Source organism: Sandarakinorhabdus sp. (assembly GCF_051860625.1).
Lineage (GTDB): Bacteria > Pseudomonadota > Alphaproteobacteria > Sphingomonadales > Sphingomonadaceae > Sandarakinorhabdus.
In genome coordinates, this window is sequence record NZ_JBHYDQ010000007.1 from 1 (window position 1) to 56853 (window position 56853).

Here is a 56853-nt window from a genome sequence, read left to right on the forward strand (position 1 = left end):
CATCCAAGGCTCCCTTCCAACAGCCTTGAATCAGCAAACATCAGTCAGCGCCAGACCTTATTGAGTACGGAGCCTAGGGCGGCGCTCAACCCTGTCGCCTTGCAGACGGCGAGGCCCTGTCCTTGCCAAGTCCGGATCCCCTGATGAAGATGCGCCAAGCTGCCGGCCCTGCAAAGACAATCTCGGCAGCGGAGGCCGCTCGCCTGGTGCAGTCCGGCATGTGGCTGGACTATGCTGGCGTGTTCAATCAGCCAGACGTGTTCGACCAGGCATTGGGCGCCCGCATAACCGAATTGTCGAATCTGAAGATCCGCAACACGCTTTCGATGCGCCCGCGTGCCGTGATGGAAAATGACCCGGAAGGGTCCCACGTCCATATGTTCAGTCTGCACATGGGTGCCTATGATCGCCAGCTGCATGACAAGGGCCGGTGCAGCTATATCCCGCTGAATCTGGGGGAAGCGCCCGATTTATACCGCCGTTTTCTTGATCCGGTGGACATCATGATCGTGAAGGCGCGGCCGTTGGTCGACGGGTTCTTCAACCTGGGCCCGACCAACGTGTGGCTGCGGGCCGTGGTGGAGCGCGCCCGCATGGTGATCATCGAGACGTGCACGTCGCTCCCACATGTGTACGGCGAAGGCACCGCCATACACATCAGCGAGGTGGATTACATCATCGAGGGCGACAACGCCCCGCTTCCCGAATTGCCGAACCCGGCCCCGACCGCAGTTGATCGAACCGTGGCGCGGCTGATCATCGGCGAGATCGAGGATGGCGCCTGCCTGCAAATCGGCATCGGCGGCATGCCCAACGCCGTTTGCGGCCTGTTGGCCCAGGCGGGTATCAGGGATATCGGGGTTCACACCGAAATGATGACCGACGGGATCGCTGATCTGTACCGCGCCGGATTGATCACCGGCGCGCGCAAGACGCTCGATCCCGGCAAGATTGCCTATAGCTTCGCGGCGGGCTCGAAATCGCTGTATGACACGCTTGATCGCAACCCGGACATGCTGTGTTGCCCGGTGGATTATACCAACGCGCCGCATCTGATCATGCAGAATCCGCGCACGACGGCTATCAACAGCACGACCCAGATCGACCTGACCGGACAGGCTGCTTCGGAATCGGACGGAAACCGGCATCTGACCGGCACAGGCGGTCAAGCCCAGTTCGTGCGCGGCGCCTATGCGTCGGCCGGCGGGAAATCCTTCATCTGCCTGCCCTCGACCTACGACAGGAAGGGCGAGCGGCGCAGCCGGATCGTGTTCAACCTTACCGGCGGGAACATCGTGACCACGACCCGCGCGGACATGATGTATGTCGTGACGGAATATGGAATCGTGAACCTGAAGGGCAAATCGGTGCCTGAGCGTGCACGGGCCCTGATCGATATCGCGCACCCGGACTTCCGCGAACCACTGGAGCGCCAGGCCCATGAGAACAGGTTGATTCCGCGCCATTTCACATTTGGCTGACCGAAGGCCCTTGGATGACCCAGTCCCGGGATTGTATCCGGCCAGAATGAGAGATCTGGCGCTTCATCGTCCGGGGTTAACCCCGGCCGATGAAGCAAATTCGGCCGGCGTCATGAACCCCAGTGATGTGTGAGGCCGGGTCTCGTTGAAGTCCCGTCGCCACGCTTCGAGTTTGGCCCGGGCGTCGTCCAGAGACAAGAACCAATGCGTGTTCAGGCATTCGTCGCGGAGCCGGCCGTTGAAGGATTCCACGAACGCGTTGTCCGTGGGCTTGCCAGGCCGACTGAAGTCCAAGGTCACCCGATTGATGTATGCCCAATGGTCGAGGGCGCGGGAGATGAACTCCGGCCCATTGTCCACCCTGATCTTTGCAGGCGCACTGCCCCGCTCAAACAGCAACCGGTCCATGACATCGACGACCTGCTCGCCCTTGATCCCCTGGTCAGCACGGATGGCAAGGCACTCCCGGGTGTAGGCATCAACCACCGTCAGGGCCCGGAAGCGCTTGCCATTGAACAGGGCGTCGGACACGAAGTCCATCGCCCAGATCTCGTTGGGCCGCTGCGCCAAGGGGCGCTCGACCCTGCGTGCCACTATCACGTGGCGCCGTGGCCGCTTCGTGCGCAGGTTCAGGCCTTCCTCATGGTAGAGGCGACGCACCCGATTGTGGTTCACCGGCCAGCCTTCCCGTCGAAGCAGTACGTGAATGCGCCGCTAGCCGTATCGAATGCGCACTTCGGCGATCTCCTTGATGCGCTGGCGAAGTGGCGCCTGGTCGGGCCGCACCGATCGGTAGCGGTGCGTTCGCCGGTCAAATCGCAGGGCAGCGCAGCCGTGGCGCTCGCTGACGCCGAACTGGTTCTGCACCCAATGAACGATCTTCCGACGCCGCCCAGGCGCCAAACTTTTTTTGCCAGAACCTCCTGGAGCATGGCTTTATCGAGGCTGAGATCGGCCACAAGCCGCTTGAGCTTCTGGTTCTCCTCCTCGAGCTGGCGCATCTTCCTTAACTCTGATGGCCCAAGGCCGCCATACAGCTGCTTCCAGCGGTAATAGGTGGCCTCCGAGATCCCCATCTTCAGGCACACCTCAGCGACCGGCGTGCCCACCTCCGCCTGGCGAAGCGCAAACGCGATCTGCTCGCCTGTGAACTTCGACTTCTTCATCAGCAAAATCCTCCGCTCAAAGCAGCTTCGATTTTGCCAGCTTCCTCTCATTCAAACCGGATACATTCCGCGGGACAGGGTCATCACAAACCAGTCGTCGCTCGTATGGCGACTGCCAGCACTTTTGAGTTGCTGGCCTCATGGACGGCGACGAAACCTGTTACAGATGGCGGCCAGATAGGACCGCATCAAACTGAACCTGCTGGCCAATGCTCGCGGGCTGCTGCGCATTGCAGAGAGGTGGTGCCCCTGGCCGGACTCGAACCAGCACGGATTTCTCCACTCGATTTTGAGTCGAGCGCGTCTACCAATTTCACCACAGGGGCGGCCGGGGGGCGTTAGCGCAAGCTTGGCAGTGGGGCAATGGGGTTTGGCTATTGGTGCTCTGGACAGCGCGGCGGGGCCGGCGCATGGGAATGCTATGCGACCTCCCCGCAAACCCTCTGGCCAGCGGCGCGGCCCAGCGTCCGGCAAAACGACCGGCTTTGGGGTGCGACCTGGCCCGGCCCCCACTGAAACCCCGTCTCGACCAGCGCGGTCAGGCCCGCAGCGCGGCCCGCCGGCCAGCCGGTTCATCGATTCCGATGATCGCGGCGCGCGTGAAATCAGGGCGTTGCGGGCAGCGCGGCCAGCCCGCGACGCCCGGCCGGCAGGCGAAGACCGCCCAACCCGCGATCAGGACCGCCGTCCACCCCGTCCGCCCCGTGGGAACGTCGCGCCAGCCGGCCGTTCGACGCGTGCCGGCAAGCCCGGACCTGCCGCGCCGGAAGCCCCCCGCATCAAACGCGCCCCGCCGCTTGAACGCGTCACCGAAGTCGCACCGCAGCGCATCGCCAAGGCGCTGGCCCGCGCCGGCGTCGCCTCACGCCGCGATATCGAGCGGATGATCGCCGAAGGCCGCATCGAGATCGACGGCACCAAGCTGACATCGCCGGCGCTGAACATCACGTCGCTGCGCGGCGTCACCGTGGATGGGCAGCCGGTGGCCGGCATCGCCCCTGCCCGCCTCTACCGCTTCCACAAGCCCGCCGGTTTTCTTACGGCGGCGCGCGATCCGGCCGGCCGGCCTACCATCATGGACATATTGCCCCCCGATCTGCCGCGCGTCGTGCCGGTCGGCCGGCTGGACATGAACACCGAAGGCCTGCTGCTGCTCACCACTGATGGCGAGCTGAAACGTGCGCTGGAACTGCCCTCCTCCTCCATCCCGCGCGTCTATCGCGTGCGGGCGTTCGGCGAAGTCACCCAGGCTGCGCTGGAAAGCCTGGCCGATGGCGCCACCATCGATGGCATTCATTATGGCCCGGTGCTGGCCGACATCGAGCGCAAGACCGGCCATAATCTCTGGCTGATCGTCACCATCCGCGAAGGCAAGAACCGCGAGGTGCGCCGCGTCCTTGAGCATATCGGTTTGCAGGTGAACCGGCTGATCCGGGTGGCCTATGGCCCGATCGGCCTTGATGATCTGCCACCGCGCGGCGCCGACGAAATCCCGCAATCCGACGTGCAGGCGCTGATGGCCATGCTCAAGCCCCTGAAGCCACAAAAGAAATAATGCGCATCATTTCCGGCCATTGGCGGGGCCGCGCCATCATCGCGCCGCCTGGCGAAACTACTCGCCCGACCAGCGACCGCGCCCGCGAAGCGATCTTCTCGATGCTGACCAGCCGGCTCGGCAGCTTCGAAGGGCTGAACATTCTCGATGTCTTCGCCGGCACTGGCGCGCTCGGGCTGGAGGCGCTCTCCCGCGGCGCCGGCACCGCCTGTTTCATCGACAATGATGCCGCCGCCGTGCGCGCCATCAAGGCCAATCTGGCCGGCATGAACTACGCCGGTGACGTCCGCCAGGCCCCCGTCGCCAGCCTGGGCGCTGCGGCGCGCGCGCATCATGTCGTGTTCCTCGATCCGCCTTACGGCTCCGGCCTCGCCGAACCGGCGCTGGCGCATCTGCATGCCAAGGGCTGGATCGCACCGGCCGCACTGGTCAGCATCGAAACCGCCGCCAATGAAACGCTGGCGCTGGATTGGGAACCTTTGGTGGACCGCCGCTTCGGCAAGGCGCGAATCAGGCTGTTGCGCGCCCCATAACCCCTCTCCCGCAGGGGAAAGGGGATTATCCCCGATCCCGAGCCTTGGGGTAAGTCCCGATCACCCGCACCCAATTGGTGAAAAACGCCAATTCCTCCAGCGCCCGCGCCACCGCCGGGTCATGCGGGCCGCCCTCGATCTCCGCATAAAATTCGGCCTGCGCAAACTTGCCGTCGCGCAAGTACGACTCCAGCTTCGTCATGTTGACGCCATTGGTCGCAAAGCCGCCCAGCGCCTTGAACAGCGCCGCCGGAACCGATCGCACCTCGAAATTGAAACTGGTCATCACCGGCACGTCCGCCGCAGGCAGCACCGCATCGCGCGACAGCACCACGAATCGCGTCGTGTTGTGATCGGCATCCTCCACGCCTTCGGCAAGGATGTTCAACCCATACAACTCCCCCGCCAGCCGCGAGGCAATCGCACCGACACTGGCATCACCGGCCCCCGCCACCGCTGCGGCGGCGGCTGCCGTGTCGAAATACTGCACCGGCGCCAGCCCCCAAGTCCGCAGATGCCGCCGCACCTGGCCCAATGCCTGGGGATGGCTCTTCACTTCCCGCAACCCCGCCTTGTCTGCCAGCCCCAGCAGGCAGTGCCGCACCCGCACGAAATGCTCGCCCACGATGCTCAGGCCCGATTCGGGCAGCAGGAAATGCATGTCGGCCACGCGCCCGTGCAGGCTGTTTTCGATGGGAATCACTGCGCAGCCGGCGCGCCCGGCCTGCACCGCCTCGATGGCATCTTCGAATCCGGCACAGGGCAGCGGCAGGCCGTCGGGAAACGCCTCGCGCACCGCCTGATGGCTATAGGCACCCGGCGCGCCCTGGAACGCCACCGCTCGCGCCGGGGCGCCAGTGGCGGCTTCAACCATGTGATCGACAAGGGCTTGCGCCAACGGAGGGTAGCTGCTGCTCATGGCCGCCCGTTATGATAGTGCGCTGCAACAAGCAAATGCTTGCGGGCGGCACGGCAACCCCCTAATCGGGACGCAATCCGGGGCCGGCGCGAAAGTCTCTGGGCAAAATGCCCATCGCCGGCCCGCACTTGTGGAGCCGCGTTGTGGACAGTTTCGAGTGGAACAAGATTTTCGGCGGCGTGCTTGCCGGCCTGGTTGCCTTGCTGGGCGTGTCGATCGCCAGCGACATGATGTTTGCCCGCGAATTGCCGGAAAAGCCCGGCTATATCGTTGCCGGCGTTGAAGAAGCCCCGGCCGAAGCCAGCGCGGTCGAGGCCGAAAAGCCCGCCGCCTTCTTCCTCGCCTCTGCAGAGGTCAGCAAGGGTGAGGCGGTTTTCAAGAAATGCGCTGCCTGCCACAATGCTGCCCCCGGCGGCGCCAATGGCACCGGGCCCAATCTGCACGGCATCATTGGCGGGCCCATCGCTGCCAAGGCGGGCTTCAGCTACTCCGATGCGCTGAAGGGCAAATCCGGCGAGCGCTGGGATTTCGATCATATGTGGAACTGGCTGAAAAGCCCGAAAGCCTATGCGCCCGGCAACAAGATGAGCTTCGCCGGCATCGCCAAGCCTGAAGACCGCGCCGCTGTCATCGCCTGGCTGAACACCCAGAGCAACAGCCCGCTGCCCCTGCCTGCCGCCCCGGCCGAAGAAGCCGCGCCCGAAGAAAATGCCGTGGCGACCGCGGAAACCGAAACGGCCCAGCAAGTGGCGGAGACCGACCCGGCGGCATGATTTGCCATCATCGGCACCAGAGCGGGGCGGCAACCTTGTCGGGTTGTCGCCCCTTTTTTGATGCCGGACGCGCCCGGCCAACGGCCACCGGATCGGTGCGCGCGGGGCAAATTCGCAATGTTCAGAACCGCCACTTTGCGTTCAGCGCGACTCGCGCGTCTGAGCCGCATCGCTACCAGTGGTTGGTGCCCGGCGCGCCCTTGATGCGGCCGACCAGATTTGGGGTGACCCAGCCGCCATAGAAATCGCCCGGTTGCGGGACCACGCGCATGTCGCCCACCCAGGCCTCGTCAATGAGCCCGGCATAAAAGGCGATATGGCCGGCCAGCGCGGCAAAACGTGCCGTGGGCTGATCATAGCACCAGGCGGCGCGCGGCACGACGGCAGCCCCGGCGATCAGATCGAAATAGCGGGCACGGCCCTTCCATTCGCAAAAGCTGCTGCCCGCCGCCGGGCGCAGACCGGCCAGCACATCGCCAAGTGGCAGATAATAGCTGGGCGCGTGATGGGTTTCGAGCACCCGCAGCGCCGCGACCGTATCGGCGACCAGCACGCCGCCGTGCCGGATGACGATCCGCTGGGCCACCTGCGCCAGCGCCGGCGGCCGCGGATAGTTCTGCACGTTTTCCGGCACCAACGCGGTCATGCGGTCACGCGCAGCCCGTGATCGCAACCAGCGGATCGCCCACGCGCCCATCCGCCAGCAGATCGACCCGCACATCACCGAAGCCAGCGCGCTCCAGATACAGTTTCACCAACGCGGCATGGCCGCTGGTATCCAGCGCCCGCCAGATCGCGACTGCCTTGGTGGGAAAGCAGCGATTGGAGAAGCTGACCACGAACGGCGCCCCGGGCACCAGCACACGGCGGATTTCGGCAAACACCGCGCCTGGCCGCTGCAGATATTGCACGCCGACACAGCACAGCGCCGCATCGAACGACCGGTCATCCATCGGCAGCACCGGATCAACATTCAGATTCTGCACGAACCACGCCGTCAGTTGCGGATTGGCGGCAAGCTCCTGCGCGTTCATGCCGTGGCCGACCACGCCGGCATAGCGGCCGTCGGTCGGCAGATGGCTGACCCAGCTCGACATCAGATCCAGCACATGCGCGTCTTCGGGCAGCATCGTGCGATAGAAATCAGTCAACGCCGCCGTCGCGCCATCGTCGATATGGGTAACGAGGCGCGGCGGTGCATAAAACGCCAGATCATCGCCCGGGTCCTGCTTGGCGAAGGCGCCGGCCGGCAGTTCGGGGAACAGCGCTTGATCCGCATCAGCCATGCTCATGCGAACATCGCTTCGAACGCGGCTTCGTCCACCACATCGCCGCCACGGTCGTGCAGGTAACGCCACATCGGCCGCCACAAGGCAGCATTGCGGCGGACCGGCGCCACAAAGCGCGGCAATGATGCGGCAACAATCGCGTCTGCCTCGGCCGACGGCGCCTCCCCGCTGGCGGCATACCAGAGCTGGCGTGCTGCGGCCGGGTCACGGCAAAGCTGCGGCGTCACGCTGTCCAGCGCTGCCACCAACGCCGCAACCGCCTCCAGCACCGGTGCCGACGCCTCAGCTGCGCCGATCAACTCCAGCGCCGAGAAGTTCGGAATGCCGGCCTCTGATGTGGTGATCAACTGCGTGTCCAGCCCGCGCACCTGCGCCGACACGCCTTCCACATTGGCAAAGGCCAGCCAGGCGCCATCAAAGCCCGCCACCAGATTATCGACATGGCCGAACCCGGCCGCTGCGATGGTGATCTGCTGCCCATCCAGGGCCTGGCCCTGCCGCGCCGCCCAGCCGATCAAGATGTCGATGCACAATTGGTCGGTGGTCGGGTTGGACACCGGCGAGGCAATGCGCACCGCGTGACCGGCCTGCAACCGATCGAGCGCCGCCCGGTGCATCAGCACCCCGCCATCGGTGGCAAAGAAACAGCCATGCGAGATCAGCCGTGTCTCGCGCCGCTCGACCAGATGCAGCGGCTCATTGATCACCAGATCGACTTCACCACCGGCCAGCGCCTGAAATCCGTCATAATGATCATCGGGCACAATCAATTCGATTGCCCAACCTTCGGCCTGCAACCGGTCGCGCGCGGCGATCAACGGCAGATGATCGGGATTCAGAAACCATTCGAGCGCGATCCGGAGGCGTTTCATGCCTCACGCCTCGCAATCCGGCCGGCCATAGTCAATGCGCCATGGTGGCAGGCGCCCGCTTACAATCCGTAATGCGCCTTCACGATGGCCCAGCCCTCCTCCGCCGTCTCGACGAAATGCAGCAGGTCCAGATCCGCCCGCGCAATCACGCCTTCTTCGGCCAGTGCTTCGAAATTCACCACGCGATTCCAGAAATCGCGGCCATAGATCAGGATTGGCAGCGGCGCGACCTTGCCGGTCTGCACAAGCGTCAGCAGCTCGAACAGTTCGTCGAACGTGCCATAGCCGCCGGGGAACACCGCCACGGCCTTGGCGCGCATCAGGAAATGCATCTTGCGCAGCGCGAAATAATGGAACTGCACCGACAGGCCGGGCGTCACATAAGGGTTGGGCACCTGTTCGTGCGGCAACACGATGTTGAGGCCCAGCGACGGCGCACCGACATCCCAGGCGCCGCGGTTGGCGGCCTCCATGATCGACGGACCGCCCCCCGAACACACGGTAAAGCAGCGCTGACCTTCCTCGCAATGGCTTGACACCAGCCGCGCCAGTTCGCGCGCCACATCATAATAAAGTGCCTTGGCAGCCAGGCGTTCGGCCACCAGTTTCTGCTCTGGCGTGGTCGCTGCTGCCAGCAGCGCCGGCGCCTCCTCAGGCGATGGAATGCGCGCCGACCCATAAAACACAAAGGTCGATTCAATGCCGGCTTCGGCCAGCAACAGTTCGGTTTTCAGCAGTTCGAGCTGAAAGCGCACGGGACGCAGATCTTTGCGCACCAGGAATTCATCGTCCTGGAACGCCAGCCGATAGGCGGGATGTTCGGTTTGCGGCACTGCGGTCGGCGTGTTGCCGCGGCGGGCATCAGCCTCGGCACTGGGGAAGATGCTGGGCGGGATTGGCGGGGGGGTCATCATGGTCACTCACGGTTCGAAAACGGCCGCGCGGCATAGGCGCATCGGCGCCGTTTGTCGAGTTTGCGGCGCACTGGTGGAGGCCAATCGCTGGGCAGCGCCAAGGTTCCCGCTGCATTACCGGGTTGCAATGTTGGCCGCGAGTGCCCACGTTCAGGGGCGAAAGTGAGGAAATCCAGATGCAGATCCAGATCAACAGCGACAATATCATCAAGCTTGGCGACGCCGGCAGCGACGACGTGTCGGCCACGGTCAGCGCCCGCCTGGAGCGTTTTGCCGATCGGCTGACCCGGGTCGAAGTGCATTTTTCCGACATCAACGGCCGCGAAAACAATGTCGGCGATGACAAGCGCTGCATGATCGAAGCGCGCCCGGCCGGGCGCGACCCGGTCGCCGTCACCCACGAAGCCGCCAGCCTGGATGCGGCCCTGGGCGGCGCGCTGCCCAAGCTGATCACCGCGCTGGAACGCGATTTCGGCCGCACCACCACTCGCAAGGGCCACTGACCCCGATCCACCTGCGCCAAGCGGCCGATTGACGGCCGCGGCGCAACTTGGCAGCCCGGTGTAATCAACCGGGGTATTGCCAATGCTGCAACAGGTGGCCGAACACGACCGTGCAGCACGACTGGCTGCCGTGCTCAGCCCCGGCGCGGTGATGCTGCTGGTGCTGTCGGCCGCCTCGCCTGTTCTGTCGGTGTTTGTCGGCGGCTCGGGCATGTTGCATCTGTCCGGCACGCTCACCGCGCTGGCGTTTCTGCTTGGCGGCATCATCGCGGCGCTGTTTGCGCTACTTTATGCCGAACTGGGTGTGCGCCAGCCGGGTGCCGGCGGCATCTATCCCGGCCTGGCCCGGTTGATTGGGCCGGGGGTCGCGCATGGCTATATGTTCATGACGATCCTGACCGCGCTGCCGTTGATCGCGTTCACCGCGCTGGGCCTGGCCGGTTACATCAGGGTGCTGGGCCCGGCGCTGCCTACGATCCCGGTCGCGCTGATCAGCCTGGCGCTGGCCGCTGGCATCGCGATGCTCAATATCCGCACGTCGGCACTGGTCACCGGGCTGTTCCTGGGTGTGGAGTTGCTGGCGCTGGCCATTCTCAGTTGGGTGGCCGTCACGGCACCCAAGGTGCCACTGCTGCCGCTGTTGCTCCCCGCCAATATCGACTGGACCAGCTTCGGCATCGCCGTGCTGGGCGGACTGTTCTGGACCGGCGGCGCCAATTACATGCTGTATTTTGCCGAGGAAGTGGACGGCGGCCGCGCTGCACTGGGGCCGCTCACCGCGCGCGCCGGCGTCATCTGCGCCGTCACCATTGCCGGGCCGATGCTGCTGCTGGTGCCGGCGCTGGCAGTCACGCCGGCACTGCTCGACACCGAAACCCCGATCGCCGCCTTTCTGGATGTGCAGGCCAGCCCCGCGGTCGCGCAGGCCGTGTCGGCCGGCGTGATCGCTGCTGTGTTCAACGCCCAGATCGCGACGATCATGGCCTTTGCCCGGATGATCTATGCGATGGGCCGCGACCGCGTGTTGCCCGGCGCGCTCGGCCGGCTGGCGGCCACCGTGTCGCCGCGCACCCAGGCGCCGTGGGGTGCGACCTTGCTGCTCACGCTCGCATCGGCAGCCGCCATCGGGCTCGGCGAACGCTGGTTGCTGATCCTCACCAGCGGCAATGTCGCCGATTATCTGCTGGTTGCGATCGCACTGCTGCTCGCCCGCCAGCGCGGCGAACCGGCACTTTGGAAAGCCCCGGCGCACCCGCTGATCCCGGGACTCGCGCTGCTGTTCACGTTGGGCGCGGTGCAAAGCTTCTGGAGCGACACCGAGACCGGCCGGCCGTCGCTGCTGTTGATCGGCGGCACCTTTGCGTTGGCGTGGGGCGCCTGGCATATGCGGCGGGCTGCCGGCCTTGCGCCGCTGCTCAATCGCGGCGATTGGTAGTGTATGCTTACCCGTCGCCTTGTTGTTGCCGGCCTGCCCCTGCTCACGGCGCCCGCGTTCGCGCAGGCTGATCGCTTTGATCCGCTGCGCCGTGCCATCGCAAACATCGAGCGTGCGGCCGGTGGCCCCATCGGTGTTGCCCTGCTCGATTCGGGCAGCGGCGCCCGCTTCGCCCATCGCGCCGATCAGCGGTTTCCGCTGTGCTCCACGTTCAAACTGCTGCTGGCGGCGCGGATGCTGCACGGCGCCCAGGCCGGCAACTGGCGCGCGACCGACCGCTTCCCGATTCAGCGCAGCGATATTCTGGCCAATTCGCCGTTCAGCGAAACCCGCGTCGGCGACAGCGCCAGCCTGACCGAGCTGGCCGAAGCCATCGTCAGCCTGTCCGACAACACGGCCGCCAACATCGGCCTGGCCCGCATCGGCGGCCCGGCTGCGCTCACCGCCTGGCTGCGCACACTGGGCGACACGGTGACCCGGCTGGATCGCAACGAGCCGGAACTGAACAACGAAAACCCCAATGATCCGCGCGACACCACCACGCCCGCCGCGATGCTGGCCATCAGCCGCCGCCTGCTCACCGGCGCGCCGCTGTCCACCGCCAACCGCCGGGATCTGATGGCGTGGATGGCCGCCAGCCGCACGGCCGACACGATGATCCGCGCCGGCCTGCCCGCGGGCTGGAAAGAAGCCAACAAGACTGGCGCCGGCGAATTTCAGGCGCGCAACATCATTTCGGTAATCACCCCGCCCGGCCGCCAGCCGATCTGGGTCGCCGCCTATCTGCTGGCGGCCCGATCGACCCTGGCGGAGCGCAACCGGCATTTCGTGCCGCTGGGCCGCGCCATCGCCGCGTCGCTGGCCTGAATCCGATTCTCCTTGACCGCGCCGCTTTAGTCTCTATCGCCGGCAACGGGCCACGCCGCCCCAACGCGGCGCGAGCTCTCTGAGAGGAGAGAATATGACTGACAAGCCTGCTGCGCTTCCGGCGCGGCCCCACTTCTCGTCCGGCCCCTGTGCCAAGCGCCCCGGCTGGACTCCATCACAACTTGCCATCGATTCGCTTGGCCGCTCGCACCGGTCCAAGCTCGGCAAGGCACGCCTGAAACTGGCGATCGACCTGACCCGCGAAATTCTGGGCGTGCCCGATACGCACCGCATCGCGATCGTGCCGGCATCCGATACCGGCGCCTATGAAATGGCGATGTGGACGATGCTCGGCGCCCGCCCGGTCACGGCGCTGGCCTGGGAAAGCTTCGGCGAAGGTTGGGTGACCGATGCGGTCAAGCAGTTGAAATTGAACCCCACCGTCATCACCGCGCCCTACGGCGAACTGCCCGATCTGGCCGCCGTCGATTTCAGCACCGACGTGCTGTTCACCGCCAACGGCACCACATCCGGCGTGCGCGTGCCCGATTACGACTGGGTGCCGGAAACCCGCGAAGGCCTCACCTTTGCCGACGCCACCAGCGCCGTGTTCGCGCAAGGCGTCGATTGGGCCAAGTGCGACGTACTCACTTACTCGTGGCAGAAAGTGCTCGGCGGCGAAGGCGCGCACGGCATGCTCATTCTCGGGCCCCGCGCTGTCGAACGCCTGGAAAGCTACACCCCGGCCTGGCCGCTGCCCAAGATCTTCCGCCTGGTCGCCAAGGGCAAGCTGACCGAAGGCGTGTTTACCGGTGAAACGATCAACACGCCCTCGATGCTGGCCGTGGAAGATTATATCGATGCGCTGCAATGGGCCCAGTCCATCGGCGGCTTGCCCGCCATGATGGCCCGCGCCGATGCCAATGCCGCCGCGCTCGATGCCTGGGTGCAGGCGCGCCCATGGGTGGAGCATCTCGCCAAGGACCCGGCCAGCCGTTCCAACACCAGTGTTTGCCTGGTGCTGCCCGGCCTGCCCGAAGATCAGGTGAAGGCGATGGTGTCGCTGCTCGAGAAAGAGCACGCTGCCTACGACATTGGCGCCTATCGCGACGCTCCGCCGGGCCTGCGCATCTGGTGCGGCGCCACCGTCGATACCGCGGATGTGGTCACGCTCACCCGCTGGCTCGACTGGGCCTACGTGCAGGTCACACGCTAACCCTCCTCCCCTCCCCTTCAGGGGAGGGGCCGGGGGTGGGGACGTGCCGACGAGAGCCTTCCCGCCCCATCATTCCCTACCCCTAACCCCTCCCGCAAGCGGGAGGGGAACTGGAGACTCCCCATGCCAAAAGTCCTCATTTCCGATCAGATGTCCCCCAAGGCTGCCGAAATCTTCCGCGCCCGCGGCCTCGAAGTCGATGAAATCACTGGCCTGTCCAAGGACGAGCTGATCAAGATCATCGGCCAATATGATGGCCTCGCTATCCGCTCCTCCACCAAGGTGACCAAGGAGGTGCTCGCTGCGGCTACCAATCTGAAGGTCGTCGGCCGCGCCGGCATCGGTGTGGACAATGTCGATATCCCCGCCGCCTCGGCGCGCGGCGTTGTCGTGATGAACACGCCGTTCGGCAACAGCATCACCACCGCCGAACATGCCATCGCGCTGATCTTCGCACTGGCCCGGCAATTGCCGGAGGCCGACGCCTCCACCCAGGCCGGCAAGTGGGAGAAGAACCGCTTCATGGGCGTGGAAGTCACCGCGAAAACGCTGGGCCTGATCGGCGCCGGCAACATCGGCAGCATCGTCGCCGATCGCGCGCTCGGCCTGAAGATGAAGGTCATCGCCTTCGACCCCTTCCTCACCCCGGAACGCGCCGAGCATATGGGCGTCACCAAGGTCACCCTCGACGAGCTGCTGGCACAGGCCGATTTCATCAGCCTGCACACCCCGCTCACCGACAGCACGCGCAACATCCTCAGCCGCGACAATCTGCTGAAGACCAAGCCCGGCATCCGCATCGTCAACTGCGCCCGCGGCGGCCTGATCGACGAAATTGCGCTGAAGGAATTGCTCGACTCAGGCCATGTCGCCGGCGCAGCGCTGGACGTGTTCGCCGAGGAACCGGCCAAGGCCAGCCCGTTGTTCGGCACGCCCAACTTCGTCTGCACGCCGCACCTTGGCGCCAGCACCGATGAAGCGCAGGTCAATGTCGCCATCCAGGTCGCCGAGCAATTGAGCGATTTCCTGCTCACTGGCGGCGTCACCAACGCGCTCAACATGCCCTCGCTCAGCGCCGAGGAAGCCCCGCGCCTGAAGCCCTATATGACGCTGGCCGAACGGCTCGGAAGCCTGGTCGGGCAGCTCGACAACGACGGCATCAAGTCCGTGCGTGTCGAAGTGGAAGGCGCTGCCGCGCAGCTCAACATCAAGCCGATCACTGCTGCGGTGCTCGCCGGCCTGATGCGCACCCACAGCGACACGGTCAACATGGTCAACGCGCCGTTCCTGGCCCGCGAACGCGAAATCGACATCGCCGAAGTGCGCCACGAACGCGAAACCGATTACCACACGCTGCTGCGCGTGACAGTGCAGACCGCCGCCGGCCCGCGCAGTGTGGCCGGCACCCTGTTCGGCAACACCAAACCGCGCCTGACCGAAATTTTCGGTATCACCGTGGAGGCCGATCTTGCCGGCCCGATGCTGTACATCTGCAACGAAGACAAACCCGGCTTCATCGGCCGGCTTGGTACCACGCTCGGCAGTGCCGGCGTCAACATCGGCACCTTCCACCTCGGCCGCCGCGATACCGACAGCGAAGCCGTACTGCTGCTCAGCGTCGACAGCCCGATCTCTGCTGATCTGCTCACCACCATCCGGGCGCTGCCCGGCGTCAAGGTGGCGAGCGGGCTGGCGTTTGTGTGACCCCCTACCCTTCTGCGCCCTTCCCGCAAGCGGGAGGGGCGCAGAAGGGTGAGCCCTTGCCGCTCCCACCCCAACCGGCTAACCCCCGCCCATGTCCACATTCGGCCTCCTCCCCGAAGGCTTGCGCGATCGCCTGCCACCGCAGGCGCAAGCCCTCGCCAGCCTGCTGCGCACCCTCACCGATGTCTGCGCAAGCCACGGCTATGAACGCGTCGCGCCGCCATTGGCCGAATATGAAGCCAGCCTGGCCAGCGGCAGCAGCCGCGAGCGGCTACGCTTCACCGATCCAGTATCGCAACACACGTTGGCCCTGCGCTCCGACATCACCGGCCAGGTCGGCCGCATCGCCGTCACTCGCCTCGCGCAGGCTGCCCGCCCGTTGCGGCTGATGTACGCCGGGCCGGTGCTGCGGGTGCGCGGCGATCAACTCAGCCCCGAACGCGAACGCACCCAGGCTGGCGCCGAACTGATCGGCAGCAATGCCAGCACCGCCGTCGCTGAAATTTTGGCCGTGGCAATCGAAGCGCTGGCCGCCACCGGGCTGTCTGGTCTGTCGGTCGATCTCACCATGCCATCACTCGTGGCCGATCTCGCCGCTGCCGGCTGGCCACTTGGGGAGGCGTCGCTGGCGCAGGTGCAAGCCTGGCTCGACGGCAAGGATATCGGCACCCTGCGGGCCGCCGGTGCCGATGCCTTTGTGCCGCTGATCGCCGCCGCTGGCCCGGTACCGGCCGCCATTGCAGCGTTGAAGCAGCTCGATTTGCCTGATCCGGTGCTCAACCGCCTCGATGCCATTGCCAGCCTTGCCAACGGTTTGACCGGCGTCACTGTCACCCTCGATCCCACCGAGCGTCACGGGTTCGAATATCAGACCTGGCTCGGTTTCTCCTTGTTCGGTGCCGGGCTGATGGCCGAAGTCGGCCGCGGCGGCGCCTATCATGTGCAGCATCCGGATGGCCGCGCCGAAGCCGCCGTAGGCTTCTCGCTCTATGTCGATGGGCTGGTCGATCTCGGCCTGGGCCAGGACAGCCCGCGCCGCGTGCTATTGCCGGCCGGCACCAAAGCTGCCGCCGGCGCGCAACTGCGCCGCGACGGCTGGGTCACGGTCGCAGCGCTGGCCGGCGAAGACGCTGCAACCATGCGTTGCAGCCATATCTGGGCCGATGGCGCCGTGCAGCCGGCATGAGCTGGACCCTGTCGCTGCGCTGCAACCGCGCCGATGCAGAAGCGCTGCCGCACCTGCCCGATCTTGCCGATCTGCTGGACGACGCGCCGACGCTGAATGTGGAGGAGCCAGATCCGTCACAACCTGACGACTGGCTGTTGACCGCCTATTTCAACGAGGAACCCGATGCCGACGCGGTGGCACTGATCACCGGATTTTTCCCATCTGCACGCGATCTTGCGGTGGCCGAACTGGCCGACGCCGATTGGACCACAATGTCGCAGCGCGGGCTGGAGCCCGTGCGCGCCGGTCGCTTCCTGGTGCACACCGCCGATCACCGCGACGCCATCCGGCCGGGCGACTGGCCGTTGCAGATCGAGGCCGGGCTGGCGTTCGGCACCGGCCAGCACGCCACCACCCACGGCTGTCTGAAGGCATTGGTAGATTTGGGCAAAATACGGCGGTTCCGCAATATCGCCGATATCGGCACCGGCACTGGCGTGCTGGCGATGGCCGCGGCCCGCGCCAACCGCGCTGCGCGGGTGGTTGCCAGCGACAATGATCCGATCGCCATCGAGGTTGCGGCCGAGAATCTGGCGACGAACCAATTTTTCGCAGGTGCATGCGCTGGGCGCATTGCTCTGGCGGTTGCAGCGGGTGTACACGCGCCAATTCTGCGCGGCCGGGCGCCTTATGATCTGGTACTCGCCAACATATTGGCGGCGCCGCTCATCGCCTTGGCGCGGGATCTGTCCGCCGTCATCGCACCGCGCGGGGTATTGGTCATGGCCGGTTTGCTCGACAGCCAACAGCGGGCCGTCGCCAACGCCTATCGCCGGCACGGGTTGATTCCGGCCGGTGCGATGGACTTGGACAGCGAATGGCCCTGCCTGGTGTTGACCCGAAAAGCTCAACAATAGGAAGGGCTTGCGCCGTCACGCATCTTTCAGAGTGCGTGGAACAGCGGGGCTGTGGTGGTGAAGCCGTTCAGCATCACACGGCGGCGACGCAGACGTGCAGTCGGCAGGGGGCGGTCGATGGACTGGGCTTCGCCAGTCGAAACAACGCGCACCTGCGGTTCAAATTCAGTCGGGATGACCTTCATCGGGGTACGCTCCTGTTGGCGGCCGGGACCATTCCCGGCTGGTGAGCGTGTATTTAGTCAGACTCAGTTTCCTTGTGCAGTGCAGCAAACGACAGCGCAGCCATGCATTTTCTGCATGCAACTTGCGTGTCACCCGGCCGTAGCCATCTCATCCATCAAGGCAAGCCAGCCATCTTCATCCAGCACCGTCACCCCCAGCGTCTGTGCCTTGGCCAGCTTCGATCCCGCCCCCGGCCCCGCCACCAGGATGTTCGTCTTCGCCGACACGCTGCCCGACACTTTGGCACCCAGCGCTTCGGCCTGTGCCTGGGCTTCATCGCGGGTGAACTTTTCCAGCGCACCGGTGAACACGATGGTCTTGCCGGTCAGGCCGGTCTGCAGCACCGGCGGCAGCGGGGTCGGTGCCACCTGCCCCAGCAGGTCAGCCAGCGTGTCGCGATTGTGCGGCTCGCCAAAGAAATCGATCAGCGCGGCGGCAACCACATTGCCGATCCCCTTGACTGCGCTGAACAAATTCGTGGCATTGTCGGCCTGTGCCGCATCCGCCACCGCCTGCGCACTGCCAAACGCCCGCGCCAGATCGCGCGCCGTCGTCTCGCCGACATGCCGAATGCCCAGGGCGAACAGGAAACGATCGAGGCTGGCGTTGCGGCGCTCGTCGATGGACGCCAGCAACTTGTCGACAGACTTTTCCTTGAATCCCGGCAGCGCCAGCAGCGCCGCGCGTCGCTCGCGCAGCCGGAAGATATCGCCCGGCTGCACGATCAGGCCTTGCGCGGCAAACAGCTCCAACCGCTCGGTGCCCAGCCCTTCGATGTCGAGCGCATTGCGGCTGACGAAGTGCCGCAGCCGCTCATGGCGCTGCGCCGGGCAGGTCAGCCCGCCGGTGCAGCGCCGCACCGCGCCATCCTCCTCCCGCACCGCCGTCGATCCGCACACGGGGCAATGATCGGGCACCACGAACGGGGCCCCGCGCGGGCCATCCGACGGTACCACGCCGAGCACCTGCGGGATGACATCGCCGGCGCGCTGCACCCGAACCCGATCGCCAACCCGCACATCCAGCCGGGCAATCTCGTCCTCATTGTGCAGCGTGGCGTTGGTGACGACGACGCCGCCCACCGTAACCGGCGCCAGCCGCGCCACCGGGGTCAGCGCACCGGTGCGGCCGACCTGAATGTCGATCGCCTCCAGCAGCGTCTCGGCCTGCTCGGCGGGGAATTTGTGCGCCACCGCCCAGCGCGGCGCCCGCGCCACCTGGCCCAGCCGTTCCTGCCAATCCAGCCGCTCCACCTTGTAGACCACGCCATCGATATCGAACGGCAGATCGGCGCGGGCGCGCTCCAGATCCGCGGTGAAGGCCAGGCAATCATCGATGCTGGCATCGGCCAGCGCCAGGCTGCCGGTGTCGAAGCCCCATCCGGCAATCGCTGTCATCACCGCGCTCTGCGTGGGGCCGGGCAGCGCGCTCATCTCGCCCCAACCATGCACGATGAAGGCCAGGGGTCGGCTGGCACTGATGGCCGGATCAAGCTGGCGCAATGAGCCGGCAGCGGCATTGCGCGGATTGGCGAAGATCTTGGCGCCGGCCTCTTGCTGCCGGGCATTCAGCCCAGCAAAGCCGGCCTTGGTCATGTAGACCTCGCCGCGGATTTCGGCCACCGCCGGCGCGGGTTCGGGCAGGAGGTGCACCAGCCCGGAGACGGCGCGCAGATTGTCGGTCACCGCCTCGCCGACCGCGCCATCACCGCGGGTGGCGCCGTGCGCCAGCCGGCCATTCTCATAGCGCAGAGCGCAGGACAGGCCATCAATCTTGGCCTCGGCCCGCAGCCGCACGTCGGCGTCCTCAGGCAAGTCCAGAAAGCGCCGGACGCGGGCGACGAAGGCCCGCGCCTCGTCATCGCTGAACACATTGTCCAGGCTCAGCATGGGTTTTGAATGGACAATCTTGGCGAAACCGGGCGCCGCCCTGGCGCCGACCTTTACGCTGGGGGAGTCGCCCCGCACCAACTGTGGAAACGCGGCCTCGATGGCGGTATTGCGCTGCACCAAAGCATCATAGTCCGCATCCGAAATTTTCGGCGCATCCTCCTGATAATAGGCGCTGTTATGCTGAGCAATCACCTCGGCCAGACGTGCCAGTTCGGCAGCGGCTTGCGCTTGTGTCAGGGTTTCGGGCGGCATCATGTCACCCGTGTATCAGCGGCGAAACGCGACTGAAAGAGGCGGCTGAAACGAGCAACGCCGTCAGACGAGTCAAGAAGGGCGACCTGTGGGGGTCGCCCTTTTCGCCCGCTGGCCGATCTTGCCAGAGTCGGCGCACGGTACGCGCGCTCGCCCGGCTGCGATCAGAACCGGAAACCCACCATCGCATTGAACGTGCGCGGGTCACCAAAATACACCGTCTGGATATTGCCGACTGCTGAAAACTCCTGCCCGTCCGTGCGATAGAGCGTGTCGGTGATATTCTTCACACCACCTTGCAGATACCAGCGGCCATTGCCGGCATCGAAGCGGATGAAGGCATTGGCCAACAGATAGCCCGGCTCGGTCAGGTTGGGGCGGTTGTCCACCGACAGGAAATGCTTGTCGATGAAGCGGGCATCGCCGCCAAAGGTCAGGGTGCCGGTGTCGCCCATCGGAATGCGATAGTCGGTGGCGAGGGTGAAGCTGATCGGCGGCGCGAACGCTGGCTCACAGGTGACCTGGTTGCCGGTCGGGTTGCAACTGAACGCCGGCGCGCGGCGGCCATCGTTGAATTCATTATATTTTGCATCAAGATAGCCCAGGCTGGCCCTGACGTTCCAGAAGCGCGTCGGCTTCACCACCGCCTCCAGTTCGACACCCCAGATGCCCAGTCGGCCGGCGTTGACCACCGGGAACACGCCAACCGCACCGCCGCCAACGCGGGCCTGGAAATCCCTGAAATCGCTGTAAAACACGTTGCCCGACAGATAGACCCGGCCATCGAGGAAGCTGCCCTTAGCGCCGGTTTCATAGGTCCACACCGTTTCCGGGTTGAAACGCGTCACCACCGTCGGCACGCCGCCAACGACCAGCGTCAAGTCAGCCACCGAGTTGGCGCGGCCGTTGAAGCCGCCAGATTTGAACCCGCGCGAGGCCGAAGCATAAAGCGTGGTATCGTCCGACGGCTTGAACGACACCGTCAAGCTGGGCGTCCAGGCATCGAATTCGGCACTGTTATCAAGGTTCAGCGGCGGCGCCAGATTGCCGGGGAATCGGAAATTGATGCCGTTCAGCGCCGCAAATGACGACAGGGTCGTGGTAAAGCGATCATAGGTGCGCTCCTCGTGGGTGTAGCGCAGGCCGCCGGTGATGCTCAGCCGATCGGTGAACTTGTAGGTCGCCTGGCCGAACGCGGCATAGCTCTTGGTGTTCTGGGCATCGTCGATCAGGCGGGTAAAGGTGATGGGCCCACCGAAAAGCGTAAACAGATCATCGGCATAGGCTTCCTGATGCGACATGATATTCTCGTTCAGGTAAAACAGGCCGAACACGCCGGAGAAGCGGTCGCTGTTCCATTTCAACTGCACTTCCTGGCTGAACTGACGCTGGTTGACGCCCACGAACACGTCACCCAGTTCGGCCTGGCTGGCATCGATATCGATGAAGAAATCCGGATCCAGCTTGCGCCAGGCCGTGATGCTCGACAGCGTCACCGCATCGGACAATTGCCAATTGGCTGTGACGCTTACACCCCAATGGTCCAGGCGTTGACCTTCATCGCCGCGGAAACTGGTGGAAGCCTGAAAGCTGTAGGGACCAAGTGGTTGAGCCGGCACCAGCGTGCGCGGACCGGTGACGAAATCGGTCTGCAGCAGCGGTGCCGTCGGGTAGCCCAGCGTCAGGGCGTTGCGCTGCCGATTATAGTCGCCGGAAACCAGAATCTCCAGGCTCTCGACCGGCTTGGCGCGCAGGATGCCGCGCACGGTCAGCGAATCACGGTCATTATATTCGCGACCGGTGCGCGGATCGGTGACCAGGCCATCGCGCTTGTCATATTGCGCTGCCAGCGACAGCGCGACGCGATCCGCCACCAGCGGCGCCGACGCATAACCGTTCAGCAGCAACTGGTTGAAACTGCCGTACAGCGCGGACGCTTCCACCTTGGTGCGGTTGAAATCCGGCTTGCGCGACACGATCGAAATCGCGCCGCCTGTGGTGTTCTTGCCATAGAGTGTGCCTTGAGGGCCACGCAGCACTTCGATGCGTTCCACGTCGTACAGGCCGAGCAATGCACCCTGAATACGGCTGAAATAAACGCCATCGACATAGATGCCCACGGCCGGATCAAAGGTTTGCAGCGCATCGGGTTGGCCGATGCCGCGGATGAAGACGTTGGCGCTCGATGCTGAGCCGCGACCCTGCACGATGTTGAGATTCGGCGCGGCGCCCTGCAGGCCGGACAGGTCAACCGCCTGGAGCTTCTGCAACTCGAGCGGGCTGAACGCGGTCACGGCCACCGGCACATCGATCAGGCGCTCGTCACGGCGGCGTGCCGACACAACGATTTCAGCCGCTTCCACAGCATCATTGGCAGCTTCGGCCGAAATGGCTGCGGTGGTGGCCTGTTGTGCCGCAACCGGCATGGCGGCCATCAGGCTGACACTGGCCAACAGGATCTGGCGGCTACGGGCGTGCGCGATCATTTGATAGTCTCCCCACAGATGGCCGGGCAACGCTGCAAACGGCAGGCGCGGCCGGGCTTGTTTGTGCTTTGCCGATGCAATACTGAAACCTGAACCAGCATTCAACTACGCACTGTGTCGGAACTGGCTGGACACGTGCCACACGCAAGGATTGGGAGCCCGCTGTGACCATTTCGCCACACCCAGCAAGCAAAGCCGCTGGCAAGATTCCACGCACGGCCCGCGGTCAGCGCACGCTACGCTCGATCCTGGATGCAGCGGCTGAAGAATTCGGCGAGCGCGGCTATCATGACGGCAGCATTGCCCGCATCGCCCAGCGCGCCGGCGTCGCCATCGGCAGTTTCTATACCTATTTCGACAGCAAGGAGGCCGTGTTCCGCGCGCTGGTTGGCGACATGAGCCGCCAGGTGCGGGAACATGTCGTGCCGCACATCCTGGCGGCGCCTGATCGCCTGGCCGGCGAACGTGCTGGCATTGCTGCATTTTTGCAGTTTGTGCGCACCCACAAGGCGCTGTATCGCATCATCGATGAAAGCGCCTTCGTTGCCGAGGACGCCTATCGCCGCCACTATGTCGAGACGGCCGAAGGCTATGCCAACAGCCTGACCCAAGCCTTTGGGCGCGGCGAGGTCGCCGACGGCGACCATATGGTGCGCGCCTGGGCGATCATGGGCATGAATGTGTTTCTGGGTCTGCGGTTCGGTGTGTGGTCAGATGACGAACCGGTTGAATCCATTGCCGAAGCCGCGCACATGCTGATCGCGCAAGGGCTGGCGCCGCGCTGATTTGCCTGATTGAGAAAGAGCCTGAACTGTTCGAGCGGTTTTCACGGTTTTGACGAATTCGGCAGCCTTGTGGCTTGAAAAGGCTGCATAAATCTAAAAACCCTGACATTGTTTGCCGGGAGGACGATGAAAGGGGCATGGTGACAGGTTGAGCCCGTGTAGGACAGGCCGGATCGGTCAGCTGCGTCGGCGAAATGGCCAATCGGTGACGCCGCCGGCCCACAGCGCCCACCACACGATCACCGGTTGCGCCAGCAACCGCGGCCCGTGATAGCCCCACCCCAGAACTTGCCCGGAAACGGCAATGCCTTCCATGGCATGCTTGATATTGGCCGGATACACGCACACCGCATAGGCGGCCAATCCCCAGGCCGCCGCCCGGCGCAGCCGCGGGGTCATCAGGCCGACGGCGCCGGCGATTTCCGCCACGCCGGTCGCCAGCACAACCTCGCGCGGATACGGCACCCAATCGGGCACAATCGGCAGGAAGCCTCCCGGGCTGCGCAAATGGATGATCCCGACCGCAAGATAGGCGGCGGCCAGCACGATCCGCGCCACGGTGCGCGCGCGGGATATTGCCGGCGGATCAGCGGCCATCGGCGTCGCGGGCCAGGGCGGTGGTCATGTCCGGTTCGAACGGGAAGCGCCCCGTCGGCATGAACTGCAGCATCGCCACCATCGCGAACTGGCGCACACGATCGACAACGAACAATGTGCCCGCCGCACCGCCCCAGCCATAGCTCATTGCCGGGCGGCCGCTTGGCCCGGCGGGGCCGCGCTCACGCGTATCGAACAGGGTCAGCCGCCCGCCAGCGCCAAAGCCGTCGCGCTCCTGAAAATAAACGCCCGGCGGCATCAGATTGGACAGCGCCAGTTCCGCGGTACCGGCCGGCACGATGCGGCGGCCGGAGAATTCGCCGCCGTTCAGCACCATCTGGGCAAAACGCGCATAATCGCGTGCCGAACTGACCAGCCCGCCGCCGCCCGACAACAGGCGCGGCCGGGTGGTGAAGCCATCTTTTTCCACCGGCATGACCGGCGTCGGCGTGTCGGTGGGCTTGCCGGTTTTCTGATCGATCCACAGATAATTGGCGGCGAGCCGCGACGCGTCGCGGGCCCAGAAACCGGTGGAGCCCATGCCGAGCGGGCCGAACAACTGCGTTTCCAGCACGCGATCAAAGCTTTGACCCGTCAGGCGCTCCAGCATGGCGCCGGCCACATCCAGGCTGACCGAATATTTCCAGGCTGTGCCGGGATCGAGCGCCAACGGCACACCGGCCAGGAACCCGGCCATGGCCTGCAGATCGGGCAGCGGGCCATCACCTGGCTGCAGAAAGCCGGTCACGCTGCCGGGCTGGATGCCAAGCCGCTTGTATTCGCGCTCGATGGGGCCGTTGCCGCTGATCGCATAGGAAAAGCCGGCCGTATGCGTCAGCAGGTGGCGCACGGTGATCGGCCGGGCTGCGGCGCGCGCGTCCAGGCCCTTGGCGGGATCGACGGCGACCTGCATCGATTGGAATTCGGGCATCACTTCGGCAAGCGGTTGATCCAGCGAGAGTTCACCCATCGCCACCCGCTGCATCACTGCCCAGGCCGTGATCGGCTTCGACATCGAATAGACGCGGAACAAGGTGTCGGGATTGATGGCCTTGCCACCCTCGAACGCAGTCGTGCCGGCGGTCAGGAAGCGCGGCCGATGCGCGCCGGGCTCCATCAAGGCCACCACGGCACCGGGCACCCGCTTTTGCGCCACATAGCTGTCGATCAGCGATTGCACCGCCTCCTGGCGCAGCGGCGCTGCCTTGGCTGCGCTGCGTTGCGCCAGCGCCGGGCTGGCGGCCGCAGCGGCGAGGCCCGCAAGCATCGCACGGCGATCGGTCATCAGCATCGCGTCAGGCTCCTTCCAGCAAGCGCCCGGCCTGTGCGCGGGCTTCGGGGGTAACGTCGGCGCCCGACAACATGCGGGCAATTTCTTCCAGGCGGGCGCCAGCATCGAGGCAGGTCAATTTCGTGCGCGTGCTCTGGCCATCGCTGGCCTTTTCGATCCGCCACTGGCTCTGGCCGCGTGCGGCGACCTGTGGACTGTGGGTGACAACCAGCACCTGCGCTTCGCGCGACAGCCGCGCCAGCCGTTCTCCGATGGCCGACGCGACGGCGCCGCCGACACCGCGGTCAATCTCGTCAAAGATCATCGTGCCGGCGCTGCCAGCGCTAGCCAGCGCCACTTTCAATGCCAGGATGAAGCGGGACAGTTCGCCGCCGCTGGCAATCTTGATCAGCGGTGCGAAATCCGCGCCGGGGTTGGTGGAAATCTCGAATTCCACGCGTTCCTGCCCCTCCGGCCCCCACTCGGCGGCCTCCAGCGGCGCGATGCGGGTGCGGAACCGCGCTGCATCCAGTTTCAACGGTTTCAGCTCGGCTGCGACCGCCGCATCCAGCCGCTTGGCCGCGGCCTGGCGCGCTATGCTCAGGGCCGTGGCCGACGTGGCAAAGGCGGCCTTTGCCTTCACCACCATGGCATCCAGGCCGACCAGCGCATCCTCGCCCGCCACCAGCGCCGCCGCGCGGGCCTGTAGCGTTTCAGCCAGCGCCGGCAGGGCATCGGCCTCCACCTTGTGCTTGCGGGCCAGGGCGCGCAGTTCGAACAGGCGGGTTTCCACCTGCTCCAGCCGCGCCGGATCGGCGTCGAGGGCGCGCGTGGCCGCTACGAGCTGCGTTTCGGCCTCGCCTGCCTCGACCAACGCCCGGTCCAGCGACGCCAGCGCAGCGCCGAGCAGTTCATGCTCGCCGGCAATGCGGTCCAGCCGCCGCGCCGCCTGCGCCAACGCAGCGCTGCCGCTGGCCAGTTGATCGGAAACGGTGGCCAGATCATCAGCCACGCGCGCGCCCTTCTGCATTTCGGCGCGGGCGAGCGCCAGTTCCGCCTCCTCCCCCGGCTGCGCCGCCAGCGCCACCAGTTCGGCAACGGCGTGATCCAGCCATTCGCGGTCACGCTGGTCGGCCGCCAGGCGTTCGCGGGCGGCGCTGGCCGCAAGCTGCGCTTCGCGCCAGGCGTCCCAAGCGGTGCGAACCTCGCCGCAATGCGGCGCCAGCCCCCCGAACAGATCGAGCAAGGCGCGATGCCCGCGGGCGCTCAGCAGGCCGCGTTCGTCATGCTGGCCATGGATTTCCACCAGCAGGCCGCCGAGTTCCTTCAGCAACGCAGCCGATACCGGCTGGTCGTTCACGAACGCGCGGCTGCCGCCATCGGCCTTAACCTGCCGGCGCAGGATCAGCGGACCATCACTGTCCAGGCCATTGTCGCTCAACACCGCCCGCACCGGATGGGCCGCCGGCAAATCGAATTCCGCCACCACCCGCGCGACATCGGCGCCGCTGCGCACCAACCCGGCGTCAGCGCGATTGCCCAGCACCAGCCCGAGCGCATCGAGCAGGATGGACTTGCCAGCGCCGGTTTCCCCGGTCAGCACGACGAGGCCCGGTGCCACCTCGATGGCCAACGCCTCGATCAGCACGACATTGTGGATGGCAAGCGCGGTAAGCACGGCGATACTGTTAGCCGATTGCGCCAGAGACGTGCGAGTGCATATTTTCCGCGTCGCAACGCAGCGCTGCAAGTGGGCCAAATTGCCAATCCCTGCTTGCAACCACCAGAATTTCGCCTATACCGCGCTGCTTCGTTCGCCTTCCCGAGCATGCTTGTCCGGGCCATCGTTAATGGCCGCTGCAAACATGGGCAAATATGCATCGGCGGGCGGAAATTGACCGTTTCAATGATGGATACAGGTGCCTCATGGCCGTTCCCAAGCGCAAGACTTCACCTTCACGCCGCAACATGCGCCGCAGCCATCACGCGCTGACCGCGACGCAGTTCCAGGAATGCCCGAATTGTGGTGAGCTGAAGCTGCCGCACAATCTGTGCGGCGCGTGCGGTTTTTATAACGGCCGCGAAGTCGTCGCTGTCGAAGCCTGACGCCGGGCCCGACCAAGGCGTTTGCGGCCGGTCCGGACCTCATGACAGGCTCGCCAAACAACAGCCCGGTTGTCGCATTGGACGTGATGTCGGGCGACGCCGGCGCGGCAGAAGCCGTTGCGGCCGCTGATATTGCTGCCGAACGCTACCCCAGGCTGACATTCTTGTTGCACGGCCGCGAACCGGTCATCGCGGCCGAACTGGTGCGTTGGCCGCGCCTCGCTTCGCGCGCGCGGATCGTCCACAGCGATGATGTCGTGCTGATGGCCGACAAGCCGGCCCATGCGCTGCGCCGCGCCCGCACCACATCGATGGGCATGGCGATTGATGCCGTGAAACGCGGCGATGCGCATGCCGCCGTATCGGCCGGCAATACCGGCGCGCTGATGGCCATGGCGCTGTTTGGCCTGCGCACGATGCCGGGCATCGATCGCCCGGCGCTGGCGGCCTTGCTGCCCACCATGAAATCCGAATCGGTGATGCTCGATCTGGGCGCCAACACCGAATGTGACGCCACCAATCTGGTACAATTTGCCGTGATGGGTGCGGCGTTTGCCCGCACCGTGCTGGGGCTGGAGCGGCCGCGCGTCGGCTTGCTCAATATCGGCGAAGAGGAATTGAAGGGCACCGACGAGATTCGCAAGGCCGCGGCCATCCTGCGCGCCGCGAGCCTGCCGATGCAGTTCATCGGGTTTGTGGAAGGCGACAAGATCGGCACCGGCGACATCGATGTGGTGGTGACCGATGGCTTTTCCGGCAACATCGCGCTGAAGACGGCCGAGGGCACCAGTCGGTTGGTGACCGGGCTGCTCGGCAATGCCTTCCGGTCCTCGATCTGGGGCCGGCTCGGCTATTTCATCGCCCGCGGCGCCCTGCAATCGCTGCGCGCGCATCTGGATCCCAACGCCCACAATGGCGCAGTGTTTCTGGGCCTGAACGGCCTGGTGGTGAAAAGCCATGGCGGCGCCAACGCCCGCGGGCTGGCCAATGCCATTGGCGTTGCGCACGATCTGGTGTTGGATGATGTCGGTCGCCGGATCAGTGCCGATCTGGCCGGCGTCTCCATGACGCGCGATCCTCAACCGGAGCCTGACGCAGCATGACCACGCGGCGGTCCGTCATCATCGGCACCGGCAGCTATCTGCCGCAAACCATCCTGAGCAATGACGATCTGGCCGCCAGGCTGGACACGTCCGATGCGTGGATCGTGGAGCGCACCGGCATCCGCCGCCGCCACATTGCTGCCGAAGGCGAATTCACCTCCGATCTTGGCGTTGAAGCCGCGCGGCGAGCGCTGGATGCGGCCGGATTGACCGCCGATGACATTGATCTGATCATCGTGGCCACCGCCACACCGGATCAGACATTTCCAGCCGTTGCCACCGTGATCCAGCACAAATTGGGCATGAAGCATGGCGTCGCCTTCGATGTTGGTGCGGTCTGTTCGGGCTTTCTCTATGCGCTCACCGTGGCCGATGCGTTGCTGGTGGGCGGCGCATATCGTCGGGCCTTGGTGATTGGCGCCGAAACCTTTTCGCGGCTGCTGGACTGGGATGATCGCACCACGGCGGTGCTGTTCGGCGATGGCGCCGGGGCCATCGTGCTGGAAATGCAGGTGCAATCCGGCACCAATGCCGATCGCGGCGTGCTGGCCAGCCGCCTGCACAGCGATGGGCGCTACAATGATCTGCTCTATGTCGATGGCGGCCCGGGATCGACCGGCACCACCGGCCATCTGCGCATGAAGGGGCGGGAAGTATTTCGCCACGCCGTCGTCAATCTGGCCAGCGTGATGGGCGAAGTGCTGGCTGTGGCTGGCCTCACCGCCGCCGATGTCACCTGGGTGGTGCCGCACCAGGCCAATTTGCGCATCCTGGAGGCCACGGCGCGCAAGCTTGATCTGTCGCCCGACCGCGTGGTGGTGACGGTTGACCAGCACGCCAACACGTCGGCCGCGTCGGTGCCGCTGGCGCTGGACACGGCGGTGCGCGACGGGCGTGTCCAGCCCGGCGACCTGCTGCTGCTCGAAGCGATGGGCGGCGGCTTCACCTGGGGTGCCGCCGCAGTCCGCTGGTAATTCACAACCATCGGCGGGGCCATTGACATCACACCACAATATCAGGTGGCGAATCGGAAAAACCCGCGTAAGCTTGTTCATTAAACAGGTTATTGTTTGGGCGTTTGTACAGCCGCACCCATGCGGCAAGGTTGGCAACGCCGCACCCGTGCGGCAAAGGGGGATTGATGACAAGCACACCTGCCGCAGGAAGCGTGACACGTGCCGATCTGGCCGACGCCGTCCACCGCGAAATCGGATTGTCGCGCACAGAATCGGCCGATCTGGTCGAACAGGTGCTGGATCGCATCAGCGAGGAACTGGTGGCGGGCAACAATGTGAAAATCTCCAGCTTCGGAAGCTTCGTGTTGCGCGACAAGGGCTTGCGCGTGGGGCGCAACCCCAAGACCGGCGTGGAAGTACCGATTGAACCGCGCACCGTGTTGACCTTCCGGCCCAGCCAGTTGCTGCGCGAAGCCATCAATCGCGGTTGATGGCGGGAACAGTGGCCGACAAATCGGACAGCGCATTTCGGACAATTTCAGAAGCCGCTGCGGATATTGGCATCCCGGCGCATGTGCTGCGTTTTTGGGAAACCCGCTTTGCCCAGTTGCAACCGATGAAGCGGGCTGGCGGGCGGCGTTACTATCGCCCCGCCGATATGGCGTTGTTGCGTCAGATCAAGGGGCTGCTGCACGATCAGGGCATGACCATCCGCGGCGCGCAAATGGCGTTGGCCAGCAAGACAGCGTCAGCCCCAATGTCAGCCCCAGTGCCAGCGGCGCCCCTGACCACCGACAGGCAAGCCTTGATCGCCATTCGTGACCGGCTCGCTGCCGCGCTCGCTGCCTGAACGGCGCATGCCGACGCGCATCCTCGCATTGTTCAGCGCCAAAGGCGGCGTCGGCAAGACGGCATTGGCGGTCAATCTTGCCCATGCGGCGGCCACCCAGTCCGGACGGCGGACCTTGCTGGTCGATCTCGATCCGCAAGGCGCCGCGACCTGGCTGCTGCGCGTGGAACCTCGCGATGGCGCCAAAGCCCGCAAGCGGCTGGGTGGCGGCGATCTCACCGATCTGATTCAGCCCACCGGGTTTGACAATCTTGATGTGCTGCCAGCCGATCGCTCGCTGCGCCGGCTGGAGGGCGATCTTGCCGGCCAGGACAGCGAGAAGTGGCTGAAAAAGGCGCTGAAACCGCTGGAAGACCACTATGACCGGGTGATCCTCGATTGCCCGCCGGGCCTTACCGAATTGGCTGACCAGATGTTTCGTGCCGCCGATCTGATTCTGGTGCCGGTGGTGCCCTCGCCGCTGTCGGCCCGCGCGCTGGCGCAACTGCAGTCGCATCTCGCCGATGAAATGAGAAGCCCGCCGCCGTTGATGCCGGTGTTCAGCCTGGCCGATCGCCGCAAGTCGTTGCACAAGGCCGCCATTGCGCTGCAGCCCAGCTGGCCGGTGATCCCCTATGCCAGCGCCATCGAGGCGATGGCCGCCAGCCGCCAGCCCTTGCTGGCGGGGCCCAGCAATCCGGCCGCCCGCGCCATTGGCAGCCTGTGGGCCGATGTGGAGCGGCGGCTGGCCAACTGACCGCCGCCGCCCGCACCGACGTCATCACACCGTCAACGACATCCCGCGATAGATGCGGCTGCGATAACGGCTGTCCTCCGCATCCGGCAGCGGCGCACCGGCCAGCAGCACGGCCCGCGCAAAGCGGCGCACTTCCTCGTCATGCTCGGCGGCGTTCTTCGGCTCTTCCGACCGCACCCGGCGGGTCAGGTTGATCTGATTCACCGCCACTTCGTGCACCAGGCGTTCGTTTTCCACCGCAATCGTGGCGGTGAACGCGTGCAGCGTCGTCTTGACGAAATTGGCCAGGGCAAAGGCGCCCTTGGCCCCTTCCCCCATCGGCACGTCCGGCGACACCAGCACCAGCTGGCATTCATCGAACAGCGACACCTTGCGGGCGATGCGGAAATGATGGGTCAGGTTGGTATCGACCACGTCGGCAAAGCCATCGCCATCCAGCGGCCGGTCGGCGTCGAACAATTGATCCGGAAGCGCCTTCAACGGTGTCGACACGATGGTGGTGGGGTGGCCCCAGGTCGCCAGCGCCTGATCCATGGCAGCTTCGATATCGCCGTCGATCACCAGCGTCTCGACGCGGTCACTCCCCTGGCCGATGTGGCTGCGGATCGCATCGGCGCCCGCCGACGTGGCGGCAATCAGGACAACACGGGCAACATCGCAATCGAGGAAGCCCTGCGCGGCGGCACCAAGATAATCGGCGAGATGTTCGCCGACCAGCCACACGGTCTTGCCGCCCATCTGCACCAACCGTTCGGCCTTGGGGCTGCCGAACAATTCCCGCTCCGTGTGGGAACGTTCGACGTTGAGACCGCCCGACGGCATGAAGGTTTCGCCCGACACGGCGCGATCGGCGAGGAAGAACACGGTCGCCTGTGCCACTTCGGTTTCGGTCGGCATCTTGCCCAGGTGCAGTTGGCTGAGCACGCCGCCGCGCACCTTGGCGGCTTCGCGGCCGATCTGCGCCACCGGCAGCCACGGCATGTCATCCGGCGGCACGCGCAGCAGCCAGTCCGCATCATCGCGGCTCTGCCAATCGGTGCCGATCAGCCAGCCGCCCAGCCGCAGTCGCTTGAGCAGCTTGGCGGCCAGCGGCGGGGTGAGGATGAAGCGATCCCAGCAGCAGCTTTCATCGCCTTCGCGCGCACAGGCCAGCGCCAGATCACGCAGCGGCTGCGGATTGGACTTGTCGTGGCTCAATTGCACCGAATCGTTGCGGGCCAGGCGGGCCAATATCTGCGCCACCGAACCGCCGGCGCGCACCGATTTGATCACCGCGGCATGCACGGCATTCAGCCGCTTGTTCTCCAGGATCAGCCGGCCGCGCCGTTCAAACAGGCCGGGCTTGCCGCCCAGGCCAGCGAGGCGATCGCCATCAACGGGGCCGGGCGCGATGGCATTGATCTGGATCTGCGGGCCGAGGTGGCGGGCCATGGATTCCACCATCGCGCGCTGCCCGGCCTTGGACACGGCATAATCAGTGCGGTTGGGGTAGGAAACCGCCAGGAATTTCTCCCCGCCGAAATAGCTGGAAACATTCAGGATATAGCCCGAACCCTGCGCGCGCATCATCGGCACCACCATGTGCATCAGCGCATAGTTGGAGATGAGATTGGCAAACTGGGTGTGGCGGAAGGCATCGATGCCCATATCCACCGCCATTTCCTCCGCGCCCGACACGCCGGCATTGTTGATGAGATAATCGATGCGACCAAAGGCGCGCACGGTTTCATCAACGGCATGCTGCAGCGATTTCATGTCGGCCACATCGATATTGGCCAGCGTGCGCACCCGGCGCTCGACCCCGGCAAAGCCGATATCCTGCAGTTCGCCGACGATACGCTCCCGCGCCGCATCCAGTTCGGATGCGCGGCGGGCCACCATCATCACCTTGGCGCCAGCCAGGGCCAGCAGCCGCGCCAGCGCGCCGCCGATGCCGGCCGAACCGCCGGTGATCAGCGCCACCTTGCCCAGATGCAGCCCGGTGATGTTTTCGGCGGTACCGACCAGAGCGCGGCGGGCGCCGGTGGCCTTGGCAATCGTGGAGGGGATATAGAGGTTGATCGGATCGACCTTGCGATCGCCGAGCAGCAGGCGCGCGGCATGGCCGGCGGCGAAGGACAGATTCTCGCTCTCGCTGTTGGCGTGGCGGACAATCTGGTTGCCCCACACCCGGCGCGGGGACTTGCCCTGGGCGTGGGCAACCCGGGCTTCATCGCGCCACACGCGCAGCAGTTCCTCGATGGCGGCGCGGCCGACGTCGCTCCACTGGTTGCCGGCACCATCATCGCCATTGCCGATGAACAACACGCGCGGATCGCCAGCCAGATCATGCGGCTGCTGCCAGTAACGATCCAGCGTGCGCGCCACCGCAATGGCGCCTTCCAGTTCATCATCGACAAAGCGTTCGACGGCGGCATCGCTGGCCTGCGCCAACGGCCCGGTGAAATAGCCCGGCCCGCGTGTGGGCAGCACGACCACGCCGCCGATGGCGCCGCTGCTGGCGGTGAACTCGGCCAGGGCCGCGTCCATCGCAGCATGATCGTGGCGCGGGAAGCGCACGGCGGTAACACCCGCCGGCAGACGCTCGGCTGCGTCATCCAGCGCCGCCTGGAAATGGAAGCCGACCAGCACGCGCGCGCCCTGCGCGGCGAACAGATCCGCCATTGCCAGCGCATCATCCAACTGGTTGCCGGCGCTGATCAAGATGCCATGGCCGTCGCCATCCACCGATCGCATGTCCGGCCGGTGCAGGAATTCACTGCGCGATTCCAGCGGCACGGCCATCCCGTGCGTCACTTCGAAATCATGGGCAGCAAAGGCCGCTGATTCATCGCTGCCCAGGAACACGCAGGCGTTGGCGATATCGGCGGGTGTAGGGAAGGTCTTGGCGCGTGGTTCGCCGTCAACGCTGCGTTCCAGCGCCATCAGATCAAAGAAATGATTGGCGGTGCTGCCGGATTCGTCGCCCTTCAGCTTGTCCATCGCCGCAAACACGGTGCGGATGCGTTCGGATGCGATCGGGCCGGGGTAAAGCTGGTTCACCCTTATGCCATGCGCACCCAGTTCGCGCGCCAGCCCCTTGGACAGGATGTTGAGCGCGGCCTTGGGCACCGTATAGGCGGCGCGGCCGAAATAATCGGTGCGGCTGAAGATGGTGGAGACGTTGATGACGCTGCCACCCTCCCCCATCGCTGGCGTGGCGGCGCGCACCAGATTCCAGGCGACCACCATGATGTTGCGGGCGGCATCACCCACGGTTTCGCTGTCGGGCGTGCCGTCCAGTTCCTCGCGCAGCAGCGGCAGATCGCCGAGCAACTGCTTGGGCCCGGCAGACCCGGCATTGTTGACCAGCACATCGATACGGCCATGCTTGGCGACCACTTCGGCGATGCCGGCGCGGACGGATTCGATATCCGCACCGTCCATGGTCACGATGCTGGCTTGTGCGGCCGGCGCGCCGGTGTCGGCCAGCGCCAGTTCCATCGCGGCGGTGGTGCGCGCCGTATCGCGGCCCGACATCACCACGATGGCGCCTTCGGCCAGATAGCGGCGCACGATGCTGCCGCCCAGATTGCCGGCAGCGCCGGTGATCAGCGCCACCTTGCCGGCCAAACGGCCGGTCCGGGATTCCTGCGGGGTCGGGACGCTGTCGCCGCCTTCGGTCTTGGTCATGGCGTTCATTCCCCCTGTTCCCCGTTGTTGCCGGCGCTCAAGGAGGCCCAGGCTTCGTAGAGTTCATCCTTGCCGCGCAGGCCCATCGCCGGCAGCGCGTGATTGACGATATAGGTCGCGCCGGTGTGGCGATTGTCCCACATCGATTGGTGCGCTTCGGGCAGACCCTCCCACGGCACCACGGTCGGCTCGGTCACATCCAGGATGCTGGCGGCGATCATGTCGTTCATGCGGGTGACTTCATAGGCGTTGCACAAATGGGTGCCGCGGATTTCGGCCATCGGCATCACGATGCGGCGCTGACGCGTCCACACTTGCGGCGCGTAGAAATTGTAACGCTGCCCGGCCATGTCTTCGCAATAGACAACGCGGCCGGTGAACGGCTTGACCATCGCCGTGGTGACGCCAAGCGTATCCTGCGCGGCGCGTTCCAGCACGATATCCGGGTTGCCGCGCGGATTGTCCGGCGACCTGAGCAGCTTGCCCACCGCGTTGCCGAACGGCTTGAGGGTGCGATCCTGGAACAGGCGCACGGCTTCACGGAAGGTTTCGATATCGTCGCGGGCCACCGGCAGGCGCGGCATGGAGTCCGGCCAATCGAAATTGCCGCCTTCACGCCGCTTGATGCCTTCGAGGCTGACGACACCAGCGACGGCATCTTCAAAGCCCAGTGACAGGATGAACTCGCGCTGGCCGTCGGTGTTGGTGACGACCACGATGCGGCAGCCGAGCGCGCGGGTGGCTTCGATCATTTCCAGGCCGGTTTCATCGGCCAGCACACGGGTGCCAGGGCCGTAGAAGATCAGCACTGCCTCCCCGCCGCGCGCACCGGCACGGGACAGCATGGAAACGGGATCGGAACCGCCGCGCTTGCCCATGAAGCTGAGGTGATAGCCCGACGACGCGCCATAGAAGGCGAGCACGCCGCCATCGTCCAGCAACTGGAACGAGCGCGGGAAGGCGGTTTCGCCGGCATGGCTGACGGCGTAATCTGCCAACTTGCCGCCGTTCATCGCCTTGTATTCCGCCACCAGCACGTCGCCGGCCGCTTCCCACGCCGCCCAATCGGCCTTGGTGCCATCGGGCACGGAGGTGAACAGCGACTTGAAGCGCGCATCGGTGCGATCGAGCGCGCCCACCGCGCCCTTCGATTTCACGAACTCGGCGCGGGCCGGGCTGGAGACCAGGCCGGTCACCATCAAACCGCTGGCCTTGGCGGATTTCAGCGCATCGAGACCGGTGCCGGTGGCGGAGCCTTCGATGAAGATGGTCTTGCCGCCGACGATTTCCAGCGTGGTGAACAGGCAGCGCCAGATGGTGCCGAGGTTCAGGATATAGGAACCGGCCTGTTCCAGCGTGAGATCGCCGGGCACGGGATGCAGCTGCGGCGCCTGCACGGTGAGGAACTGGGCGTGGCTGCCCGATTTGGTTTCATAGCCCTGGATCGAGAAATCCGCATACATCGGATCACGGCCTGCCGCCGGCGACAGCAGATCGGAGGTGCCGGAATAGACCGCCACCAGATCGCCGACCTTCACCCGGCCCTGCCCGCGCACTTCGCTGCCCAGGGCCGCGACCAGCGCGAGACCGCCGGAGCCGGTGATTTGTACATCTTCCTCGTGATTGTCGAACGGCGACACCGGGATGCCGGTCAAGGCCCAGATATCGTTGAAGTTGACTTCGGAGGTGAGCAGATAAACCAGCGCCTCGTTCGGCTCCGGCTGCGGCACCGGCACGATCAGCGGCTTTTCATGGGTGGCCGGCGGGCCGAACTGCGGCGCCCCGGTGTCGGGATCGCGGGCGATGCCGAAACCATATTGATGGCCGGGGATCGGCGTGACACCGGGGAAGAAGGGCGCCCCCATCGGCAACAGATCGCCGGCGGTTTCCAGATGCTCGGCGCGCGCTGCGAATTCGGCGGCGATATGCACGCCATTGCGACGCACCGGCAGCGGCGGCGCCTTCTTGTCCATGAACAGGCGGATGCCGGTCTTGCCGCCTTGCGGATCGACCACGGCTAGCGCGAATTCCTCGGCTTCACGGGCCAGGCCAGCGGCCATGCCCTGTTCCCAACCGGTGCGGATGGCGGCAATGGCGCGCTCACCGGCCTTGCCGCGACCGGCCCAATCGAGCTGGCGCAGGATGCGCTGCACGAAATCGTCGTTCAGCGCCTCGTCCAGATCGACATGGCCGGGCTGCTGCCAGACGGACTTGGCCGCCTTGCGCCGTTCGGCCCAGGCGCGGCCGAGATGGCTGGTGTCGCCCAGCCGCACGAACTCACGCACCGCGGCATGCGCCAGGCTGAGCGCGTCGGTGGCACCATCGGCAACAGCATCGACGGCGCCCATGGTCAGCGCGGCATCGGCATCAACGCTGCGGCCGCCCAGGATCAGATCAAGCGCATCGAGCAAGCCTTCATGGCCGCGGCGATCGGTGAGCAGGCGCGGCAGGCGCTGCGTGCCGCCATAGCCGGGCAGCAGGCGCAGGCGGATTTCCGGCTGGCCAAAGCGCGCATGCGCCTCCGCCACGCGATAATGGCAGGCCAGCGCGAATTCCATGCCGCCGCCCAGCGCCACGCCCTGGATCGCTGCAACGCAGGGTTTGCCCATCTGCTCGATCTTGCCGAACGCCAATTGCGCGTTGGCCGGCAGCACGCGGGCTTCTTCTACGGTGTGGATTTCATCGAGGAACTGGCGGATATCGGCACCGGCCACGAAGCTGGCGGTGCCATCGCCCGTGAACACCACGGCGGCCACATCGTCGCGGCGGGACAGATGCTCCACCACGATCACCAGTTCATCGATGGCGCGTTCGTTGAGCGCATTGACCGGCGGGTTGGTGATGAACACCGTCGCCACCTTCTGCCCCGGCGCGACCGTGTTGTACTGGATGCGGAAATAGCGATAGCGATCGAAGATGTCCTGATCGGCCGACAGCCGTTGCTTGCGTTCCCAGGCGCCGATCACCCGCTTCAGTTCGTCGAGGCTTTCCGGGTTTTTCAACGTGGTGACGTCACCGATCGGCGTCCCCTCCACCAGTGCCCGCACCATGCGGCGCATATATTTGCCGCTGCGGGTTTCCGGGAACTGGCTGACCGTGATGAAATCACCGGGCACCGCCACGGCACCCTTTTCGCTGCGCACCAGATCGGCAAGGCGGCGTTCGTCGTCGCGGGTGATGATCTGGCCCGGTGCGGGCGTGATGAACGCCAGCGGGGTGAGGCCCTTCTCTCGGTGCGGCGCGCCAACCACCAGCACATTGCCGACCGGGCTTTCGGGATTGAGCGCCTTGTCACGCAGGATGGCGCCTTCGATTTCCTCGGTGCCCATGCGGTGGCCGGAGACGTTGATCACGTCATCGCTGCGGCCATGCAGCGAGAAGCCGTCATCATCGCCCTGCACGGCGAAATCGCCCTGGGTATAGGCCCATACGCCCTGCCAGCGGCCCCAATAGCCATCGCGCCAGCGGCCAGCGTCACCGGCCCAGCCGCCGACCACGCAGCCGTCTTCCACGCGGAAATTGTCAGGGTCGCCCCACACGGTGCGCGCCAGATAGGGATAGGGCGCGGCGATGATGATCTCGCCCTTCTCCTGCTTGCCGGCCTTGCGCCAGTTGACGCCCCCATTGCCATCGGCGCTGCCTTCGCGGGTCAGCAGCACGCGGGCATTCTTGTCGCCGGCTTCGTCCTCCACCCAGACATCGCCGACGATCCACGGCAGCGGGAAGGTGCGGGCGTCGGCGGCCAGCGCGAAATCGCCATTGCCATAGAAATGCGTCCAGGCGATGCCGCCATGCTCGGTCGCCCAATAGCTGTTGATATATTGCGGCGTCAGATGCTCCATGCCGAAGGCCTGCACCGGCGGCGAGCAAGGCTCGGCGCAGAAGGTGGCCACGCGCAGCTTGGACAGGTCGTAAGCTTCGATATCCTTCAGATTCTGCGGGTCGGTCATCACCGCCTTCAGGAAAGTGACGCCGGCCTTGAAGATGGTCACGCCATGCTGCTCGATCATGGCGGCGAAGCGCCCGGCATGCGGGAACACCGGTGAGCCTTCGGCCAGCAGAGTCGTCACCCGCGACAGCAAGGCGGCAGCGATCATGTAGCTCTGGCCGGTGATCCAGCCCGGATCGGCCACCACGAACATCACGTCACCGGGCCGCGCATCGAACGCGACCTTCATGGTCTCCATGATGCCGCTGGCATAGCCGCCGTGAACGTGGACGACGCCCTTCGGCTTGCCGGTCGAGCCCGACGTGTAGATGAAAAACAGCGGGAATTCGGCATCGACCGGCAGCGGTTTGGAGGCTGCCCAGATCGCGCGCACAAAGGCCTGATCATCAAGCGCATGCAGCGCCGCCTCGTCGGCCAATCCAGCCGCAGCCAGAATGTCGGCCAGTGCTGCATCGGTAAGATCATGGCCCCACACGTCGCGTTCGCGCCAGACGATGTCGGGCACCTGCACATGGGTGGCAACGATCACCGCTTCGACGCGCGGCGGTGTCGACACCAGGGCTTCGGCGATGGCGATGCGGATGCGCGCCGATTGTGCGGCGTCCACCAGGCCTTCCTTGCCCAGTTCGGCAAGCGCCCGGCCGAGGCCCCGCATCACGTCGCCGCGCTCGACCGTGACTTCGCCGCTCAAAGCCGTGGTCACGATGCCAGCCATCGCGGCCTGGGTTTCGGCTGGCAGATCCAGATCTTCACCGGCCAGTCGTTCGGTCAACAAGCGCAAGGCGACCGCAACCGGCACATAATTGTCGAGCGCCGGATCGGTGTAGGCCGTCTTGAACGGCACCACCTGGGCGTTGCGATAGCCACCATCGGCAGTGATGACGATGCGCGCACCGGCGTCGTGAATACGATCAGACAGCGTCTTGTCGGAAAAGCCGCCGAACACCGGCGTGTAGATGACGCCGATCCGCTTGGCTGCTTCCGTCCAGAACAATTGTTCGGGGATGTTGGGCATGTTCAGCGCGATGCGATCGCCGGCCTTCAGGCCAAGGCGCTGCAAGGCGACGGCGCACTTGGCCGCTTCCAGCAGCAGTTCGCGGCGTGACACGCGGTGGGTATCAACCGGCGCGCCGCGGCCATTGTCGGCAGCCAGATCCCAACGGTCCCCTTCGAAGATCAAGGCGGCTTCGGCGCCATGGCCGGCCAGCACGTGCCGATCCAGTTCGTTGAACGCCGCATTGGTGCGGCCGCCTTCGAACCAGCGGAAATTCGGCGCATGATCGGCATTGAAGGCGCGGTCCCAGGGTGCAAAATCCTGCCCCAGGTCGGCTGACACAGGCGCCGCCGTGTCGGCATCCCAGCCGACCCAGTGGCCATCTTCGCTGCGGCTCAGCCACGCTGGCCGGCCATCGACATCCACCAGCCAGTGCAGATTGCGCGCTGCAATATCACCATGGAATGCGCCTGGATCAGCCATCACGGCAGCGCGCATCGCATCCCAGTCAGCGCGGTTGCGCACCGGGTTGAACTGCGGCGCCGGAACGGGCGGGCGAAGCGGGGCGGCGGGATCATACATGGTCGGTCTGCCTTCTGCCGGCCGCAAGACATGGCTGATCAGCAACGCCATGCGGACAGTAAATTCTGATGTAGGTGGGCTCTAGTGAAATATTATGTCCCTGCCTAGCCCTGAGCGGACATTTTTGATGCTGCGACATATTGCCTTGTAACGCAGTGGCGCCCATTTGTCGAACCCGCGACCCATCTCAAAAGGCATTTCGCGGCAGCAGGACCGCGCCGACGGTGCGCAGCAGAATATAGAGATCCAGCCACAGGGACCAATTTTCGATGTAATAGAGATCATGTTCGAAGCGCTTCACCAGCTTCTCTTCGGTATCGGTTTCGCCGCGCCAGCCGCACACCTGCGCCCAGCCGGTGATGCCGGGCTTGACCTTGTGACGGGCGGCATAGCTTTGCACCACATCGGAAAACAGCCGGCCGCCGGCGCGCGTTGATGGCGCGTGCGGGCGAGGGCCAACCAGCGACATGTCCCCCATCATCACGTTGAACAATTGCGGCAGCTCATCCAGGCTCGTGCGGCGCAGGATGCGCCCGACACGGGTAATGCGCGGATCATCGCGGCTGGCCTGGGTGATGTTCTTGTACTCCAGCCGGTTGTGATACATCGTCCGGAACTTGAAGCAGCTGAAGGGCTGATTGTTGAAGCCCTCGCGTGGCTGCCGGAACAGGATCGGGCCGGACGAATCCAGCTTCACGGCCAAGGCGACCACCAACAGGATTGGCCAGATCAGCAACAGGATGATGCTGGCCAACACCTTGTCTTCAATATCCTTCATCACCGCCGACACGCCGGAGATCGGCCGTTCGAACAGGGTCATCACCGGCACATCGCCCAAAATGACGACCGGGCGGCGCGAGAAGGTGAAGCTGACCAGATCCGGCGCCAGTCGCACCTTCACTGGCGTCAACGCCAGGCGACTGACCACGTCCTGCAAGCGACGCTCCGCAGCCCAGGGCAACGCCACCACCACCTGATCGATCATGCCTTCGCGGATCATGCCGATCAGCGCCGAAAGATTGCCGAGCAAGGGCACCCCGGCGACATCCGCCGGCAGGCGATCGGCCTTGCGATCGTCGAAAATGCCGATCAACGTGATGGTCAGCCGGTCGTGCGCCAGCACATATTCGGCAAAGCGCACGCCTTGCGGGCCGGCGCCGAAGATCGCCACACGTTCATTGAACGTGCCCTTGTTCTTCAGGCGGCGCACCCACATTGTCGCCAGCGCCCGCGCCAGCAGCAATGACGAACCGCCAACCATGAACCAGCTTATGGCCCAGCCGCGCGACACCTCATCGGAGGCCTTGAGCAGATATCCCATCGTGATCAGGAACCACGCCGTCATCGCCCACGCCAGGATCACCCGTCGCCAGCCCTCGCGCAGCGAAAACTGGGCTTCGATATCATAGCTGCCCAGGCTTTCGGCCAGCACGGCAAAGGCCAGTGCCGCAATCAACGTCACCCGGCCGTAAATGGCGATATTGCCGTCCGGTTCGAAGCTGCCGAACCAAAGCAACGACAAGCCCGCGGCACCCACGACCAGAAATTCCAGCATGCGCACCAGAAGTATGGCGAGGCCCAGCGGCATGCCGGGGCCTTTGCCATTGGCCAGCGTCGGCGCGGAAGGCGCCAGCACAGGCTGCTGAGAATTCACCGGCCGCACCCGCTTCGCAGCGTCAGAACAGGAACAGCGTTTTGGCGGCGCCACTGAAACAACATGGTGCGGCCCTCACAACTTGGTATATAGCGCCCGCGCAAGGAGCAAATGGCATGGAAACACCCTACGATTGGCTGACCGTGATGACCTTCGCCGGGCTGATCGTGTTGTTCCTGCAGCGGAGCCAGGGCGAACCCCGGGATCATCTGTGGCAATATCTGGTTGCGGCCATTGGCTGCGCCGCCACCAATTTTCTGGGCAATGAAGCCTTGAAGACGGGCGAAATACTGCTCCACGCGGCTGCCATTGCACTGTTCGCGGCCACGATCGCCTTCATCTGGCGCGTGTTGCAGCCGTTCAATCAGGGCTGATCCACCCAGCGTCGCCCCCCAGAGCCGGCACGGGTGAACCATCTTCATGCGATGCGCGCGGCGAGCGGCCGTCCCACCAAGGCCGGGCGATCAATGGCTGACAGCCCGCTGACGATCGCACGTGCAAATTCGGCCAGTTGCGCGCGTACGGCGGGTGTGGCCGCGACTGGCGAAGACATGCGCACCAATATGCCGTCAGCGATATAGCCATCCCACTGCTGGCGCAGCTTGGCGAGGCGCTGTTCACTGCCGCTGGTCGGCAAATCATCGCCGATACGCGTCCAGTAGGTGATGCTCTCCGTCCGCTCTTCGCTGCGCGCCACCAATTCGCGCGCCGGCATGGTGACGCCAGGCGCAAGGGCGATGTCGGCACGCCGCGTCTCCGAAATCTCGTACCCGACCGCCGAGTAACAGACTTCGGGACGGTGCAACTGCAGCAAATCGCTCTGGACTTCGCCATAGGCAATCACCAGCACGACCGGCAGTCGCGACTGCGAGAAATAGACCCTGCTGAGCACCTGGCCATAGAGCTTGGCTGTCAGGCCATCTTCATCGCGCGGCAGCACGATCCCGCCACTTGGGGCATAGGTCCACGGCCCCAGTTGCTTCGGCACGATCGCTTCCAGCTCATGACCGGGCGGCATCAGCGACAGCCGGCCACGCGGGGTCATGGCCAAGGCCCCGCCAGCGCCAACCACCAAGGCACCGCCCATCAGAACGTCACGCCGGCTGGGCATCATCATGCCGCCGCACTCCTGCGTTCCAGCGCCGACCGCAACGGCGTCAGCAGCCAATCAAGCAGGAAAATGAACAGCAAGGCCGACACAAAGGTCACCATGCCGGCGAAATTGTGCAGATAACCCTGCGCCATGGCGTTGCCGAGATAATAAGTGATCAACACCAGCGCCGCCACTCGCACGCAGTTGGCGGCAATGGCAATCGGGATCACCATCGCCAGCAGCAGCAGCGAATAGACCGGATTGGAACCGCGGATCAGATAGACATAAAACAGCCCGATCGCGGACAGGCTGACCAGCGAATTCAGCCCGGCGCACGCATCCTCCACCAGCAACTGGTAGGACGCGATATACAGCGTCACGCCGAGCCGGCCCACCGGATAGCCCAATTCGGCCAGCCCCCCCGTCACCAGTTCCGACACCAGAACCTTCAATGGCAAGGTCACGGTATCCAGCAGCCACCCAGGGATCGGCACCACGAACCCCAGATACAGGATCGGAAACCACAGCATGCGCACCACCGCGACGCCCCAATATTGATGCATCACCGCCACCATGGCCAACAGCAATGCGGCGGTCTCGATACTGATGAATTCGAAGGCGCGGCCGGCAACATACATCGGCAACGCCACCGCCAGCAGCGCGGCAGTGACCAAGGGCTGGCCGGGGGAACCCATGGCCATGATATCGCCCCAGCGACGCAGCACCAGCCAGATGCCAGTGACCAGCACGATCACGCCATGCACGCCCGATTCCATCTGCCAGGGCCCTTGACCCAGGCTGACGATCGTCGGCACCGCCAGCACGGCAATGCCCAGCGCCAACGGCCAGCGCTGGATCAGGATATGCCGCCAGTCAGGACCAGCTACTTGCGCCACACTGGCCATATTGCCCTGATGTCCCGGCTCAGAATTCATTGAGCACCGCGCCGACCACGGCACAGCGTGCCGCTGCCAACTGATCGGTCAGGGTGCTGATATCCTTGTAAAAGCTGTGATTGGCCCGCCCAACGATCAACGCATAGGCCGCCGCTGCTCCGATATTGAGCGCATCGGCGCTGGTATTGGCGGCCGGCGTGTCGAACAGCACCAGATCATATTCGCGCAGCAGGGTGTTGACCCCATCGCGGAAGCGATTGCCCGACAGCAATTCCTGCGGACGGCTGGTCGGGGGGCCCGCCGTGATCAGTGCCAGGCCAGGCAACACATTGGCGTTCACCACGCGCTCTGGACGCGCCACCTGCAACGACAGGAAATTGGACAGGCCCGCCGCGTTGGGGTCCAGACCGAATATCTGATCCTGGCGTGGGCTGCGCATGTTGGCATCGATCAGCAAAATCTTGAAGCCGACCTGCGACATTGCCACGGCAAGATTGGCCGCCACCCAGGAACAACCGTGACCATCCGCGGCCGCCACCACGGCCAGCCCGCGCCGACCATTCTTGATATGCTGCGCAATCACCTGCGTGCGCAGCATGCGGATCGATTCCGCGCGCACCGAGGCAGGATCAGACATCACCACCAGTTCGTCGGAAACCGGGCGCCGCGCCACATTCTGCAGCGCCATGCTGGTGATCAGCTGTTCGCGGGCCCGATCAAGATCTTCTGTGGTGATATAGCCAAGCTCAAGAGCGGCCTGATCGAAATCAAGCGCGCGTTCGCTGGCGTGGCCAGCGACCCGGGCGGCCTGATCTTCGGTCAGATAGCCAAGGCGGGTCAGAACATCGCGGATTGGCGCATCGTACCGCTCACTGGCCGCAAAGCCGCCACCCGACACCACACTGCTGACCGCTTCGACGGCCTGCACTTCGCTTTCGACATTGTCCATCGGTTCACCAATCATTGCGCCGGCTGCCAACCAGGTGCATTGCGCCCGCGCCGGTTCAGCAAGCGCTTGATGGCCTGCTGCCATTCTGGCCGGCGTCGGTCGGCAATCACGGTGAACACCGGAACGCGCGCGGCATAGGCCAGATCCTCGCCGCCGCGTACCCGGCGGTTCACCAGTTCGATGATCATTGCCATCACCACGCCCAGCGCGAGACCGGCCGCCAAGGCGAGACCAATGATCAGCGGCCATTTCGGGAATGCCGGCGTGTTGGACACGGTGGCGTCGCCAAGCACGATCAACCCGGAGTCTGACACGTTGGATTCCAGCTGCAGTTCGCTGGTGCGCTTGGCGGCCTGCTCATATTGCTGGCGCCGCAGTTCCACTTCGCTGATCAACTGGGTCAGCCGATCCAATTGATCCTTCATCGCGAACACCTTGGCGCGCTGGGCGGTATATTGCGCCTCAAGCTGTGCAATGCCGCTGGTGGTGGCACCAATCTGCTCGGCACCGGCCGCTCTGGCGCTGGACTGTTCACGCACCAATTGCCGTTCCAATTGGCCGCGGCGGGCCAACAGACCGACATAGGTTGGATGCTGGGTGCCAAGCCGCTCCGACGCCTGTTCGAGCTGATCATTCAAGGTCGAAAGCTGCAATTTCAATTGATCGACCAAACTGGACGCGGTGGCCTGCCGCATGGCTTCGAACTGTTGCAGGCCCTGGTTGCTGCGGGCCGCCGTGAGCGCGGCCTGCAGGCTGGCCAGCCGCACGGTCTCGACTTCACCATTGGCCGTCATCACGATGCCATTTTCCTGCTCGAACCGGTTTTTGGCCGTTTCCGCGGTTTCCAGCGCGCGCAACGCGCGGTTGGCCTGCTCGCGATACCATTCTGCCGTTCGGCCGGCGCTGTCGGTGCGGAACTTCAGGCTGTTTTCAATATAGGCATCACGAAGCGCATTCACCGTGCGGCGGGCGACTTCGGGATTGCTCGCTTCGTAGGTGATTTCCATGATGTTGCTGCCTTCAACAACACCAACGGTCACGCTCTTGACGACACGATCGGCCAGCCAACGCCGGAAATCGCCATAGCCGCCGGTTTCGGCTTGCCAGTTGGCCAGCAGGCCGGCGTTGCCGGCAAGGCCCAGGCGATCGACGGCTTCCCCGGCGATGCGGTAATCCTTGATGAGTTCCAGCTGCGTTCGGATGAACAGGCGCAAGCCATTGCCGCCGATGACCTGGCCGGTCACCGGGTCGGGCTTGAAATTGTCCATCAAGACACGCGCCTTCGCCGGGTAGCGCGCCGGCAGGATCAACCCGACCCCGACCGCCACCACCATCGACAGGAACACGGCAACCAAAACAACCCAGCGTCGGGCCATCAGGATGCGAAGCAGTTGAATGATACTCATCGCGTGTCGCCAGCCTTTGTTGAAATTCATCTGTTGCCGGTTTCGGTGCGGCCACCCACAGGCGGGCGCCAACCGAAAAGGGCAATCAGAACAGACGTTCCTTGATGATGATGATATCGCCGTTTTCTACCTTGGTTGACGGTTCGGCATCAACTTCCTTGCCATTGCCGCGGATCAAGCCAACCTTGTTGGCGCTGCCCGAGGCGGATACGCCGCCCGAAAGCGCAATGGCCTGGCGAATGGTCATGCCGGGCAGAATGGCCTTCATGCCCGGGCCGTTGATGGCCCCGCTGATGAAGAAGGTTTCTGCTGGCGGTACGAACAGCGTGTCACCGGGTTGCAGCATCGGGTCGCTGTCGCGCCCGCCGCGCACCAGGTCTTCAACCACAAGCGTGCGCACCGGTTCGCCGTCACGGCGCAAATAGACAAATGTCGCTGCGTCCCCCCGCACCCAACCGGCCTTCAACAGGATCTCCAGCACATGATACGGACGATCCAGCGGATAGATGCCGGACGACCCAACATTTCCGGCCACATTGACCGTGCGGGACACGTAACTCGCGATTTCGATGTTGACCAACGGATCCTTGAGATAACCGCCCGACACCAGCTTGTCCGTGATCTGTCGGGCCAGGGTGGTATTCGACTCACCCTCGGCCTTCACGATGCCGATCAACGGCATCACGATCGTGCCGTCGTGCTTGACCCGGGTGCTGACATTGAATTCGGACTGCCCATAGACAATCACCTGGATCGTATCATCCGGGCCGATGCGATATCCTTGATACGGTGCATCCTGCGCCTGCGCGCCAACGGCCAACGATACTGCCAAAACGGCCAATTTGAACTTGTGCATCATCGACTACCCTTTCCAAACGCCATACTGAGATTAAGCCCGGCACCGGTTGAGGTGAAGCTCAACGCCGTCGGATCGGAGATTCGCCGTGTGTGATTCATTTCCAGGCTGGCGCGAATGCGTTGCCCGATCCGGCCACCAATCCGAACGAAATAGATCTGCAATTTGTCGGAGCGCCGCGGGGTCGGATCGAACTCCGAAGCAAAGCTGCCCCTGAAACTGCTGTTCCGGAACCGAGCCCCCGCTGCTACCTGATAGCGGCCGACCTGCGTATTTGCCGAAACCGCATAGCCATTGCCGACGACGAGGAACGCGCCGACGAACGGGTTGGTATTGATACTGCGATTTGCGGTAAGATTCACACTCAGCCGGCTCGACAAGGTGAAATCAACGGCACCATCGTAACCAAAGCCGGTAAAGCGGCTGCGATCAACGAACTGCGGAACACCGTCCACAACGATCAGAGACGACTCCGTGCCGGGCTGGTTATCGATCACGGAGCCGCCGGCAGCGATCAGGAGCCGGGATCCGAAGGCCCTTGAGAGGCCGACCCGAACCGTTCGCTGTTGAAAACCATCCGCCACGATCGCCGTCGGCGTTACAACCAGCCGCCCCGGCAGATCGACATTGCTGACCGAGCCGGACACCGACAACTGGCCCAGGGAACCGATATTCAGTCCGAGACCGCCCGTGAAGGCCAGGGTCTCGACGTTCAATGCCGTGCTGGCACCGCGCCCGTTTTGCGCATCACTGCGACTGATGCCGGCATTGATCGACAGGGCGCGTCCCAGTTGGCAGCTTGCCGCAAACCCATAAACCAGCGACCGTTGCTGAAAGGCCCCGAACTGCGCTGCATCGTTGCGCAGGTTGAGGCTCTCGCGCAGCCCTGCGCCGATTTCGCCAGAACATCGCGACAACTCGAAATCAACACCGGCGGACACATTTGACCGATTCCCACCCCCGAAAAATCGGTTACCCAACACTATATCTCGACCGTAGCTGCCAGCGACGAACACACCAAGCCGGTTGCTGCCAAGACCATAATCCGCCGAAATGCGTGGCTGGATTCTGAAACCATCATCGGGAGTCAGGCGACGCGAGAGATTAGATTCGTATCGGCTGTTGAGTGACGTTGAAATTGACAGTCCCCGACCAGTGAAGCCGGCCACGCCCGGCACGCGGGCGTTGGATCGTACCGGATCATCATCGGTGTCGGTAGCGCCTTGCGGAACGGTTTGCGTATTGGGATTGATCTGGGCAGTCGCCGGCTCGATCGCGAACGCAGCAATCGACAGCACGGCAATCGACAGGGTGCCCATTTCGGGCAGCCCCCGCCACGCCATAGTCAGTGCTGTTCGCGCCATTGCCGTTGTAAATCCCTGTCCATCGTTTTTTGCCCAGCGCACCTTGATGGCTGGGCGTGTTTCGTAGCGCGCTGCTACACGCAGGCAGCAGAGCCGGCAACTACGCAAGCAGCGCCGGTCGGGCTTTTCGGACGTTTCACCGGAATAACGGCTGTTTTCGTTCTCGCTTCAGACGACACTTCGTGGCACAGGCACCGCGCAGACACCATTTGAGGTACCGCGAAACCGACCCTCGCGGTCACCGTGTCATAAACGGATTGTCATATGCAGGTTCTGAGGTGGTAATGATCTGGAAGCGCAAGATGCGGAGCGGGGCTGGCGACAGCGCGGCTGTGGGCGAAGACCTGCTTGCACCCGGTGACAACGAAGAAACCCGTACTCCCGAAGCCGCACCACCAGCCTTGGCCGACCAGGAACCGATGATCGACAGCGGTGAAGGGGCTGCGGCCGGCCGTGGCATCTGGCGCCAGACCGATATCGCAGAACCCGGCCCGATGTTGCCGCGCTTCATCGCCAGCGCTTCGGACGATGTGGAAAGCGACACCGCCAGTGTCCTTGCCCGCCGCCGGCTGGCCCTGCGCGATTCCCTTGGTGCGTCGCAACCGGTCATTTCGCGTGAGGCCTTTGCCGGCCGCCATGAAGCCATGTCGCAATTGATCAATGCGATCGAGGAACAGCGCGTCCACGTCGTCATTTATGGCGAGCGCGGCATCGGCAAGACGAGCCTGGCGCATGTGTTCACCCAGACCGCGCGTGAGGCGCGTTATCACGTCATTTATGCAAGCTGCGGCACGGCAGCGAATTTCCCCGACATGTTCCGCAGCGTGCTGGCCCATATCCCGCACATTTACCATTCGTCGGTTCTGCCCAATTCCAGCCAGGCCGAGCAGGGCGGCAATTTCGATACGATGCTGCCGGAGGGGGAATATGGTGCACGCGAACTGGCCGATGTGCTGGCTGGCGTGGTCGGCACCCGCGTCCTCGTCATCCTCGACGAATATGATCGCGTGATCGATGTCAATTTCCGCCGTGAAGTGGCCGAACTCATCAAGAACCTGTCTGATCGGGCCGCGCGCGTACAGTTGGTGATCACCGGCGTCGCACTGAACCTCGATGAGTTGATCGGCTATGCGCCGTCTATCCGCCGCAACATCGCCGGCCTGCCAATGCGGCCGATGACCGATGTTGAAGTGCGCGATCTGCTGCGTCTGGGTGAACGCGCGGCCGATATCCGCTTCACGAATGAGGCTGTGGCGCTGGTCACGCGCATGTCGGCAGGTTCACCCTATCTGGTGCGTCTGCTTGGCCATCAGGCCGGGCTGAATGCCATCAACGCGGGCCGTGACAAGGTGACGGAGGATGATGCCAGCGGCTCCATCGAGCGGGTCATCAGTGATTGGCAGGCCAGCCTGCCGCGGCGGGTGCAGGCGAATTTGTCCCGCGAGGAGGCCCGCACCCACTGGGATCTGCTGGTGGCGGCCGCGCGTGCCGGCAATTCCGCAGACGGCTGGTTCACGGTCGATGATGTCTACACGGAAATGGGCGGCGCACTGGCACCCTTGGCCATCGAGCGTGACCTGAAGCTGTTCGTCAACAACGTCGACCTGCTGGAACGCCGCGAAGGCCCTGGCGATCCGCACTTCCGCTTTGGTTATCCAGGGGTTGCCGCCTTGCTGATGATCTCGGCAGCGATGGGCCGCCTGTCGCTTTGATCTTGCACAACCGGGACAATGTGATGACCCCGTCACCGGCAGGCTCCGGCATCAGCGAAACGTCCGCGCAGTCCATGACGGCGCAGCTTTGGCCATCCGTTATGCGGGCGTTGATGTTGTTGCCATCGGTCCCACGTACTGTGCGCGCATTGCTGGCCGGGCGCAGCGACGCCCGCGCGACCTGGCAGGATCAGGCCTAGTGGCTGGCCCGTTGTTGCCACCGATGCTGGGGGTGGTGCTCGTCAATCATCGCGGTGCCGCCGCGACCATCGAGTGCCTCGAAAGCCTGCTGCGCTGCCCGTTGCAAATGAAGATCGTGGTGGTTGACCCCGGTTCTGCAGATGATTCTGCGGCCCGATTGCGGGACTGGGTGGCCGGACGCTGGCCACCGGTGGCCGAATCGCGCGAAATGCTGGCCTTTTCGACCCCGCCGATGGCCAAACCGATTGCCATGGCCGAAGTGCCCGCAAACGCAGTGGGCGCCGGCCCCATGGCACCGCTCAGCCTGATCGTTTCGCCTGAAGAACTCACGGTGACCGGCGCCAGCAACCTGGGGTTGCGCCATTTGCGCGCTGATCCGCGCCTGTCCACATTCTGGCTGCTCGCCAGCGACACGGTGGTCACACCCGAATCGCCGGCGGCCTTGCTGGCACGCATGCTGGCAACGCCGCGGGTCGGGATGTGCGGCACGGTGGTGCGCCATTATTGGGCGCCGGACCGGATGAAGGCGCTGAACGGCGCCAGCTTCACGCTGCTGCGCGGCGTCGTCAAATGGCTCGGTGGCGAAGAACCCGCCACCATCCGTTACAGCCCGCAGGATGTGGCCGACGCCACCGATTTCGTGGCGGGTGCCAGCATCGCGGTCAGCCGCGAATTCCTGGATGCCGTCGGCCCGATGGCGGACGGCTATGATGGGGAACTGGAAACCGCCGATTGGGCGTGGCGCAATCGGCGGCTTGGCGGTGACAGTTTCGAAATCGCGTTTGCGCATGGTGCCACCATTTTTCACAAGGGCGACGGCGCCCTTGATGCCGACGATCCTTTGCACCGGCTGTCGCCCGCAGCCGATCACCGCCGCACCCGGGCCCGACTGGCCTTCATCTGGCAGTTTTCCCGCCCACTGTGGCCGTGGCATTGGCTGCTGTGCTGGGGGTGGGTGTTGCGCCGGCTCGCCCGCCGCAAGCCACGCCACGCCGCCGCGATCGCCCGCGCGGCCTTTGGCCTGAAACCATGAAACACGTTCCAGCCGTAACTGGCGTTGGTGCCGGCGCCACCATGAATTTTACTGCATTGGTGGTTAAGAGGCGGCCATTGACTGTGGCAGCAGCAACGGCAAGAGACGAATCTGACGCCGGGCCGTCCGGCACTGCCGGGCGCCACCCGCATGAGGAGACTTTGGGATGATCAAGCAACGCGCATCGCTGTTGATGATGGCTGCAGCCGCTGCCTTGCTGGCCGGCTGCGACAAGGAAGCCGACAAGCCCGATGGCCAGGTCGTGGCCACGTTGGATGGCCGGGATGTAACGATTCACGAGGTAAACCAGGAGATTTCGGCGCTGGGCGCCCAGGCCCAGGGTGCGCCGCGCAAGCTGGTCGAAGCCGTCGGCCTGGCCCGCGTCATCGAGCGCAAGATGCTCGCCCAGGAAGCCCGTAACCGGAAGCTCGACCAGTCACCGCAATTCGTGCTCGCCAAGACCCGCAACGATGAAAATCTGCTGGTGCAGGCGTTGCAGGCCGAAGTATCGGGCAAGGTGCCGCAAACGCCGCGTGAGCAGGCGCAGAAATATGTCGAGGAAAACCCGGTGATTTTTGGTGATCGCCGCATCCTAACCCTCGATCAGATCCAGTTCCTGCAGCCGCCCAACTTCGGCGCGCTGCCGCTGAAGGACGCGCGCACGATGCAGGAGGTGGAGCGGGTGCTGCTCGATGCCAATATCGAATATCGCCGTGCGCCGCAGCAGCTCGATTCGCTGATCCTCGATCCGCGTCTCAGCACCGAGGTGATCCGCATGGCCAAGGGCCCCGATGGTGAGCCGTTCATGTTCACGGACCAGCCAGCGGGCGCCCCGGCACCAATCGTCTATGTCAACGTGGTCAGCAACATGAAGGTGGAGCCGTTTACGGGTGAACGCGCCATCGCCTATGCGCAACAGTTGATGCAGCGCCAGGAAATTGCCCGCCGCCTGCAGGCCGAGCTGACGCGCCTGCGTGAAGCGGCCAAGGGCAAGATCAAATATGGCAACGGCCTCGATACGCCGGAAAAGATCGCCGCGCAGCTCGACAAGCAGGCTGCAGATGCTGCCAAGGAGAAGGCCGCGCAGGATGCCCGCGCCAAGGCCGGCGGCGCGCCCGCAGCAGGCGCAGCGCGAGCGCCCGCAGCCCCGGCACCAGCCGCCAAGTGATCACCGGGCGGCGGGCAACTCCTGCTTTAACGACAATATAGGGCATCGCGCCAAGGGCGATCGGGCCCGGCTGCCTGATCATTGAAGGGGGAACGAACATGCGGCGTGGAATCATATTGGCAGGGGGTTCGGGAACGCGACTTTACCCACTGACCAAGCCGGTATCGAAGCAGTTGATGCCGGTCTATGACAAGCCGATGATCTATTATCCGCTGTCGGTGCTGATGATGGCCGGCGTGCGCGACATATTGATCATCACCACGCCCGGCGACGCGGCGGCCTTTCATGGCCTGCTGGGTGATGGCAGCGCCTGGGGCATCAATATCCAATACGCCCAGCAGCCGCGGCCCGAGGGCCTGGCGCAGGCCTATCATATCGGCGCGGACTTCGTGGGCAACGACCCGTCCGTGCTGATCCTGGGCGACAATATCTTCTATGGCCACGGCTTGCCCGAACTGCTGGCCAAGGCCGATGCGCGCGATCGTGGCGCGACAGTGTTCGGCTATTATGTGAAGGACGCGCGATCGTATGGCGTCGTGTCCTTCGATGAAAACGGCCGTGCCTTGACGATCGAGGAAAAGCCGGCCGAACCAAAGAGCAACTTCGCGGTCACTGGCCTCTATTTCTATGATGGCGATGCAGTGGCCATGGCGCGCGATCTGAAACCGTCCCCGCGCGGCGAACTGGAGATCACCGATCTCAACCGGCTCTATCTGGAGGCCGGCAAGCTCGATGTGGAATTGATGGGCCGCGGTTTCGCCTGGCTCGACACCGGCACCCACGGCTCACTGCTGGATGCGGCGCTCTATGTGCGCATCGTCGAGGAGCGTCAGGGCCTCAAAATCTGCTGCCCCGAGGAAATCGCCTGGCGCAAGGGCTTCATCAGCGCCGAGCAACTGGTGCGCATTGCCGAGCCGCTGCGCAAATCCGGCTATGGCGAGTATCTGCTCGAGCAGCTGGAGCATGGTCAATGAAGGTCATGGAGACCGCCCTGCCCGGCGTGCTGCTGATCGAACCGAAGGTGTTCGGCGACGCCCGCGGCTTTTTCCTGGAAAGCTGGAATGCGAGGCAGTTTGCCGCCGCCGGCCTGGATCTTGATTTCGTGCAGGACAATCACAGTCGCTCGGCACGCGGTGTGCTGCGCGGGCTGCATTACCAACTGGTCAATCCGCAAGGCAAATTGGTGCGGGTCACGCGCGGTGCCGTGTTTGATGTGGCGGTGGATATTCGCCGGTCTTCGCCGCATTTCGGCCAGTGGGTCGGCTATGAACTGTCCGACAGCAACCACCACATGCTCTATATCCCGCCGGGCTTTGCCCACGGCTTCGTGGTGCTGAGCGAGGTGGCGGATTTCGTCTACAAGTGCACCAGCCTGTATGATGCCGCCAGCGATCGCGGCATCCGCTGGGATGATCCGGCAATCGGCATCACCTGGCCCGACACCGGCGCCGAACCGCTGTTGTCGGGCAAGGACGCCGTTGCGCCACTGCTGACGGATGCGGAGATTTTTGCATGAGGGTTCTCGTTGCCGGCAGCGGCGGCCAGTTGGGCCGCGCACTCAGTGCCAGCGTACCGGACGGCGTTACACTGGTGGCGCCGCCGGAGGCCGAATTCGATATTTGCAACGCCGATCAGGTCGCTGCGGTGGTTGCCGCCGCCCGGCCTGATCTGGTCGTCAACGCCGCCGCCTGAACGGCGGTGGACAAGGCTGAAGCCGAAGAAGCGGCCGCGCTTGCCGTCAACGCCACGGCGGTGGGCCATTTGGCCAGCGCTGCTGCGGCGGCTGGCGCGCGCTTTGTGCAGGTGTCGACCGATTATGTGTTCGATGGTGAGGCCTGCCGGCCTTACGCGCCCGATACGGTGCCCGCCCCGGCCAGCGCCTACGGCCGCACCAAGCTGGCCGGCGAAGTCGCCGCGCAGACGCTGCACCCGGCACCGCTGATCATCCGCACCGCCTGGGTCTATGCGGCGGTTGGCAATAATTTCGTGCACACCATGCTGCGCCTGATGGCGACCCGCGATGAACTGCGCGTGGTCGGCGATCAGATCGGCAGCCCGACCCACGCGCCAAGCCTGGCCCGCGCCATCTGGGCGCTGCAGGGCCATAGCGGCATCTTTCATTGGACCGATGCCGGCGTTGCGAGCTGGCATGATTTTGCTGTGGCCATCCAGGACGAAGCGCTGGCGCTGGGCTTGCTCAGCCGCGCGGTGCCGGTGATCCCGATCCGAACCGAAGATTACCCCACCCCGGCACGCCGGCCGGCGTGGAGCGTGCTCGACAAGGCCAGCGCTTACGCGATCACCGGCCCGGCACGCCACTGGCGCCACGAACTGGTCGATTGCCTGAAGGAAATTGCGACATGACGAATTTGCTCGTCACGGGCGGCGCCGGCTTCATTGGTGCCAATTTCGTCCACTATTGGCAGCAGCAGCATGTCGATGATGGGATCATCGTGCTGGATGCGCTCACCTACGCCGGCAACCGCGCCAATCTGGACGGGCTGACCGGCGTGGAATTCGTGCATGGCGACATCCGCGATACCGCACTGGTCGAGCAGCTGCTGAACGATCACGCCATCGACACGATCGTGCACTTCGCAGCCGAAAGCCATGTCGATCGCTCGATCCATGGCCCGGCGGCGTTTGTCGATACCAATGTGCTCGGCACGCTCAGCTTGCTTACCGCCGCGCGCAGCGTGTGGCTGGCGGGCAGTGGCCGGCCGCACCGCTTCCACCATGTCTCGACCGATGAAGTCTATGGCACACTGGGGCCGAACGATCCGGCGTTCAGCGAGACGACGGCCTATGCCCCCAACAGCCCTTATTCCGCCAGCAAGGCGGCCAGCGACCATCTGGTGCGCGCCTGGCACCATACCTATGGCCTTGAAACGGTCACCAGCAATTGTTCGAACAATTATGGCCCGTACCAGTTTCCGGAAAAGCTGATCCCGCTGTTTCTGATCAATGCGCTGCACGGCCGGCCGCTGCCGATTTATGGCGATGGCCAGCAGATCCGTGACTGGCTGCATGTCGAGGATCATTGCCGCGGGATCGAGGCTTGCCTGACCCGCGGGCGGGTCGGCGAGACCTACAATATCGGCGGCGGCGCCGAGTTGCCCAATCTGACCGTGATCGACACCTTGTGTGCAGCGGTGGATGCGGCGTTTGCAGCCGATCCGGCGCTGGCGGGGCGCTTCCCGGATGCGCCGGCGGCCAAGGGCCTGCCCACCGACAGCCTGAAGACGTTCGTCACCGACCGCCCGGGCCATGATCGGCGCTATGCCATCGATGAGACCAAGGCGCGCGCCGAATTGGGCTATGCCCCTGCGCGCACATTCGAGCAGGGCTTTGCGGCAACGCTCGGCTGGTATCTGGCCAACGAAGGCTGGTGGCGGGCAATCATGGACGGCAGCTATCGCGACTGGGTGGCGACCAATTACGCCACCCGCGCCTGAGCGGCCTCAGCCGAGCGTGGAGCGCAGCATCCACGCGGTTTTTTCGTGGATCTGCATGCGCTGGGTGAGCAGATCGCAGGTCGGTTCATCATGGGCTTCGTCGGCCACCGGGAAGATGCTGCGCGCCGTGCGCACCACGGCGAGCTGATCTTCGGACAGGATGCGCACCATCTCGGACGCTTCCGGCACACCGGCGGCTTCCTTGATCGTCGCCAATTCGGCATAGGCCGAATAGCTGCCCGGTGCCGGTTCGCCCAGCGCGCGGATACGCTCGGCAATCATGTCCACCGCCAATGCCAGTTCAGTATATTGGCCTTCGAACATCAGATGCAGCGAATTGAACTGCTGGCCGGTAACATTCCAGTGGAAATTATGCGTTTTGAGATACAACGTATAGGTATCGGCGAGCAGACGCGACAGACCGGCTGCAATCGCGCGGCGACCATCATCGGGCATGCCCAGATCAATGCCGGCATCGGTTGGAATGAGTTTCTTCTTTGCCATGATAATGCTCCTTTGAAGGCGGATAGTACGAAATAAACGCCAACGGCGTCCATCGGGGATTTCCGATGGACGCCATCAGTTTTTTTGCAGCTGTTACCGGCAGACGACCCGATTGCGGTCCACGCTGTTGCCGAGCACGGCGCCCAGGCCACCGCCGATCAGGCTGCCAAGCAGCTTGGAGCCGCCTGGTGCGATGACATTGCCGAGCGCGCCGCCGGCGAGACCGCCGATGATCAGGCCGGTGGTGCCATCACTGCGCCGACAGTAATAGCGATTGTCGTAACCGCGAAAAATCTGATCGTTGCGGCCAAGATTGACCGGACGATAATTGTTGCCGGGGCGGTAGAATTGCTCGGCGTGCCAGCCCTGCTGACGCCAGCCATCCTGCTGCCAGCCGGGTCCCTTGCCAGGCCGACCGCCCTTGCCCCAACCGCGCTTGTCCCGGCGGCGATCATCATCCCAACCGCGACCGCGATCATCATCCCAACCGGCGCGATAGAGTTGAGCCCGGTCACGCTGGAACGCCCGCTCGGCGCGGGCCAGGTCGCGCCGGGCGTCCTGCACTTCGATCCAGCTACGCGCGACTTCGCGTCGGTCGTACCGGTCATCTCCGCCTGCCAAGGCCGGAGTCGCCACCAGCAGCGTCGCTATCATCATCATGCCCGTGCGTATCATCGCGGTTCTCCTCTTGGTGGTAGGGAGACCATAGTATGCAGCGCCTGTTGGAAGTCTGAATGGACTTGTTATCGCGGGTTCATCCAGGGGTTACAGCGCAGCAAGCGGCGTCTTGCTGTC

Annotated in this window: 49 protein-coding genes, 1 tRNA gene and 2 pseudogenes (1 of these 52 only partly in view); 27 read left to right on the forward strand and 25 right to left on the reverse strand. The window is 64.6% G+C overall.

Annotation, left to right across the window (positions count from 1 at the left end; all coding sequences use genetic code 11):
- The first annotated feature begins 143 nt into the window (after positions 1-143).
- Positions 144-1481, forward strand: coding sequence for an acetyl-CoA hydrolase/transferase family protein (locus tag ACTIEZ_RS07935; RefSeq protein ID WP_439546133.1), 1338 nt, complete (start codon positions 144-146; stop codon positions 1479-1481).
- Between the two features lie 63 nt (positions 1482-1544).
- Here ACTIEZ_RS07935 and ACTIEZ_RS07940 read toward each other — a convergent pair.
- Both ACTIEZ_RS07940 and ACTIEZ_RS07945 read right to left on the reverse strand, forming a co-directional pair.
- Positions 1545-2647 (reverse strand): annotated as a pseudogene (locus tag ACTIEZ_RS07940) (IS3 family transposase).
- Between the two features lie 241 nt (positions 2648-2888).
- Positions 2889-2973: transfer RNA gene (locus tag ACTIEZ_RS07945), tRNA-Leu, on the reverse strand.
- A 95-nt stretch (positions 2974-3068) separates the two neighbouring features.
- Between ACTIEZ_RS07945 and ACTIEZ_RS07950 the strand changes: the two genes are divergently transcribed.
- Both ACTIEZ_RS07950 and rsmD read left to right on the forward strand, forming a co-directional pair.
- Entirely contained in the window at positions 3069-4202 is a 1134-nt protein-coding gene (locus ACTIEZ_RS07950; RefSeq protein WP_439546134.1) for a pseudouridine synthase, read from the forward strand.
- Positions 4202-4735 carry a 16S rRNA (guanine(966)-N(2))-methyltransferase RsmD gene (rsmD, locus tag ACTIEZ_RS07955; protein WP_439546135.1) on the forward strand — a complete coding sequence of 178 codons (534 nt, stop codon included), beginning with the start codon at positions 4202-4204 and terminating at the stop codon, positions 4733-4735. Before ACTIEZ_RS07950 ends, rsmD begins: the two co-directional genes overlap by 1 nt.
- A gap of 25 nt (positions 4736-4760) precedes the next feature.
- On the opposite strand, the gene ACTIEZ_RS07960 is transcribed toward rsmD, so the two are convergent.
- A complete protein-coding gene (locus ACTIEZ_RS07960; protein ID WP_439546136.1) occupies positions 4761-5654 on the reverse strand; it encodes a prephenate dehydratase in 894 nt (297 codons plus the stop codon).
- A gap of 143 nt (positions 5655-5797) precedes the next feature.
- Here ACTIEZ_RS07960 and ACTIEZ_RS07965 point away from each other — a divergent pair, with 143 nt between their 5' ends.
- Positions 5798-6427, forward strand: coding sequence for a c-type cytochrome (locus ACTIEZ_RS07965; RefSeq protein ID WP_439546137.1), 630 nt, complete (start codon positions 5798-5800; stop codon positions 6425-6427).
- Positions 6428-6599: 172 nt separating this feature from the next.
- Here the strand turns inward: ACTIEZ_RS07965 and ACTIEZ_RS07970 are convergent, their stop codons facing one another.
- From ACTIEZ_RS07970 to ACTIEZ_RS07985, 4 genes are read right to left on the reverse strand one after another with little or no spacing between them, the layout of a single operon-like run.
- Positions 6600-7073 (reverse strand): DUF427 domain-containing protein, encoded by a 474-nt coding sequence (locus ACTIEZ_RS07970; protein WP_439546138.1) that lies wholly within the window; start codon positions 7071-7073, stop codon positions 6600-6602.
- A 4-nt stretch (positions 7074-7077) separates the two neighbouring features.
- A complete protein-coding gene (locus ACTIEZ_RS07975) occupies positions 7078-7713 on the reverse strand; it encodes a class I SAM-dependent methyltransferase (protein WP_439546139.1) in 636 nt (211 codons plus the stop codon).
- Between the two features lie 2 nt (positions 7714-7715).
- Positions 7716-8588, reverse strand: a complete 873-nt coding sequence (locus ACTIEZ_RS07980) for an ABC transporter substrate-binding protein (protein WP_439546140.1) — start codon at positions 8586-8588, stop codon at positions 7716-7718.
- A gap of 59 nt (positions 8589-8647) precedes the next feature.
- The gene (locus ACTIEZ_RS07985; RefSeq protein ID WP_439546290.1) at positions 8648-9499 is read right to left on the reverse strand and encodes a TIGR00730 family Rossman fold protein; all 852 of its coding nucleotides are present in this window, start codon (positions 9497-9499) and stop codon (positions 8648-8650) included.
- 179 nt (positions 9500-9678) lie between these two features.
- Here ACTIEZ_RS07985 and ACTIEZ_RS07990 point away from each other — a divergent pair, with 179 nt between their 5' ends.
- From ACTIEZ_RS07990 to ACTIEZ_RS08020, 7 genes are all read left to right on the forward strand, one after another.
- The gene (locus tag ACTIEZ_RS07990) at positions 9679-10005 is read left to right on the forward strand and encodes an HPF/RaiA family ribosome-associated protein (RefSeq protein ID WP_439546141.1); all 327 of its coding nucleotides are present in this window, start codon (positions 9679-9681) and stop codon (positions 10003-10005) included.
- A gap of 82 nt (positions 10006-10087) precedes the next feature.
- Positions 10088-11440: an APC family permease gene (locus ACTIEZ_RS07995; protein WP_439546142.1), complete on the forward strand. Its 1353-nt coding sequence runs from the start codon at positions 10088-10090 to the stop codon at positions 11438-11440.
- 3 nt (positions 11441-11443) lie between these two features.
- Positions 11444-12307 carry a class A beta-lactamase gene (gene bla / locus ACTIEZ_RS08000; protein WP_439546143.1) on the forward strand — a complete coding sequence of 288 codons (864 nt, stop codon included), beginning with the start codon at positions 11444-11446 and terminating at the stop codon, positions 12305-12307.
- 94 nt (positions 12308-12401) lie between these two features.
- A complete protein-coding gene (locus tag ACTIEZ_RS08005; RefSeq protein WP_439546144.1) occupies positions 12402-13523 on the forward strand; it encodes a phosphoserine transaminase in 1122 nt (373 codons plus the stop codon).
- A 123-nt stretch (positions 13524-13646) separates the two neighbouring features.
- The gene (gene serA, locus ACTIEZ_RS08010) at positions 13647-15227 is read left to right on the forward strand and encodes a phosphoglycerate dehydrogenase (RefSeq protein ID WP_439546145.1); all 1581 of its coding nucleotides are present in this window, start codon (positions 13647-13649) and stop codon (positions 15225-15227) included.
- 91 nt (positions 15228-15318) lie between these two features.
- Positions 15319-16413, forward strand: coding sequence for an ATP phosphoribosyltransferase regulatory subunit (locus ACTIEZ_RS08015; protein WP_439546146.1), 1095 nt, complete (start codon positions 15319-15321; stop codon positions 16411-16413).
- The gene (locus ACTIEZ_RS08020) at positions 16410-17312 is read left to right on the forward strand and encodes a 50S ribosomal protein L11 methyltransferase (protein WP_439546147.1); all 903 of its coding nucleotides are present in this window, start codon (positions 16410-16412) and stop codon (positions 17310-17312) included. Before ACTIEZ_RS08015 ends, ACTIEZ_RS08020 begins: the two co-directional genes overlap by 4 nt.
- Positions 17313-17338: 26 nt before the next feature.
- On the opposite strand, the gene ACTIEZ_RS08025 is transcribed toward ACTIEZ_RS08020, so the two are convergent.
- The 3 genes from ACTIEZ_RS08025 to ACTIEZ_RS08035 form a co-directional block, all read right to left on the reverse strand.
- Positions 17339-17497 carry a hypothetical protein gene (locus tag ACTIEZ_RS08025; RefSeq protein ID WP_439546148.1) on the reverse strand — a complete coding sequence of 53 codons (159 nt, stop codon included), beginning with the start codon at positions 17495-17497 and terminating at the stop codon, positions 17339-17341.
- 129 nt (positions 17498-17626) lie between these two features.
- The gene (gene ligA / locus ACTIEZ_RS08030) at positions 17627-19684 is read right to left on the reverse strand and encodes an NAD-dependent DNA ligase LigA (protein WP_439546149.1); all 2058 of its coding nucleotides are present in this window, start codon (positions 19682-19684) and stop codon (positions 17627-17629) included.
- A gap of 161 nt (positions 19685-19845) precedes the next feature.
- Positions 19846-22167, reverse strand: a complete 2322-nt coding sequence (locus ACTIEZ_RS08035; protein WP_439546150.1) for a TonB-dependent receptor — start codon at positions 22165-22167, stop codon at positions 19846-19848.
- Positions 22168-22331: 164 nt separating this feature from the next.
- Between ACTIEZ_RS08035 and ACTIEZ_RS08040 the strand changes: the two genes are divergently transcribed.
- Positions 22332-22952 (forward strand): TetR/AcrR family transcriptional regulator, encoded by a 621-nt coding sequence (locus tag ACTIEZ_RS08040; protein WP_439546151.1) that lies wholly within the window; start codon positions 22332-22334, stop codon positions 22950-22952.
- Positions 22953-23129: 177 nt separating this feature from the next.
- Here the strand turns inward: ACTIEZ_RS08040 and ACTIEZ_RS08045 are convergent, their stop codons facing one another.
- From ACTIEZ_RS08045 to recN, 3 genes are read right to left on the reverse strand one after another with little or no spacing between them, the layout of a single operon-like run.
- Positions 23130-23549 carry a DoxX family protein gene (locus ACTIEZ_RS08045; RefSeq protein ID WP_439546152.1) on the reverse strand — a complete coding sequence of 140 codons (420 nt, stop codon included), beginning with the start codon at positions 23547-23549 and terminating at the stop codon, positions 23130-23132.
- Positions 23539-24840, reverse strand: a complete 1302-nt coding sequence (locus tag ACTIEZ_RS08050; protein WP_439546153.1) for a serine hydrolase domain-containing protein — start codon at positions 24838-24840, stop codon at positions 23539-23541. Before ACTIEZ_RS08050 ends, ACTIEZ_RS08045 begins: the two co-directional genes overlap by 11 nt.
- A 4-nt stretch (positions 24841-24844) precedes the next feature.
- A complete protein-coding gene (recN, locus tag ACTIEZ_RS08055; protein WP_439546154.1) occupies positions 24845-26497 on the reverse strand; it encodes a DNA repair protein RecN in 1653 nt (550 codons plus the stop codon).
- Positions 26498-26745: 248 nt separating this feature from the next.
- Here recN and rpmF point away from each other — a divergent pair, with 248 nt between their 5' ends.
- The 6 genes from rpmF (at position 26746) to ACTIEZ_RS08085 (ending at position 30570) form a co-directional block, all read left to right on the forward strand.
- On the forward strand, positions 26746-26925 hold the full coding sequence (rpmF, locus tag ACTIEZ_RS08060) for a 50S ribosomal protein L32 (RefSeq protein ID WP_022680619.1): 180 nt from the start codon (positions 26746-26748) through the stop codon (positions 26923-26925).
- Between the two features lie 41 nt (positions 26926-26966).
- Positions 26967-28028 carry a phosphate acyltransferase PlsX gene (gene plsX / locus ACTIEZ_RS08065; protein ID WP_439546155.1) on the forward strand — a complete coding sequence of 354 codons (1062 nt, stop codon included), beginning with the start codon at positions 26967-26969 and terminating at the stop codon, positions 28026-28028.
- Entirely contained in the window at positions 28025-29002 is a 978-nt protein-coding gene (locus ACTIEZ_RS08070; RefSeq protein WP_439546156.1) for a beta-ketoacyl-ACP synthase III, read from the forward strand. The genes plsX and ACTIEZ_RS08070 overlap by 4 nt, the downstream gene beginning before the upstream one ends.
- A gap of 167 nt (positions 29003-29169) precedes the next feature.
- On the forward strand, positions 29170-29475 hold the full coding sequence (locus ACTIEZ_RS08075) for an integration host factor subunit alpha (protein WP_439546157.1): 306 nt from the start codon (positions 29170-29172) through the stop codon (positions 29473-29475).
- A complete protein-coding gene (locus ACTIEZ_RS08080; protein WP_439546158.1) occupies positions 29475-29834 on the forward strand; it encodes a MerR family transcriptional regulator in 360 nt (119 codons plus the stop codon). The genes ACTIEZ_RS08075 and ACTIEZ_RS08080 overlap by 1 nt, the downstream gene beginning before the upstream one ends.
- Positions 29835-29841: 7 nt before the next feature.
- Complete coding sequence (locus ACTIEZ_RS08085; RefSeq protein ID WP_439546159.1) at positions 29842-30570, forward strand: ParA family protein; 729 nt, start codon at positions 29842-29844, stop codon at positions 30568-30570.
- A gap of 24 nt (positions 30571-30594) precedes the next feature.
- Here ACTIEZ_RS08085 and ACTIEZ_RS08090 read toward each other — a convergent pair whose 3' ends face one another.
- The 3 genes from ACTIEZ_RS08090 to ACTIEZ_RS08100 all read right to left on the reverse strand — a co-directional run bounded on the left by ACTIEZ_RS08090 (position 30595) and on the right by ACTIEZ_RS08100 (position 41421).
- Positions 30595-34242, reverse strand: coding sequence for an SDR family NAD(P)-dependent oxidoreductase (locus tag ACTIEZ_RS08090; RefSeq protein WP_439546160.1), 3648 nt, complete (start codon positions 34240-34242; stop codon positions 30595-30597).
- 5 nt (positions 34243-34247) lie between these two features.
- Entirely contained in the window at positions 34248-39818 is a 5571-nt protein-coding gene (locus ACTIEZ_RS08095) for an AMP-binding protein (RefSeq protein ID WP_439546161.1), read from the reverse strand.
- 136 nt (positions 39819-39954) lie between these two features.
- Positions 39955-41421: an undecaprenyl-phosphate glucose phosphotransferase gene (locus ACTIEZ_RS08100; RefSeq protein ID WP_439546162.1), complete on the reverse strand. Its 1467-nt coding sequence runs from the start codon at positions 41419-41421 to the stop codon at positions 39955-39957.
- Positions 41422-41537: 116 nt separating this feature from the next.
- Between ACTIEZ_RS08100 and ACTIEZ_RS08105 the strand changes: the two genes are divergently transcribed.
- Entirely contained in the window at positions 41538-41795 is a 258-nt protein-coding gene (locus ACTIEZ_RS08105) for an XrtV sorting system accessory protein (protein WP_439546163.1), read from the forward strand.
- 44 nt (positions 41796-41839) lie between these two features.
- Here the strand turns inward: ACTIEZ_RS08105 and epsI are convergent, their stop codons facing one another.
- The 6 genes from epsI to ACTIEZ_RS08135 form a co-directional block, all read right to left on the reverse strand.
- Entirely contained in the window at positions 41840-42538 is a 699-nt protein-coding gene (epsI, locus tag ACTIEZ_RS08110; protein WP_439546164.1) for an exosortase-associated protein EpsI, V-type, read from the reverse strand.
- The gene (gene xrtV / locus ACTIEZ_RS08115) at positions 42535-43449 is read right to left on the reverse strand and encodes an exosortase V (RefSeq protein ID WP_439546165.1); all 915 of its coding nucleotides are present in this window, start codon (positions 43447-43449) and stop codon (positions 42535-42537) included. Before xrtV ends, epsI begins: the two co-directional genes overlap by 4 nt.
- Positions 43439-44374 carry a hypothetical protein gene (locus ACTIEZ_RS08120; RefSeq protein ID WP_439546166.1) on the reverse strand — a complete coding sequence of 312 codons (936 nt, stop codon included), beginning with the start codon at positions 44372-44374 and terminating at the stop codon, positions 43439-43441. The genes xrtV and ACTIEZ_RS08120 overlap by 11 nt, the downstream gene beginning before the upstream one ends.
- Entirely contained in the window at positions 44371-45765 is a 1395-nt protein-coding gene (locus ACTIEZ_RS08125) for a Wzz/FepE/Etk N-terminal domain-containing protein (protein WP_439546167.1), read from the reverse strand. The genes ACTIEZ_RS08120 and ACTIEZ_RS08125 overlap by 4 nt, the downstream gene beginning before the upstream one ends.
- A gap of 85 nt (positions 45766-45850) precedes the next feature.
- Positions 45851-46624, reverse strand: a complete 774-nt coding sequence (locus ACTIEZ_RS08130) for a polysaccharide biosynthesis/export family protein (RefSeq protein WP_439546168.1) — start codon at positions 46622-46624, stop codon at positions 45851-45853.
- On the reverse strand, positions 46621-47940 hold the full coding sequence (locus ACTIEZ_RS08135; protein ID WP_439546169.1) for a hypothetical protein: 1320 nt from the start codon (positions 47938-47940) through the stop codon (positions 46621-46623). The genes ACTIEZ_RS08130 and ACTIEZ_RS08135 overlap by 4 nt, the downstream gene beginning before the upstream one ends.
- 347 nt (positions 47941-48287) lie before the next feature.
- On the opposite strand from ACTIEZ_RS08135, the gene ACTIEZ_RS08140 reads away from it, so the two are divergent.
- The 8 genes and pseudogenes from ACTIEZ_RS08140 (at position 48288) to rfbB (ending at position 55554) form a co-directional block, all read left to right on the forward strand.
- Positions 48288-49697, forward strand: a complete 1410-nt coding sequence (locus ACTIEZ_RS08140; RefSeq protein ID WP_439546170.1) for an AAA family ATPase — start codon at positions 48288-48290, stop codon at positions 49695-49697.
- Between the two features lie 23 nt (positions 49698-49720).
- Entirely contained in the window at positions 49721-49897 is a 177-nt protein-coding gene (locus ACTIEZ_RS08145) for a hypothetical protein (RefSeq protein ID WP_439546171.1), read from the forward strand.
- On the forward strand, positions 49897-50931 hold the full coding sequence (locus ACTIEZ_RS08150; protein WP_439546172.1) for a glycosyltransferase family 2 protein: 1035 nt from the start codon (positions 49897-49899) through the stop codon (positions 50929-50931). Before ACTIEZ_RS08145 ends, ACTIEZ_RS08150 begins: the two co-directional genes overlap by 1 nt.
- 166 nt (positions 50932-51097) lie before the next feature.
- The gene (locus ACTIEZ_RS08155) at positions 51098-52099 is read left to right on the forward strand and encodes a hypothetical protein (RefSeq protein WP_439546173.1); all 1002 of its coding nucleotides are present in this window, start codon (positions 51098-51100) and stop codon (positions 52097-52099) included.
- A gap of 98 nt (positions 52100-52197) precedes the next feature.
- The gene (gene rfbA / locus ACTIEZ_RS08160; protein WP_439546174.1) at positions 52198-53073 is read left to right on the forward strand and encodes a glucose-1-phosphate thymidylyltransferase RfbA; all 876 of its coding nucleotides are present in this window, start codon (positions 52198-52200) and stop codon (positions 53071-53073) included.
- Positions 53070-53615 (forward strand): dTDP-4-dehydrorhamnose 3,5-epimerase, encoded by a 546-nt coding sequence (rfbC, locus tag ACTIEZ_RS08165; protein ID WP_439546175.1) that lies wholly within the window; start codon positions 53070-53072, stop codon positions 53613-53615. Before rfbA ends, rfbC begins: the two co-directional genes overlap by 4 nt.
- Positions 53612-54463: pseudogene (gene rfbD / locus ACTIEZ_RS08170) on the forward strand (dTDP-4-dehydrorhamnose reductase). The gene rfbC and the pseudogene rfbD overlap by 4 nt, the downstream one beginning before the upstream one ends.
- Positions 54460-55554 (forward strand): dTDP-glucose 4,6-dehydratase, encoded by a 1095-nt coding sequence (gene rfbB / locus ACTIEZ_RS08175; protein WP_439546176.1) that lies wholly within the window; start codon positions 54460-54462, stop codon positions 55552-55554. The pseudogene rfbD and the gene rfbB overlap by 4 nt, the downstream one beginning before the upstream one ends.
- 6 nt (positions 55555-55560) lie before the next feature.
- Here rfbB and ACTIEZ_RS08180 read toward each other — a convergent pair whose 3' ends face one another.
- From ACTIEZ_RS08180 to epmB, 3 genes are all read right to left on the reverse strand, one after another.
- On the reverse strand, positions 55561-56058 hold the full coding sequence (locus ACTIEZ_RS08180) for a Dps family protein (RefSeq protein WP_439546177.1): 498 nt from the start codon (positions 56056-56058) through the stop codon (positions 55561-55563).
- A 93-nt stretch (positions 56059-56151) separates the two neighbouring features.
- Positions 56152-56733, reverse strand: a complete 582-nt coding sequence (locus ACTIEZ_RS08185) for a glycine zipper 2TM domain-containing protein (protein ID WP_439546178.1) — start codon at positions 56731-56733, stop codon at positions 56152-56154.
- A gap of 90 nt (positions 56734-56823) precedes the next feature.
- Positions 56824-56853, reverse strand: the 3' portion of a protein-coding gene (epmB, locus tag ACTIEZ_RS08190; RefSeq protein WP_439546179.1) for an EF-P beta-lysylation protein EpmB. Its footprint extends 975 nt past the window's final position; 30 of the gene's 1005 nt are visible here — the last part of the coding sequence; the start codon falls outside the window, past its right edge; the stop codon is at positions 56824-56826.

Excerpts from the sequence above, each read along its gene's own strand:
- ACTIEZ_RS07960 (WP_439546136.1), bottom strand. The coding sequence starts at position 5,654 with ATGAGCAGCAGCTACCCTCCGTTGGCGCAAGCCCTTGTCGATCACATG.
- bla (WP_439546143.1), top strand. The coding sequence starts at position 11,444 with ATGCTTACCCGTCGCCTTGTTGTTGCCGGCCTGCCCCTGCTCACGGCG.
- ACTIEZ_RS08080 (WP_439546158.1), top strand. The coding sequence starts at position 29,475 with ATGGCGGGAACAGTGGCCGACAAATCGGACAGCGCATTTCGGACAATT.
- ACTIEZ_RS07950 (WP_439546134.1), top strand. The coding sequence starts at position 3,069 with ATGCGACCTCCCCGCAAACCCTCTGGCCAGCGGCGCGGCCCAGCGTCC.
- ACTIEZ_RS08105 (WP_439546163.1), top strand. The coding sequence starts at position 41,538 with ATGGAAACACCCTACGATTGGCTGACCGTGATGACCTTCGCCGGGCTG.
- ACTIEZ_RS08095 (WP_439546161.1), bottom strand. The coding sequence starts at position 39,818 with ATGGCGTTGCTGATCAGCCATGTCTTGCGGCCGGCAGAAGGCAGACCG.
- ACTIEZ_RS08180 (WP_439546177.1), bottom strand. The coding sequence starts at position 56,058 with ATGGCAAAGAAGAAACTCATTCCAACCGATGCCGGCATTGATCTGGGC.
- ACTIEZ_RS08070 (WP_439546156.1), top strand. The coding sequence starts at position 28,025 with ATGACCACGCGGCGGTCCGTCATCATCGGCACCGGCAGCTATCTGCCG.
- serA (WP_439546145.1), top strand. The coding sequence starts at position 13,647 with ATGCCAAAAGTCCTCATTTCCGATCAGATGTCCCCCAAGGCTGCCGAA.
- ACTIEZ_RS08075 (WP_439546157.1), top strand. The coding sequence starts at position 29,170 with ATGACAAGCACACCTGCCGCAGGAAGCGTGACACGTGCCGATCTGGCC.
- ACTIEZ_RS08015 (WP_439546146.1), top strand. The coding sequence starts at position 15,319 with ATGTCCACATTCGGCCTCCTCCCCGAAGGCTTGCGCGATCGCCTGCCA.
- ACTIEZ_RS08125 (WP_439546167.1), bottom strand. The coding sequence starts at position 45,765 with ATGAGTATCATTCAACTGCTTCGCATCCTGATGGCCCGACGCTGGGTT.
- rpmF (WP_022680619.1), top strand. The coding sequence starts at position 26,746 with ATGGCCGTTCCCAAGCGCAAGACTTCACCTTCACGCCGCAACATGCGC.
- epsI (WP_439546164.1), bottom strand. The coding sequence starts at position 42,538 with ATGATGATGCCCAGCCGGCGTGACGTTCTGATGGGCGGTGCCTTGGTG.
- ACTIEZ_RS08090 (WP_439546160.1), bottom strand. The coding sequence starts at position 34,242 with ATGACCAAGACCGAAGGCGGCGACAGCGTCCCGACCCCGCAGGAATCC.
- ACTIEZ_RS07975 (WP_439546139.1), bottom strand. The coding sequence starts at position 7,713 with ATGGCTGATGCGGATCAAGCGCTGTTCCCCGAACTGCCGGCCGGCGCC.
- rsmD (WP_439546135.1), top strand. The coding sequence starts at position 4,202 with ATGCGCATCATTTCCGGCCATTGGCGGGGCCGCGCCATCATCGCGCCG.
- ACTIEZ_RS08155 (WP_439546173.1), top strand. The coding sequence starts at position 51,098 with ATGATCAAGCAACGCGCATCGCTGTTGATGATGGCTGCAGCCGCTGCC.
- ACTIEZ_RS08085 (WP_439546159.1), top strand. The coding sequence starts at position 29,842 with ATGCCGACGCGCATCCTCGCATTGTTCAGCGCCAAAGGCGGCGTCGGC.
- ACTIEZ_RS08130 (WP_439546168.1), bottom strand. The coding sequence starts at position 46,624 with ATGATGCACAAGTTCAAATTGGCCGTTTTGGCAGTATCGTTGGCCGTT.
- ACTIEZ_RS08120 (WP_439546166.1), bottom strand. The coding sequence starts at position 44,374 with ATGATTGGTGAACCGATGGACAATGTCGAAAGCGAAGTGCAGGCCGTC.
- ACTIEZ_RS07935 (WP_439546133.1), top strand. The coding sequence starts at position 144 with ATGAAGATGCGCCAAGCTGCCGGCCCTGCAAAGACAATCTCGGCAGCG.
- ACTIEZ_RS08020 (WP_439546147.1), top strand. The coding sequence starts at position 16,410 with ATGAGCTGGACCCTGTCGCTGCGCTGCAACCGCGCCGATGCAGAAGCG.
- ACTIEZ_RS07985 (WP_439546290.1), bottom strand. The coding sequence starts at position 9,499 with ATGACCCCCCCGCCAATCCCGCCCAGCATCTTCCCCAGTGCCGAGGCT.
- ACTIEZ_RS07995 (WP_439546142.1), top strand. The coding sequence starts at position 10,088 with ATGCTGCAACAGGTGGCCGAACACGACCGTGCAGCACGACTGGCTGCC.
- plsX (WP_439546155.1), top strand. The coding sequence starts at position 26,967 with ATGACAGGCTCGCCAAACAACAGCCCGGTTGTCGCATTGGACGTGATG.
- rfbB (WP_439546176.1), top strand. The coding sequence starts at position 54,460 with ATGACGAATTTGCTCGTCACGGGCGGCGCCGGCTTCATTGGTGCCAAT.
- ACTIEZ_RS07980 (WP_439546140.1), bottom strand. The coding sequence starts at position 8,588 with ATGAAACGCCTCCGGATCGCGCTCGAATGGTTTCTGAATCCCGATCAT.
- xrtV (WP_439546165.1), bottom strand. The coding sequence starts at position 43,449 with ATGAATTCTGAGCCGGGACATCAGGGCAATATGGCCAGTGTGGCGCAA.
- ACTIEZ_RS08140 (WP_439546170.1), top strand. The coding sequence starts at position 48,288 with ATGCGGAGCGGGGCTGGCGACAGCGCGGCTGTGGGCGAAGACCTGCTT.
- ACTIEZ_RS08045 (WP_439546152.1), bottom strand. The coding sequence starts at position 23,549 with ATGGCCGCTGATCCGCCGGCAATATCCCGCGCGCGCACCGTGGCGCGG.
- ACTIEZ_RS08035 (WP_439546150.1), bottom strand. The coding sequence starts at position 22,167 with ATGATCGCGCACGCCCGTAGCCGCCAGATCCTGTTGGCCAGTGTCAGC.
- ACTIEZ_RS08135 (WP_439546169.1), bottom strand. The coding sequence starts at position 47,940 with ATGGGCACCCTGTCGATTGCCGTGCTGTCGATTGCTGCGTTCGCGATC.
- ACTIEZ_RS07990 (WP_439546141.1), top strand. The coding sequence starts at position 9,679 with ATGCAGATCCAGATCAACAGCGACAATATCATCAAGCTTGGCGACGCC.
- rfbA (WP_439546174.1), top strand. The coding sequence starts at position 52,198 with ATGCGGCGTGGAATCATATTGGCAGGGGGTTCGGGAACGCGACTTTAC.
- rfbC (WP_439546175.1), top strand. The coding sequence starts at position 53,070 with ATGAAGGTCATGGAGACCGCCCTGCCCGGCGTGCTGCTGATCGAACCG.
- ACTIEZ_RS08145 (WP_439546171.1), top strand. The coding sequence starts at position 49,721 with ATGACCCCGTCACCGGCAGGCTCCGGCATCAGCGAAACGTCCGCGCAG.
- ACTIEZ_RS08005 (WP_439546144.1), top strand. The coding sequence starts at position 12,402 with ATGACTGACAAGCCTGCTGCGCTTCCGGCGCGGCCCCACTTCTCGTCC.
- ACTIEZ_RS08025 (WP_439546148.1), bottom strand. The coding sequence starts at position 17,497 with ATGAAGGTCATCCCGACTGAATTTGAACCGCAGGTGCGCGTTGTTTCG.
- ACTIEZ_RS08050 (WP_439546153.1), bottom strand. The coding sequence starts at position 24,840 with ATGCTGATGACCGATCGCCGTGCGATGCTTGCGGGCCTCGCCGCTGCG.
- ACTIEZ_RS07970 (WP_439546138.1), bottom strand. The coding sequence starts at position 7,073 with ATGACCGCGTTGGTGCCGGAAAACGTGCAGAACTATCCGCGGCCGCCG.
- ACTIEZ_RS08185 (WP_439546178.1), bottom strand. The coding sequence starts at position 56,733 with ATGATACGCACGGGCATGATGATGATAGCGACGCTGCTGGTGGCGACT.
- ligA (WP_439546149.1), bottom strand. The coding sequence starts at position 19,684 with ATGATGCCGCCCGAAACCCTGACACAAGCGCAAGCCGCTGCCGAACTG.